The organism is Pseudomonas sp. MN1F (assembly GCF_009391885.1).
In the GTDB taxonomy this organism is placed as follows: domain Bacteria; phylum Pseudomonadota; class Gammaproteobacteria; order Pseudomonadales; family Pseudomonadaceae; genus Aquipseudomonas.
Genome location: NZ_VZII01000016.1, coordinates 1 through 55,185, shown reverse-complemented (window position 1 = coordinate 55,185; position 55,185 = coordinate 1). Strand labels below are relative to the sequence as shown.

Below are 55,185 nucleotides of genomic sequence, written 5' to 3'. Positions count from 1 at the left end.
TCGCCCTCGATGGCGTCGAGGAAGGTGGTTTCTTCCGCCGTATGTGGGATAGCATCCGTCTATTCTTCTACGGGTTGTTCAACTGATACGTGACCTGCAAGCCCCCGCGCATCCTGCGGGGGCGTTGTTGTTGCCACGGCTTACGAGGCCGTTTCCGCCATGAGCGAACCTGACGTCAAGTCGCACAAAATCGAATTCCCCTGCGACGATTACCCGATCAAGGTAATCGGCGACACCGTTGTCGGCTTCAAGGACACGGTAATCGAGATCCTGAGCAAGCACGCGAAGGTCGACCTTTCCACCCTGGCCGAGCGCCAGAGCAAGGAAGGCAAATACACCACCGTGCAATTGCACATCGTCGCTGAAAGCGAGAACCAGCTGCACGACATCAACAGTGCCCTGCGTGCCACCGGCATCGTGAAAATGGTGCTCTGATGTCGCGTTGCCTCGGTATTCGCGAGCTTGGCCTGCAGCCCTATGAACCGGTGCTGGAGGCCATGCGGCGCTTCACCGAGCAGCGAAGCCCGGACAGCCAGGACGAAATCTGGCTGGTCGAGCACCCCGCGGTCTTCACCCAGGGCCAGGCCGGCAAGGCCGAGCACCTGCTGGTGCCAGGCGACATTCCGGTGGTGCAGACCGACCGCGGCGGCCAGGTGACCTACCATGGCCCCGGGCAGCTGGTGGCCTACCTGCTGCTGGACGTGCGCCGCCTGGGCTTTGGCGTGCGCGAGCTGGTCAGCCGTATCGAGCAGACCCTGATCGACTTGCTCGCCAGCTACGGTGTCAACGCCGTGGCCAAGCCCGATGCGCCGGGTGTCTATGTCGACGGAGCGAAAATCGCCTCCCTCGGCCTGCGAATCCGCAACGGCCGTTCCTTCCACGGCCTTGCTCTGAACGTGGACATGGACCTGGCTCCATTCCGCCGAATCAACCCCTGTGGGTATGCGGGGCTGGCCATGACCCAGTTGCGCGACCTGGCAGGTCCGATCGAACTCGACGAGGTCAGGACAAGGCTGCGCGGACAGCTGGTCAGGCACCTCGACTATGCTGAGCAGACGACCCTTACGGGCGGAATCGACTGAATATGACAACTGTGCAAGAAGCCGTGCCGAACCTGACACCTACCCAGGATGCCACCGCGCGCCCAGCGCCGAAGAAAGTGGAAGCCGGGGTAAAACTGCGTGGCGCCGAAAAGGTTGCGCGTATCCCGGTGAAGATCATCCCCACCGACGAACTGCCGAAAAAGCCTGACTGGATCCGCGTGCGCATCCCGGTATCCCCGGAAGTCGACCGCATCAAGCAGCTGCTGCGCAAGCACAAGCTGCACAGCGTGTGCGAAGAGGCGTCCTGCCCGAACCTGGGCGAGTGCTTCTCCGGTGGCACCGCGACCTTCATGATCATGGGCGACATCTGCACCCGTCGCTGCCCGTTCTGCGACGTCGGCCACGGTCGGCCGAAGCCGCTGGACCTGGACGAGCCGAAGAACCTGGCCGTGGCCATCGCCGACCTGCGCCTGAAGTACGTGGTGATCACCTCGGTTGACCGCGATGACCTGCGTGACGGCGGTGCCCAGCACTTCGCCGACTGCATTCGCGAAATCCGTGCATTGTCGCCTGGCGTGCAGCTGGAGACCCTGGTCCCCGACTACCGCGGCCGCATGGACGTCGCCCTGGAAATCACCGCACAGACGCCGCCAGATGTGTTCAACCACAACCTGGAAACCGTACCGCGCCTGTACAAGGCCGCGCGTCCCGGTTCGGACTACGACTGGTCGCTGGACCTGCTGCAGAAGTTCAAGCAGATGGTTCCGCATGTACCGACCAAGTCGGGCCTGATGCTCGGCCTGGGTGAGACCGACGAGGAAGTGATCGAGGTGATGCACCGCATGCGCGAGCACGACATCGACATGCTGACCCTCGGCCAGTACCTGCAGCCGTCGCGCAGCCACCTGCCGGTACAGCGTTTTGTCCACCCGGACACCTTCGCCTGGTTCGCCGAGGAAGGCTACAAGATGGGCTTCAAGAACGTCGCTTCCGGCCCGTTGGTACGTTCGTCGTACCACGCCGACCAGCAGGCGCACGAAGCCAAGATCAAGCTCTGATCCGGGCTTGAGTTGAACATGCCGATGCACGCTGAGAGGCGGCATCGGCATTTTTGTTTTTGCTGTCTAGACAGGAGCTGCGATGAATTGCGCTGAAACCACGGAATCCCGTTTGCCCAGGGCACTGGCGGACAATGCCTGCTTCGCCATCGTCGCTCCGGCCGGGCCGGCGCGACTGGATGCGCAGAAGGCTGGCCAGTGGTTCGCCGAGCGTGGCTACCGCTGCCGGATCTACCCGGGCGTTCATGAGGCTAAGGGATACCTGGCCGGTAGCGATGAGCAGCGCCTGCAGGACCTGCATGCGGCATTTGCCGATCCCGAGGTCGACGCGATCCTGTGCATGCGCGGTGGTTATGGCAGCATGCGCCTGCTCGATCGGCTCGATTTCGAGCTGATCCGCCGCAACCCCAAGCCGCTGATCGGCTACAGCGACATCACCGCGCTGCACACGGCGATATACCAGCGTACCGGGCTGCTCACTTTCCACGGCGCGATGCTCAATGCCGACCTGTTGGGCGCCAAGTTGCAGCCGACCGAGTCATCGCTGCTGGCGCAACTGGGCGGGCTGCTGGGGGAGGGGGATGAAATTGTCCATCCGGCTGATTTCGCCTTGAACTGCGTGGTGCCTGGGGCTGCCAGCGGGCGCCTGCTCGGTGGCAATCTGTCGATGCTGAGCGCGACCCTTGGGACGGTCGCGGAGATTGATACGCAGGGCTGCATCCTGTTCATCGAAGACGTCAACGAGCCGCTTTATCGGGTGGACCGGTTGCTGACCCACTTGCGCCTGGCAGGCAAGCTGGAGGGCATCAAGGGCGTGCTGGTGGGGGATTTTGCCGGGATTACCGTAGCAGCGTTGGCGCCGCTGCTGGAAGAGACTTTCGGGCCGCTGTGCGTGCCGGTGCTGGCCGGGTGGCGCAGCGGGCATTGTGACCCGAATGTGTGCTTGCCGCTGGGGGCCTGGGTGAGGCTGGACAGTGAGCGGCAGACACTGGTGTTGGGCCAGGACCTGTTCAAGCTTTGAGATCGCCGGGGCCGCCAAGCGGCCCCAATGACCTCAGCGCTGACGCAGGCTATCGAGCAGCTTGTGGGTCGGATAGCCATCCGCCGGCCATCCCAGGCCCTGCTGGGCATTACGGATGGCCTTGCGGGTATTGGCCCCGATGATGCCATCCGGGTTGCCCGCCTCATGCCCCTTGGCATTCAACAGGTTCTGCAACTCCATCCGCTCGCTGCGGCTCAATGGCAGGTCTTCCTTCGGCCAGCTGCCGCTGATGAAGCCCCAGCCCGAGAAGCGATCACCCAGCAGGCTCACTGCCAAGGCATAGGACGACGAGTTGTTGTATTTGAGGATCGCGCGGAAGTTGTCCAGCACCAGGAACGCCGGCCCACGGGCGCCAGCCGGCAACAGCAGGGCCGCCGACAGCTCATTGCTGCCCGCTGGCAGCTGGGTACCTGCCGGCAGTTTCACGCCCATCTGCAACCATTCGTAGACCGGCTTGCGCAGCGCGCCATCGGCTTGCCAATAGTCGAAGCCTGCTGGCACCTGCACTTCGAAGCCCCACGGCTGGCCATGCTTCCAGCCCGAGCTTTGCAGGTAGTTGGCTGTCGAGGCCAGGGCATCGGGTGTGCTGTTCCAGATATCACGGCGGCCGTCACCGTCGAAGTCCACCGCATACGTGTTGTAGGTGGTCGGGATGAACTGGGTCTGGCCCATGGCGCCGGCCCACGAACCACGCATGGACTCAGGCTGGATATCGCCATGCTGGATGATCTGCAGGGCGGCGATCAGCTGGTCCTGGGCGAACTGTGGACGGCGCCCTTCATAGGCCAGGGTAGCCAGCGAGCGGATCACTGACTTGCTGCCCTGGAACTGGCCGAAGTTGCTTTCCATGCCCCACACCGCGACCAGCGCCTGGCGGTCGACGCCATAGCGCTGCTCGATGCGGGCCAGCAGTTCGGTGTTCTGTTCCAGCAACTTTTTGCCGTTGCGCACGCGCAGGGGCGACAGCGCGCCATCAAGGTATTCCCACACCGGGCGGGTGAATTCGGGCTGACTGCGGTCGGCCTTGATCACGTCCATGTCTGGCGTGACGCCGAGAAACGCACGGTCGAAGGTGTTCGACGCGATGCCGGCCTGCAGTGCCTGCTGGCGGAAACCGGCTTGCCATTGGGCGAAGGTTTGCAGGGGCTGGATTTCAGTGCTGACGTCGGGCGTGGCGCCAGGCAGGGTAACGACCGGGGCGGGCTGGGCTGGGGCCAGCGGCAGGGCGTCGGCGGCGGTAGGTTTTTCCGCGCAGGCGACGAGCAGGATGAAGCTGGAGGCCGCGAGTACCTGGCGGGAATTCCAACGGGGGAGAAGACTCAAGAGCATGCACAGATCCAGAATTGCAGGTCAGGTGCCGACCATACCATGCCTGCGCTTGCGATGCTTTCATGCGGCTAAAAAGTAAGAAGCCTCCCAATCTCTCGATTGGAAGGCTTCGCGGCGGTAGCTGCCTTTGCCCTTCTCTGGTTGTTCCTGGCGGCAGCGGAACAGTGGTTGGGCGATGATCGACTTGGCCTTGTTGGGGCCGTGTTTTTTCGGCTTTTTGCTCATGGCGGGGTTCCCTGCTTGGATGGCTTTCGGGGCGGACTTTAGGGCTTGAGGCAGGGTGGGGCCAATTGATTGTATATATGGCTGAGGTCCTGGGGCGCCAAGCGGCCCCAGCTATTGCGAAGGAAGTACCAATCGCTGGCCGGCCATCAACAGCGCCAATCGCGACAAGCCGGTCCAGGGCGAGCCTTCGGCCTGCCCCTTGATCTGCGCATCGATACGCTGGGCATCCTGCAGCAGTTGCGCCCAACGCTGCGCCGAGAGGCGCTGCAGGGCCTTGCTGACCAGTGGTCGGCGTTTGTCCCACACTGGTGGGCGCGCCTGGCTGAAAGCCTTGTCCAGCGGCACACCTTGGCTGAACTGTTGCGCAAGCCCGGCCAGCAGGCGCAGTTCACGGGCCAGCGCCCAAAGAATCACCGGCGGCTCCACACCTTCTGCGCGCAGGCCTTCGAGCATGCGCAGGGCATGCGCGGCTTCGCCATTGAGGATGGCATCCACCAGCCCGAAGACATCGAAGCGCGCACTGTCGGCAACTGCCGCCTGCACCGTTTCGACGGTGATCTGGTTGCCGTCTGCCAGCAGCTTGAGCTTTTCGATCTCTTGGGCAGCAGCCAGCAAGTTGCCTTCGACCCGCGCGGCGATCAGGTCGACGGCATCGCGTTGGGCCGACAGCCCGGCCTGGGACAGGCGCTGGTTGATCCACTGGGGCAAGTGCTGGGCATCGACCGGCCAGATCTGGATGAACTGGCAGTGGGCACCTTCGATCAGGGCCTTGCCCCACTTGGTCTTCTGCGCGCTGCCATCGAGCTTGGGCAAGCTGATCAGCAGCAGGGTGTCTTCGGCGGGCCTGGCGCAGTACTCCATGAGCGCCGCAGCGCCCTTGTCACCGGGCTTGCCCGAAGGCAAGCGCAGCTCCAGCAGGCGCCGCTGGGCGAACAGCGACAAGCTGGCGCCCGCTTGCAGCAAGGTGCCCCAGTCGAAGTTGGCGTCGGCGCTGAACACCTGGCGTTCGTCAAAACCCTGCTGGCGCGCCGCATTGCGGATGGCGTCGGCGGCTTCCTGGCACAGCAGTGGGTCGTCGCCGCTGACCACGTAGACCGGGGCCAGGCTGCCTTGCAGGTGCTTGTTGAGTTGGGCGGGGGCGAGCTTCATGGGGAGCAGGCGGGGCACCGAAGTGCCCCGCTCGGGCTTAGTTGCCCGGGACTTCCAGAGGCGACTGCTGCGGCGTTTCCGCCTGCTGGCGGCGCGCTGCCTCCAGTGCATCGGCTTCGGCCTTGGCACGTGCGTCTGCCTTGCGTTGCAGCTCATCAAGCTGCGCAGGGCTCAGCAGTTGCAGGCGCGCGACCATCGACTGCACCAGGTCGCGACGCATCTCTTCGCGCGAGCGCTGGGCTTCCTGATCGGAGCCGTTGATGTTGGAGCCGTCACGCACGTAGACCTTGCGTACTTCTACCTTGTCGCTCAGCAGTTCGAGGTTGTTCAGGCCCAGGATGCTGTAGTTGAGCGTGGTGGTGAGTTCATACTCGGCAGTGCGGTTACCACCGGTATAGCTGGCCGAGCGCGAGTTTTCCTGCTCGTTGGTCAGTACCAGGCGATAAGGTGCGCCGGCGTGCACATTGACGCCACTGCGCTCAAGTACCTGGCGCAATTGCACCACGGTCTGGCCGTAGGCGTTGCGCGCGCTGACGTCCATCTCCTTGACGCTCAGGGCATTGGTGCCGGTGCCGCGCAGCTGGAAACCGCAGGCGCTGAGCAGGACAGCCAGGCCCATTACCAGCAGATTGCGTTTGATCATGTTGTTGCTCCCTTGTGGGCCGATACCGCCCACCCGCACCGGGTGCAGGTGGGCGTTGCCATCAGTTGGCGACGATGTTGACCAGTTTGCCCGGTACCACGATGACCTTGCGGATGGTCAGGCCATCGATGAAGCGCAGGACGTTTTCGTTGCTGCGGGCAGCGGCTTCGACTTCCTCGCGGCTGGCGGCGGCGGGCATTTCCACCTGGCCGCGCAGCTTGCCGTTGACCTGCACCACCAGGGTGATGCTGTCCTGCACCAGGGCGCTCTCGTCGACCGCCGGCCAGCCAGCGTCGATGACAGCCTGGTCGTGGCCCAGCTGCTTCCACAGCTCGTGGGAGATGTGCGGGGTGATCGGCGCCAGCAGCAGGGTCACGGCCTCCAGGCCTTCCTGCAGCAGGGCACGGTCCTGTTCGCTGGCCTGTGGGGCCTTTTCCAGCACGTTCATCACGGTCATCACCTGGGCGATGGCGGTATTGAATTTGTGGTACTGGCCGACGTCGGTGCTGGCCTGCTTGATCGCGGCGTGGATGGCGCGGCGGATGACCTTCTGCGCGTCGTCCAGGGCGGCGACATCCAGCTTGCCCGGCAGGCCTTGTGCGACATGGGCCTGGGCCAGGCGCCAGACACGGCGCAGGAAGCGGCTGGCACCTTCGACGCCGGAGTCGGACCACTCCAGGCTGGCATCAGGCGGCGAGGCAAACATCATGAACAGGCGGCAGGTGTCGGCGCCGTACTGGTCGATCATCGATTGCGGGTCGACGCCGTTGTTCTTCGACTTCGACATCTTCTCGGTGCCGCCAATTTCCACCGGCAGGCCGTCGGTCTTCAGGCGGGCACCGATGATCTTGGCCTTGGCATCGCGCTCGATCTCGACGTCGGCCGGGTTGAACCAGTCCTTGCCGCCGTTGCTGGCCACGCGGTAGTAGGTCTCGGCGACCACCATGCCCTGGGTCAGCAGGTTCTTGAATGGCTCGTTGGAGGTGACCAGGCCTTCGTCACGCATCAGCTTGTGGAAGAAGCGCGCGTACAGCAGGTGCAGGATCGCGTGCTCGATACCGCCGATGTACTGGTCGACCGGCAGCCAGTGGTTGGCCGCTTTCGGGTCGACCATGCCACCTTCGTAGTTCGGCGAAGCGTAGCGGGCGAAGTACCAGGACGACTCGACGAAGGTGTCCATGGTGTCGGTTTCGCGCTTGGCCGCGACACCGCATTTCGGGCAGCTGCACTCATAGAACTCAGGCATGCGCGCCAGCGGCGAACCGGCGCCGTCCGGCACCACGTTTTCCGGCAGGGTAACCGGCAGCTGGTCTTCTGGCACTGGCACGTCGCCGCACGACGGGCAGTGGATGATCGGGATCGGGCAGCCCCAGTAACGCTGGCGGCTGATGCCCCAGTCGCGCAGGCGGAACTGGGTGCGCGATTTGCCCAGTTCCTTGCGGATCAGGGCCGCTTCGATGGCGTCGAAGGCGCCAGCGAAGTCCAGGCCGTCGAACTCGGCGGAGTTGATCAGCTGGCCATGCTCGCCATAGGCAGCCAGCCATTCGCTGCCGACGTCATCGCCCGCGCTGGTGCGCACCACGGCCTTGACCGGCAGGTTGTACTTGTGGGCGAACTCGAAGTCGCGCTCGTCGTGGGCCGGCACTGCCATTACGGCGCCATCGCCGTAGTGCATCAGCACGTAGTTGGCGACCCACACCGGCAGCTTCTCGCCGGTCAGCGGGTGCTCGACGAACAGGGAAGTGGGCATGCCCTTCTTCTCCTGGGTGGCCATGTCGGCCTCGGCGACGCTGCCGCTCTTGCATTCGTCGATGAACGCCTGCAGCGCCGGGTTGCCCTGGGCGGCCTGGGTGGCCAGCGGGTGCTCGGCGGCAACGGCAACATAAGTGGCACCCATCAGGGTGTCCGGACGGGTGGTGAAGACTTTCAGCGTGCCTTCATGGCCAATGCTGGCCTGGTCGAACGGGAACTGCACTTCCATGCCGCGCGACTTGCCGATCCAGTTGCGCTGCATGGTCTTGACCTGCTCAGGCCAGCCCGGCAGCTCGTCGAGGCTTTCCAGCAGCTCGTCGGCGTAGTCGGTGATGCGGAAGTAGTACATCGGGATTTCGCGCTTCTCGATCAGCGCGCCCGAACGCCAGCCGCGGCCGTCGATGACCTGCTCGTTGGCCAGTACGGTCTGGTCGGCCGGGTCCCAGTTCACGGTCCCGTTCTTGCGGTAGATAATGCCTTTCTCGAACAGGCGGGTGAACAGCCACTGTTCCCAGCGGTAGTAGTCCGGCTTGCAGGTGGTGACTTCACGCGCCCAGTCGATGGCCAGGCCCAGGCTCTTGAGCTGGGTCTTCATGTAGTCGATGTTTTCGTACGTCCACTTGGCCGGGGCAACGTTGTTTTTCATCGCCGCGTTTTCCGCGGGCATGCCGAAAGCGTCCCAGCCCATTGGCTGCAGGACGTTCTTGCCCAGCATGCGCTGGTAGCGGGCAATCACGTCACCGATGGTGTAGTTGCGCACGTGGCCCATGTGTAGCTTGCCGCTCGGGTACGGGAACATCGACAGGCAGTAGTACGTTTCCTTGCCTGGCTGTTCGGTAACAGCGAACGATTGTTGCTCGTCCCAGAAGTTCTGGGCGGCGGCTTCGATATCACGGGGCGTGTATTGTTCGTGCATGGCTACTTTTTGCTGAGAGAGAAGAGACCTTGTTCCAGGCAGCGGAACCTCGCTGCGTCCGGCACTCCGGTGTCGTTTTAGAGTGAACGCCGTAGCATACAGCAGCGCCGCGCATCGTGGGAAACCTTGATTGCGAATGCCCGCTGGTCGCGGCATCCGGCTGCTTTTTACAGCGCCGCTAAGCTCAGGTGTGGGGGGAGATATTCTTTATCTTCAATGAGGTGAACGGATGGGAGAGACGCAGCTACCCGCAATCAAACCGGAGCTTTACGAACGCCTGATCGACCGTCTTGGCCTGGCACTGGAAGTCGCCAGAACCTCGGTAAGATTACGCGACGAGATGCCAGCCGAGCTGGAGTTGCGTGGCTTGAGCCATGCAGAGTTCGAAGTGATCAAGGCTTACCTGGATTCCCTCCCGGAACGCCGCAATGCCTGCGCCGGTACATTCCCGCAAGCGGAACCGGCAACGGCCAAGATTATCTGGCTCAAGGACAAGAAACGCCCCGCCAACTCGGCGAGATCCAGGACGCTGCCGCATCGCTAGCCGTTCAGGACGCCAGGCGCGGGCTTGCGCGCCGGTTCTACAATACACTTCCCTAGATCGACGCCGGCCTGGACTTGTTGACCGGCGTCGATCCTCTATAGGCTGCACGCCTTCCATGGAGGTGTGTCGATGCCGATTCGTTTTTTCATCAAGCAATGGCTGATGCCGCCTGGCGTCCTGTTCCTGCTGCTGCTCGCGGCCTGGTGGTTGCGCAGGCGGCGACCGCGGCTGGCGACGCTGTGTTTTGCCGTGGGGCTGGGAGGCCTGTGGTTGATGAGCTTGCCGTTGGTGGTGCAGGAGGCCGCAAGCCTGCTGGAGACCGAGCCGCCGCTGGCGCCAGGTGATTGGGCCGGTCTGGCGAGCAGGGCTGACGCCATCGTCGTGCTTGGCGCCGGGCGCGAGCGCGGTGACCCGGCCTGGGGCGGTGATGACCAGCCTACGGCAACGGCGCTTGAGCGCATGCGTTTTGCTGCTCGGCTGGCGAAAGCCTCCGGGTTGCCGGTGCTGACCAGCGGCGGCTTGCATTACGGGACACCACCGAGCGAAGCGCAGTTGATGGCGGACCGCCTGCGTGAGGATTTCGCCGTCGAGGTGAAATGGAAGGAAGAGACCAGTCGGACCACCTGGGAGAACGCCCAGCTGAGCGCCAAGGTGTTGCAGCCGCTGGGAATTCACCGGGTGGTGGTGGTGACTCAGGCGTGGCATATGCAGCGTTCACGCTGGAGTTTCGAACGGGCCGGGTTCGAGGTGGTACCGGCGCCGGTAGGGTTCCTGGGGCGCGATCATGCACGGCCGTTCGGTGGCTTGCTGCCGGAGAACCGGGCCATGTGGCAGAGCGGGCAGTTGCTCAATGAAGCGGTGGGGTTGGTGGGGTATCGGTTGTTCTACTGAACCTTGCGTAGCCAGTGCCGGCCTCTTCGCGAGGATGCCCGCAAAGAGGCCGGCGCAGGAAGACTTAAACAGTCTTGGCGATACGGCCTGCCAGCAACGCCCAGCCCAGCAACAGCACACACAGAATCGCCAGCGGCCAGGACCGCCACTGCAGGTAAGGCGTCAGCTGCTGCATCGGCACCACTTCGCCATACAGCACCGCCCGCTGGAACTGCGGCACTTCTGCGGTGATCCGGCCAAACGGGTCGATCAGCGCGGTCACGCCGTTGTTGGTGGCGCGGATCATCCAGCGGCCGGCCTCCAGCGCACGCATCTGGGCCATCTGCAGGTGTTGCAGCGGGCCGATCGAGGTACCGAACCAGGTATCGTTGCTGATGGTCAGCAGCAGGTCGCTGCGTGCCGCCAGGCCTGCAGCGAACTCGGGGTAGACCACTTCGTAGCAGATGAACGGCGCAATCTGGTAGCCCTTGGCCTGCAGCAGTGGCTGGTCCGCGGGGCCGCGGGCAAAGTCCGACATCGGCAGGTTGAAGAACTCGATCGCGCCGCGAAGCATGTCCTGCAAGGGCACATACTCGCCAAACGGCACCAGCTTCTGCTTGAGGTAGGTACCGTCGCCTTCGCCGGTCACGGTGACGCCGTTGTAGTAGCGGCGCTGGTGATGCACCACTTCACGTACGGGTACGCCGGTGATCAGCGCCGAATGCCGATCGGCAGCAAAGCGGCCCATCACATCGATATAGCCTTGAGCCTGGTCCTTGAGCACCGGCACGGCGGTTTCCGGCCACACCAGCAGGTCAACCGGCCTGGAGCTGAAGCTCATGTCGCGGTACAGCGCCAGTTGCGCGTCGATGTGGGCCGGGTCCCATTTCAGGTCTTGCTCGACGTTGCCTTGCAAGGCTGCAACCTTGAGCGGGTCGCCGGCGGGCGTGGTCCAGGCGTGGTCCTTGAGGGCCATGCCTGTCACCCATGGCGCCAGCAGCAGTACCACGCCGACGGCCAGGAACGAGCGGCGTTCGCGCAGGCGGTGCAGGTTGCACAGTAGCGCGGCGCTCAGTGCCAGGACGAAGGAAATCAGCCACACGCCACCCAACGGCGCAAGGCCCGCCAGCGGGCCATCGAGTTGGCTGTAACCGGCGTACAGCCAGGGGAAGCCAGTGAGGAACCAGCCACGGAAAGCTTCCTGCAGCAGCCACAGGGCGGCGAAGCACAGGGCGTCGGCCAGGGGCGCCTCATTGCGCCGGAACCAGCGTGCCCATAGCCAGGTGGGGAGGGCAAAGAACCAGGCGAGAGCGGCGAAGAACGCCAGCAGCAACACGATCGCCAGCAACGGCGAGGCGCCGCCGTAGGTATTCATGCTGACGTAGATCCACCAGGTGCCTGCGCCGTACAGGCCAAAGCCGAACCACCAGCCACGCCACATGGCCTGACGCGGGCTGAGCTCACGCAGGCCAAGGTAGAGCAAGGCGATGGACAGCAGCGCCAGCGGCCAGATGTCGAACGGCGCCAGGGCCAGAAGGGTCGATGCGCCGGCCGCCAGGGCCAGCAGGTTACCGGGCCAGCCGGGGCGGGTGATCCAACGCATGTTTGTCCTTAGCGGGTGATCGGGGTCAGGCGCAGCAGGTGTATCCGCCGGCTGTCGGCATTGAGAATGCGGAACTTGTAGGCGCCGATCTCGGTGGTCTCGTTGCGCTTGGGCAGGTGGCCAAAGGCACTCATCACCAGGCCGCCGACGGTGTCGAACTCATCATCCGAGAATTCGCTGTCGAAGAACTCGTTGAAGTTGTCGATCGGGGTCAGCGCCTTGACCAGGAAGTCGCCGCTGGGCAGCGGCTTGATGTAGCTGTCTTCTTCGACGTCGTGCTCGTCCTCGATGTCACCGACGATCTGTTCCAGCACATCCTCGATGGTCACCAGGCCCGCCACGCCGCCGTACTCGTCGATGACGATGGCCATGTGGTTGTGGTTGGCGCGGAACTCGCGCAGCAGCACGTTCAGGCGCTTGGACTCCGGCACGAAGGTGGCCGGGCGCAGCAGGTCCTTGATGTTGAAGCTGTCGCCGTTCTCCTTGAGGATCAGCGGCAGCAGGTCCTTGGCCAGCAGGATCCCGAGCACATCGTCATGGCTTTCGCCGATCACCGGGTAGCGCGAGTGGGCGGCGTCGATGACGGCCGGGAGGAACTCGCGCGGCGATTGGGTCGCCTTGATGCTGATCATCTGCGAACGCGGGACCATGATGTCGCGTACCTGCAGGTCGGCGACCTGGATGGCGCCTTCGACGATGGTCAGCGCTTCGCTGTCGAGCAGCTTGTTCTGATGGGCTTCGCGCAGCAGCTCAAGGAGCTCCTGGCGGTTTTTCGGCTCATGGGCAAAAGCCTGGGTCAGTTTACCCAGCCAGGACTTCTGCCCGTTGCTCGATCGATCTTCGCTCATGGCGGTTCTCGTGATCCTTCGTGTATCAGTGTGTGAGAGGTTCGTTTTCATCGTCGGCGTACGGGTCAGGGTGACCCAGTTCTGCCAGCAATTCCCGTTCCAGCGCTTCCATTTCCTCGGCCTCATCGTCTTCGATGTGGTCGTAGCCGAGCAAGTGAAGGCAGCCGTGGATGACCAGGTGCGCCCAGTGCGCTTCCAGCGATTTGCCTTGTTCGGCAGCCTCGCGCTCGACCACCGGCACGCAGATCACCAGGTCGCCCAGCAGCGGGATGTCGAGCAGGTCATCGGGCACGTCGGCCGGGAACGACAGCACATTGGTCGCGTAGTCCTTGTGCCTGTAGGTGTGGTTGAGTTCGCGGCCCTCGGCTTCGTCGACCAGACGAATGGTCATTTCCGAATCGGCTGTGCGCTGGCGCAGGGCCAGCTCGCACCAGCGGCGGAAGGCAGCGTCATCCGGGGCGGCAGCATCCGTGGCCCGTTGCAGGTCAAGTTCAAGCATCTTTGCCGGGGACCTCGGGCTTGGCCTGGCGCGCTTCGAAGCGGTCGTAGGCCTCGACGATACGCTGCACCAGTGGGTGACGAACCACATCTTTGGGTTGGAAATGGGTAAAACTGATCCCCGGTACGTCCTTGAGCACGTCGATCACATGCGTCAGGCCCGACTTGGTGCCGCGTGGCAGGTCGACCTGGGTGATGTCACCGGTGATCACCGCAGTCGAGCCGAAGCCGATACGGGTGAGGAACATCTTCATCTGTTCGAGCGTGGTGTTCTGGCTCTCGTCGAGGATGATGAAGCTGTTGTTCAGGGTACGGCCGCGCATGTAGGCCAGCGGGGCGATCTCGATCACCTGGCGCTCGATCAGCTTGGCCACATGCTCGAAACCGAGCATTTCGTACAACGCGTCGTACAGCGGGCGCAGGTACGGGTCGATCTTCTGGGCCAGGTCGCCAGGCAGGAAGCCGAGCTTTTCGCCCGCCTCGACTGCCGGGCGCACCAGCAGGATGCGGCGCACCTGCTCGCGCTCCAGGGCGTCGACGGCGCAGGCGACGGCAAGGTAGGTCTTGCCGGTACCGGCCGGGCCGATGCCGAAGTTGATGTCGTTGGCCAGGATTTCCTTGACGTAGCGCTGCTGATTGACGCCGCGCGGGCGGATATTGCCCTTGCGCGTGCGCAACGAGACGCTGACCTCATTGATCGCCGGGTTGTCGATGTTCTCCACCGTCGACTCCTGCAGGTACAGGTGCACGGTTTCCGGCGACAGGTCTGTGGCCTTGGCCTCGCGGTAGAGGCGGCGCAGCAGTTGCTCGGCAGCGGAAGTGGTCTTGGGTTCGCCGATCAGCTCGAATTGGTTGCCGCGGTTGCGGATTTCGATGGCCAGGCGTTGTTCGATCAGGCGCAGGTGCTCGTCGAACTGGCCGCACAAGTTGGCGAAACGGTGGGCCTCGAAAGGTTCGAGGATGAAACGATGGGGTTGTATGGGTGCGTTCAAGGTCGTTTTTAGCCGCTCGACGGCAATGAATGTGAACTCAAGAATAACCCTTGAAGGGCAGTGGCGAAAGCACTGAAACGATCAAGGGTTGGTACAAGCTGTGTACCTGCGCGGGCCAGGGCCCGCTCTGCTATGATGCGCGCCTTTTCTTACGCATGTGTTATCCCGCCGAACATGAGCAAACGCGAACCCGCCATCTATAAAGTGATCTTCCTCAACCAGGGGCAGGTCTTCGAGATGTATGCCAAGCAGATCTACCAGAGCGACCTGTGGGGGTTTCTGGAAATCGAGGAGTTCGTTTTCGGCGAGCGCACCCAGGTGGTGGTCGACCTGAGCGAGGAGAAGCTCAAGAATCAGTTCGAAGGGGTGATCCGCAGCTTCGTGCCGATGCATTCGATCGTGCGCATCGATGAGGTGGAGCGCCTGGGCACGGCCAAGATCAGCGAGGCCAGGGCCAGCGGCAACGTGATGCCGTTCCCCATGCCGATGCCGGAGAAGTAAGGGTCAGGGGAGTGGTGAGAACGGCGTGCGCCCTTCGGCGTTCTGCAGTTCCAGCAGGTACTTGCGGAAGATCTGGCCGAGCACCTGGGTGGCGTGCTCCAGCTCGTCGCGAGGCATCTGTTCGGTCACTTCGTCGGCCATGTCCAGCGCATCTTCAGCGCCGTTGACCGCGGCCATCTTCAGCAGGATGTAGGCCTGCACGTTGTTGGCCTTGACCCCTTCGCCATGGAAGAACATGGCGCCAAGGCGGTACTGGGCTTCGGCGTGGCCTTGCAGCGAGGCCTTCTCGAACCAGTCCAGGGCCTTTTTCAGGTTTTTTGGCGTCAGCGTGTAGTAGTACTCACCCAGCTCGAATTGTGCCTGGGCGTCCCCGGTCGCCGCCGTTTCCTCGCAGGCTTTCAGCGCGTTCTGCAGGTCTTCTGGCTGAACATTGAGCGTGCAGCGCCCCGTTGCCGGAATCAGCAACGAGTTACCGCCCTCCGCCAGGGCCAGCAGGGGCTGAAGAAGCAACAGGCAGCCCAAGGTCAGGGCGCGGCCGGTGCGGTTCATGGGGATCGACTTACCTCTGCAAAGCTGCGGCCAATGTCTCTGGTGGCACATTATGGGATAAGCAGCGCCAACCTTACAAAGTTTTACGCGAAAAACTGTCTGGGTGGGGAAGATAACTGATTGTGCAGGGGCTTTTATTGCCTGTGCCGGCCTCTGTGGAAGCGGCTTAAGCCGCGAAGAGGCCGGCACAGTTGCCACATTACTTCAGTGCAGCGAACGCCCGCTCAGCCGCATCCAGGGTGATCTGCAGCTCTTTTTCACCGTGGGCGATGGAAGTGAAGCCGGCCTCGAACGCACTCGGCGCCAGGTACACGCCACCGTCGAGCATCAGGTGGAAGAAGCGCTTGAAGCGTTCGGCATCGCTGGCCATCACGTCGTCGAAGGTGACGATGTCGTCGGCACCGCTGAAGTACAGGCCGAACATGGCACCCGCCTGGGTGGTGACGAACGGCACGCCCGCAGCATCGGCACGTTGCTGCAGGCCATCGAGCATGCGGCTGGTGAAGGCGGTCAGTTCGTCATGGAAGCCTGGGCGGCTGATCAGCTTCAGGGTGGTCAGCCCGGCAGCCATGGCCAGCGGGTTACCGGACAGGGTACCGGCCTGGTAGACCGGGCCCAGCGGGGCGATGCAGCCCATGATTTCGCGTTTGCCACCGAAGCAGCCAACCGGCATGCCGCCGCCGACGATCTTGCCGAAGGTCGACAGGTCTGGCTTGATGCCGTAGTAACCCTGGGCGCCGCCGAGCGAGACGCGGAAACCGGTCATCACTTCGTCGAAAATCAGTACCACACCGTGCTTGTCGCACTGCTCGCGCAGGCCTTCGAGGAAGCCTGGCGCCGGCGGTACGCAGTTCATGTTGCCGGCCACCGGCTCGACGATGATGCAGGCCACGGTCTGGCCGACTTCGGCGAGGGTCTTCTCGACCGCAGCGATGTCGTTGAACGGCAGGGTCAGGGTGTGCTTGGCGAAGTCCGCCGGTACGCCTGCCGAACTCGGCACGCCTTGGGTCAGCAGGCCGGAACCGGCCTTGACCAGCAGGCTGTCGGAGTGGCCGTGGTAGCAGCCTTCGAACTTGATGATGGCGTCGCGGCCGGTGTAGCCACGGGCCAGGCGGATGGCGCTCATGGTCGCTTCGGTGCCGGAGCTGACCATGCGTACCATTTCCATCGACGGCACCAGCGAGCAGACCAGGTCGGCCATCTCGGTTTCCATCGCAGTCGGTGCGCCGTAGGACAGGCCGTGTTCCAGCTGGCGGCGTACCGCATCGAGCACGTCAGGGTGGCCGTGGCCGAGGATCATCGGGCCCCACGAGCCGACATAGTCGACGTAGCGCTTGTCATCTTCGTCGACGACGTAGGCGCCTTCGGCATGCTTGAAGAACAACGGGGTGCCGCCGACGCTCTTGAAAGCGCGGACCGGCGAGTTGACGCCGCCAGGGATGTGCTTCTGGGCTTGGGCGAACAGGGCTTCGGAACGGGACATGGGATCTTCTCTCGAAATCAGGAAGCGAACAGGGCATTGAAGGCGCGGGCGCGGCGGGTGACTTCCTGCGCGCTGTCGGCACCGAACAGGCCGTGGATCACCGCCAGCAGGTCGGCACCATGGGCGATCAGCGGGGCAGCGTTGTCGAGGGTGATGCCACCGATCACCGTGATCGGCAGTTTCACCTGGGTACGGGCCTGCTCCAGCAGCTCGACGTTGGCAGCCGGCGCACCGGGCTTGGTGACGGAATTGAAGAAGCGACCAAAGGCCACGTAGCTGGCACCTTCGCTGGCCGCCTGGGCGGCCAGTTCGAGGCTGGCGTGGCAGGTGGAGCCGATGATCGCCTGGCGGCCGAGCAGGGCGCGTGCCGGTGTCAGCGGGCCGTCGGTCTGGCCCAGGTGCACGCCGACGCCCAGGCGTGCGGCCAGTTCGGCGTCGTCGTTGATGATCAGCTGGGTGCCGTAGCGCTCGCAAAGCTTCATCAGCGCCTCGGCCTCACGCAGGCGGCGGGCAGCGTCATCGCCCTTGTCGCGGTACTGCAGCAGGCACACACCGCCTTCCAGCGCGGCTTCGACGTGGGACAGGAAACGGCCGGCGAGCAGCTGGCTGTCGGTGATTGCGTACAGACCGCGTAGCTTCATTGAAAGCCTCGTATCAGGAGCAGTAATCCAGGGGCAGGCGGCGCGGGACGTACTGGCCCTTGCCCAGCTGTTCGGCGTCGCGCAGGGTGCGCCAGGTGTAATCCAGGGCACTTTTCACCGCGCTTTGTAGTTGCTCGCCAAGGGCCAGGCGACCGGCCAGGGCGCTGGCCAGGGTGCAGCCGGAACCGTGGTAGCTGCCCGGCAGACGCTGGCAGGTCCAGGTGTGGCTCAGGCCATCGCGGCTGTACAGGCGATTGTGGATTTCGTCCTCGTCACCGTGCCCCCCGGTAATCAGCAGGTTTTTGCAGAACGGCAACAGTTTTTCGGCACACTCGTCGGCAGTGCCTTCAGGGAGTTCGGCCAGGATGCGCGCCTCTGGCAGGTTTGGCGTGGCGATGGTCGCCAGCGGCAGCAGGCGTTCGCGCAGGGCATAGCCGACTTCGTCCTTGCCCAGGCGGCCACCGCCACCGGCACGCAGCACCGGGTCGCAGACCAGCGGCAGGTGCGGGTGGGCACTGAGCAGTTCGGCGACGGTGTCGACCATGCCGATCGAGCCGAGCATGCCCAGCTTGACGGCGGCGACCGTGGAGTCGGCCAGCACGGCATTGGCCTGGGCCAGGACCCACTCGCGGTCGAGCACGCGGAAGTCGGAAACGTTGACGGTATCCTGCACGGTCAGGGCGGTCACGGTCGGTGCGGCGTGACAGCCTTGGGCGATCAGGGCTTCGATATCTGCCTGCAGGCCGGCGCCGCCACTTGGGTCGTGGCCGGAGAGACAGAGGACAACGGGGCGGGAGCTGTAGGTATTCATGGTCGGCGAGCTTACCACCAAACCCATTTGCGCGGATCGTCCTACAAACGAGATTTGTTGATCGAGCGGTCAGATTTGCCTGGGTGATTGCTCTGAAAGCATTGTTTTAGAGCCTTTTAATCGAAAATTGGAGTGGCCCGTGGCCAGCGTTGAAAGCTATGCTAGAGTGCTCGGATAACTCGACAAACGGGCTCTGCCGGATTTCGTCGTCTCAAAAGGATCGGAGGCCATCGCGACGCGACCGGACAGGCCATGCTGGGGCTGTATGCGCTATTTGCTGATTGTGCTTCTGGGCTTGTTGCCCGTGCTGGCCGGAGCCGTCGAAATCGACGAAGCGACCCGCCACCTTCCGTTGGGCAAGATCATGCAGGTCTACGAGGACCGTGATGGCAGCGCGAGCATTGCCCAGGTCAGCGCGCCTATCTTTGCCAGCCGTTTCCGCACGCACCACCAGGACGTGCTGAACGCGGGTTACTCGACTTCGGTGTTCTGGCTCAAGGTCGACCTGCACTATGTGGCCTCTGCCGATGCGCAGCCGCGCCAGTGGTTGCTGGAGCTGGCATATCCCCCCATGGACCATATCGAACTGTACCTGCCGGGCAGCGATGGCGGGTTCCGCCTGGCCCAACGCACCGGCGACGCCTTGCCCTACGACAGCCGGCAGATCCGCCAGAACAATTACCTGTTTGAACTGCCGCTGCGGCCCGGGCAGTCGACCACCGCCTACCTGCGCCTGCACAGTCAGGGGTCGGTGCAGGCGCCGCTGGCGTTATGGTCCGCCGAAGCCTATCTGGAAGACCAGCCGACCCGCCTCTATGTGCTGGGCATGATCTACGGCGTGCTGCTGGTGATGGCGGTGTACAACCTGTTCATCTATCTCAGCGTGCGAGACGTCAGTTACCTCTACTACATCCTCTACATTGCCTCGTTCGGCTTGTATCAGGTGTCGGTGAACGGGGCCGGGGTTGCTTACTTCTGGCCGGACAGCCCCTGGTGGGCCAACGCTGCGACGCCGCTGTTCATTGGCGCTGCGGGCCTGTTCGGTTGCCAGTTCGCGCGTCACTTCCTGCAGTTGGACAGGATCAGCCGCAGTTTTGACCGGCTTTTGCAGCTATTGATGCTCGGTGGCGTGCTGGTGATGGTGTTGTCGGTAAGCATGCGCTACGGCATCGCCTTGCGCATGGCCACGGTGCTGGCCCTGCTGTTTACCGTGAGCATCTTTGCCGCCGGGTTGTATGCCTGGGTGCGTGGCCTGCGCGTGGCGCGTTGGTTCATCATCGCCTGGACGGCGTTCCTGGTCGGTGGGCTGATCAATACCCTGATGGTGCTGGGTTACCTGCCCAACCTGTTCATCACCATGTATTCCAGCCAGCTGGGGTCGGCGCTGGAAGTGGCGTTGCTGTCGCTGGCCCTGGCCGACCGCATCAACAGCATGCGCGAACAGCAGGCGCAGACCTTGCGTGATACCGGCGAGGCGTTGGAACAGATGAACCAGCAACTGGCCAGGAGCAATCACCTGAAGGACGAGTTCCTCGCCACCGTTACCCACGAACTGCGCACGCCGATGAATGGCGTGATCGGCTCGATGGAACTGATGCACACACTGCCCATGAGTGCCGAGATGGCCCAGTACCACCGCACGGCGGTCGGCTCGGCCCAGGACATGATGGACATGGTGGACGATATTCTCGCCTTGACCGAATTGCAGGCCGGCCGCATGCGCCTGCAGGCGCTGCCATTCAGCCTGCGGCGCACGTTGCAGGACTTGCGTGCCGGCTATGCCGGAACGGCCCTGGGCAAGGGTTTGTACCTGAGCCTGGACATCCCCGCCGAACTGCCGGACGAGTTGCTGGGCGATGCGCAGAAACTGACCCGCTGCCTGGGCTGCCTGGTGGACAACGGCTTGAAGTTCACCCATCAGGGTGGGGTGATGGTGCAGGTCCGCGGTCGCCGCCTTGGCCCCGACAACCTGGCGTTGACCTTCACCATCAGTGACAGCGGCATCGGTTTCGATGATTTGGACCAGGCGATCCTCTATCAGCGTTTCTTCCAGGTCGATGGCTCGATGACCCGACGTTATGGCGGGTTGGGTATTGGCTTGTCGATCTGCCGGCAGTTGGCCGAGTTGCTTGGCGGCAAGCTGTCCCATGAGTCGACGCGGGGGTTGGGGAGCCGCTTTGAGTTGAGTGTGAGCATGGCTGTTTCGCAGGTACAGATGACCCCGACGACCCTGCAGACGCGGCGTTCGCTTTGAGGGGGGCGCTGATACTGTCATGGCGAGCCCTGGGCCACATGTTTAGTCATTATTGTCACTTTGACTGACTCGCAGGGAGTGCTTCACTGGGCCTTTCAGGCATGCCCGGATCCAGGAGCTCCCGATGAACCTGCACCAGTACGCTGAAACCCACGAAGTCACCAACCAGCCACCGTCACTCGACGGGGCCAACCTGTACCGCCTGGACCTGCCGCTGCAGGAGTGGTCGCGGCGTTTCGGGGCCGGTTGGGCCGAAGCGCGGATCGACGCTTATGGTGCCTTGGCCGGCGGCCCGCTGATGGCCGCGGGCTTCCTGGCCAATGCGCACAAGCCGGAATTCAGCAGCCATGACCGCTATGGCCACCGCATCGACCTGGTCGAGTTCCACCCCGCCTACCACGAGTTGATGCGCACTGCCGTCGAACATGGCCTGCCATCGTTGCCCTGGGCCGAACCCAGGCCCGGTGCCCACGTGGCGCGGGCTTCGATGACCTACCTGCACAGCCAGGCCGAAGCCGGTACTGGCTGCCCGCTGACCATGACCTTCGCCGCCGTACCTGCGTTGCGACTGCAACCCGAGCTGGCCGAATACTGGCTACCGAAGATCCTTGCCCGCGAATACGACCCGCGCAATGTCGGTGACCGCCACAAGGCCGGCGTCACCCTTGGCATGGCCATGACCGAGAAGCAGGGCGGCACCGACGTACGCGCCAACACCACCCGCGCTTACCCGGTTGGCAGCCCCGGCCCTGGTCAGCCCTACGAGCTGGTCGGGCACAAGTGGTTCTGCTCGGCACCGATGTGCGATGCCTTCCTGACCCTGGCGCAGACCGACAAGGGCCTGAGTTGCTTCCTGCTACCGCGCCACCGGCCCGACGACAGCCGTAACCAGTTCTACATCCAGCGCCTGAAGAACAAGCTGGGCAACAGCTCCAATGCCTCCAGCGAAGTCGAGTTTCGCGGTGCCCTGGCGTGGATGGTGGGCGAGGAGGGGCGCGGCGTGCCGACCATCATCGAGATGGTGGCCATGACCCGCTTCGACTGCATGGTCGGCTCCAGCGCGCTGATGCGTCAGGCGCTGACTCAGGCGGCGCACCACTGCGCCCATCGCAAGGTCGGCGGCCGGGTGCTCAACGAACAACCCCAGATGCAGAACGTGCTCGCCGACCTGGCGCTGGAAAGCGAGGCCGCGCTGGCCTTGAGCCTGCGCATGGGGCAAGCCCTGGAGCAGCTCGACGACCCGCAGCAGGCGCATTTCGCGCGTTTGGTCACGGCGGTGGGCAAGTACTGGATCTGCAAACGGGCGCCGGCCATGATCAACGAGGCCGCCGAGTGCCTGGGCGGTGCAGGCTATGTCGAAGACAGCATCCTGCCGCGGCTGTATCGCGAAGCGCCGGTCAACTCGACCTGGGAAGGTTCTGGCAACGTGCAATGCCTGGACGTGTTGCGGGCCTTGTCCAAGGAGCCAGGGGTGCTCGATGCCCTGTTCGCCGAGCTGGGCGACGGGCATGGCGACCCGCGCCTGGCCGCGCACATCGGCAACCTCAAGGGGGCGTTCGCCGATACCAGCGATATCCAGTACCGGGCACGGCAGTTGACCGAGGACATTGCCTTGGCATTGCAGGCCAAGCTGCTGCTGGAGGCGGGCAATGCGCTGGTCAGCGATGCCTTTATCGATAGCCGGCTGAGCGCTGGCGGGCGCGTGTATGGCGCATTGCCGCGAGGCATCGATGTCGCGGCGCTGGTGGCGCGGGCGACACCGGCCTGGCCAAGTTGAAGACGGCGGCTCACCACTGGGGATGTATTTAGTAACAAAGGCAGGCAAGATGGCTGACATGCATGTCCAGACAGGAAGCCCAGTGTGAGCCAAGCTTTTGTAGTCGTTGATACCCCCGAACAGGCCGTCGACCGTCTGGCGGCCCTGCATGAACAGGCCACCGGGGCCCTGAGCCAGGCCCTCAAGCGTTACCTGAAGGACCGTACCGAGCCGGGCGCCGACGAGCGCGCCTTGTACCGCTACCCGGCACTGCGCCTGACCTACTACAGCCACGGCGAGGTGGCTGCCACCACCCGCGCCTACGCCAAGGTCCAGGTAGCGGGCACCTACAGCGTCACCGTCACCCAGCCCTCGGCATTCCGCGGTTACCTGCTGGAGCAGCTGCGCCCGCTGATGCATGACTACACGGTGACCGTGGAAGTCGGCGTCAGTGAACAGAACATCCCGTACCCCTATGTGGTCGACCAGGGCGATGAGCTGGCCGGCAGCGGCATCACAGCCGCCGAACTGGCGCGGGTGTTCCCCAGTACCGACCTGTCGGCAGCCACCGATAACATCGCCGATGGCCTGTGCGATTGGGGCACTGCCGAGACCCTGCCGCTGGCGCTGTTCGATGCCGCCCGCGTGGATTTCTCGCTGCGCCGTCTGGTGCACTACACCGGCAGCGACTGGCGTCATGTGCAGCCGTGGATCCTGCTGACCAACTACCACCGGTATGTCGACCAGTTCATCAGCCATGGCCTCGAACAACTGCGTGAAGACCCGCGCTTCGTGCGCATGGTGCTGCCGGGCAACGTGGTGATCGAAAAGGGCATGGACCACGGCGAGGCCCAGGCCCTGGTGGCCAGCGTGGTGTGGCACCGCTATCAGATGCCGGCCTACCACCTGATCGCTGGCGACGGTGATGGCGTGACCCTGGTCAACATCGGCGTCGGCCCGTCCAACGCCAAGAACATCACCGACCACCTGGCGGTGCTGCGCCCGCACTGCTGGCTGATGATCGGCCATTGCGGCGGCCTGCGTCAGTCGCAGACCATCGGCGACTATGTCTTGGCCCACGCCTACATGCGCCGCGACGGCATTCTTGACCGTGTGGTGCCGCCGAACATTCCGATTCCGGCCCTGGCCGAGGTGCAGCTGGCGCTGCAGGAAGCCGCGGCACAGGTGACCGGCGAGCGTGGCGAAGAGCTGAAGAAACGCCTGCGCACCGGCACCGTGCTGACCTACGACGACCGCAACTGGGAGCTGCGCTGGGCCCAGGAGCGACCGTTGATCAACCTGTCGCGTGCCGTGGCAGTGGACATGGAAAGCGGCACCATCGCAGCCCAGGGCTATCGCCTGCGGGTACCGTATGGCACCTTGCTGTGCGTGTCCGACAAACCATTGCACAGCGAAATCAAGCTGCCGGGTTCGGCCAACGCCTTCTACAACCGTGCGGTCAGCCAGCACCTGAAGATCGGCATCGCTGCCCTCGACCTGCTGCGCACCGAGCTCAATTCGTTGCACTCGCGTAAACTGCGCAGCTTCGATGAGCCGCCGTTCCGCTGAGGATCCATGCCACTGCCACCCCGTTCCAAGCCGCGCCGCCCCCAGGCGCGGCCTGCCGGCCCCCGTCGCCAGGCCAAGGCGCCACCGGCCGAGCCACGCTTGATCCTGTTCAACAAGCCATTCGACGTGCTGACCCAGTTCAGTGACGGTGAGGGGCGCGCGACCCTCAAGGATTTCATCGACATCCCAGGCATATACCCGGCTGGGCGGCTCGACCGTGACAGCGAAGGCTTGTTGCTGCTGACCAACGATGGCGGGCTGCAGGCGCGTATTGCCGACCCGAAGCACAAGTTGCCCAAGACCTACTGGGTGCAGGTGGAAGGCGAGCCGAGCGACGAGCAGATCCAGCGTTTGCGCGATGGCGTGGAGCTCAATGATGGGCCAACCCTGCCCGCCGAAGCCCGGCGCCTAGACGAGCCCGAGCTATGGCCACGCAATCCGCCAGTGCGGTTTCGCAAGAGCGTGCCGACCAGCTGGCTGGAGCTGGTGATTCGCGAGGGGCGCAATCGCCAGGTGCGGCGGATGACTGCCGCAGTCGGCTTGCCGACCTTGCGCCTGGTGCGGGTGCGGATCGGCGACTGGGCGCTGGATGGGCTGGAGCAGGGGGGCTGGCGTGAGGTTGCCCCGAAACTCACGCGTTGAGGGCCTAGACCCCTTCGAGAAACGCCACCACCACGCTCTTGATGATGAAGGCCAACACCCCCAGCCCGAGCACGAAGAACAGGATCATCGTGCCAAAGCGCCCGGCCTTGGACTTTTTCGCCAGGTCCCAGACGATGAAGCCCATGAAACCGATCAGTACGGTGACCAGTACGATCATCATCCACTCTTCGAATACGGCGGGATCCATCTGTGTTCTCCAGGCAGGCTGAGCTTGCGATTATACGCGGGCGAGCGGGCGTTTAGCGCAGGTGGGTCAATGGCAGCTCGGTGCTTGCCAGTACCTGGTTGAGCACGAAGCTCGAACGCACGCTGGTCACGCCTTCGATCCGGGTCAGGCTGCCTAGCAGCAGCTTCTGGTAGTGGTCCATGTCGGGTACGACCACCTTGAGCTGGTAGTCGGCATCCATCCCGGTGACCAGGCTGCATTCGAGCACTTGCGGCAGGTTGCGGATGGCGGCTTCAAACGTCTCGAAGCGCTCCGGGGTGTGCCGGTCCATGCCGATCAGCACGTAGGCGGTCAGGCTCAGGCCGAGCTTCTTGCGGTCGAGCAGGGCGACCTGGCGCGAGATATAGCCGTCGTCTTCCAGTTGCTTGACCCGACGCGAGCACGGCGATGGCGACAGGCCGATGCGTTCGGCCAGCTCCTGGTTGGAGATGCGCGCGTCGCGCTGCAATTCGGCGAGGATGCTCAGGTCGTAGCGGTCAAGTTTGCTCATGGAAAAGGCCTTTTCTGTTCGGATTGCGGTGAATTATCGATCCAGGGTTAAAAATTGCGCAAGTGCTATTTATCTGAGCAATCTTCGCAATCCTGTGCCGCCGCCTCTCCCGTATCGTTAACCACAGAATCACTGCCCGGACATCAGTCCACGGCGACGCGCCCTAGGCGGGCGGTCGCGGCCAGCCATCCAACAGGATCTGCAGGCCCCCGGGCTACACAGCTTCCAGAAGACGCTGTGAGGTGAGCCGGCGCCACAAGTGCCGAGCACGGACGACAATTCTCAAAGGGAGGCCAATGGCCTCCCTTTTTTCATGGCCGCGATTTCATCTGCCCGTGGTGCCAGCACGGTAGACTGGTTGCATGCCGTTTTATTGACCGTGAGGAACAACATGAAGTCGCGCATCTGGCAGTTGGCAGGTGTTGGTTTGCTGGGTTTGAGTATCAGCCTTGGGGTTATGGCCGAAGGGCCGGGCGAGGGGCATGGCAACGAAGGTAGCCCCGGCCGCCCACTCAACTCGCGTGACGAAGTACAGCAGACCCAGCCCGCGCGGCAGGGCTACTATCAGGATATCCCCCGGCACAACGGTGACAACCGCCACTGGCAAGCCGGCGGCCCAGGCCAACGGCCCGGCGGCGACTGGCAGGGGCGCCCGGACGGCCACGGCAATGGCTGGGGCCCCGGGCCGCAGTATCGCCCAGGGCACACCGTCGATCATTTCCCGGACCGCTATGCCAAGGTGCCGTACCGCGGCAATGACTACTACTACTCCGGTGGTTACTGGTACCGCCCGCATGGTGGCAGCTACGTGGTGGTGACCCCGCCCTACGGCGTGCGGGTCAACTACCTGCCGTCCTATGCACGGGAAGTCTGGCTGGGCGGCGCGCTGTTCTTCCTGGTGGCCGACACCTACTACCAGTACCTGGCCGACAGCCAGGAGTATGTCGTGGTCAACCCGCCCGCCATGGCCCCGGCACCGATGCCGGCGGCAGCCCCGGCCGGCAACAGCTACGACGTGATTGCCTACCCGATGTATGGCCAAGGGCAGGAGCAGCAGGACCAGGACCGCTACCAGTGCCACCGCTGGGCAGTGAGCCAGTCAGGCTTCGACCCGGCAACGGCACCTTATGCGCCACCCGTCGAGGTGGCGAGCAACTACCGACGGGCGCTGAGTGCCTGCTTCAGTGGCCGAGGCTACAGCGTCAACTGATTCACACCGGGTCGGCATGCACCATCACATCCGCCTGTGGATAACGCTGGCGGATGACATCCGATGCCTGCACGCACAAGTCGTGTGCCGCGTTCAGCGGCAGCTGCCCGGGTAACTCCAGGTGCAGTTGCACGAACCACTGGTTGCCCGACACCCGCGTGCGCAGGTCATGCACGCCTTCGACGCCGGGAATGCCCAGCACCAGTTCGACCATCCCCTCGCCAATGTCACCCGGCAGCTCCTTGTCCATGAGGATCGCCGTGCTCTCGCGGGCGATCTGCAATGCACTCCAGAGGATGTACAGCGCGATGCCCAAGCCGAACAGCGCATCCATCTGCGCCCAGCCCAGGCGTGCCAGCAGCAGGGCCAGCAGGATGCTGCCATTGAGCAGCAGGTCGGAACGGTAGTGCAGCGAGTCGGCGCGCACTGCGGTCGAGCCGGTCAGGCGAATCACCTTGCGCTGCAACGCCAGCAAGGCGACGGTCAGCGCCAGCGACAACAGCATCACGCCGATGCCGATGGCCGTGTCACCCAGCGGTTGCGGGTCTTGCAGGCGTTCATAGGCCTGTATCCCGATCAGCACCGCGCTGACCCCGATGAACAGCGCCTGGGCCATGCCAGCCAGGGCCTCGGCCTTGCCGTGGCCGAAGCGATGATCGTCATCGGCCGGGCGCAGGGCGTAGTGCACGGCAAGCAGGTTGAGGAACGAGGCGACGGCATCCAGTGCCGAGTCGGTCAGCCCGGCCAGCAGGCTGACCGAGCCACTGAGCCACCAGGCCACGGCCTTGCTGACGACCAGAATGCTGGCCACTGCCAGTGATGCGCGGGTGGCCAGGCGCAGCAGGCGTTGGTGTTCGGCTGGGGTGATCATGCTCTGGGCATTGTCCTTGTCAGTGTCAGGCTGCAGGAATCAGACCCAGGGTCGCCAGTTGCTCGACGCTGCCGCGGTGCTGGATCAGCCGTGGGTCATCCAGTGGCAGGCGCTGGCCCAGTTCGCTTTCGAGAATGGCCTGCAGCTTGAGGTTGTCGACCTTGCCATCCGGGCTGACGGCGTCACGCAGTTTTGCCGGATCGACCTGGGCCGTGCGCCCGCCCTTGTAGTAGATGGCACCCGTGGCGAAGTCGATACCAAAGGCGATCAGGCCCGGGATCACGTAGAACAGGATGCCGATGGCGTCCATTGCGGCTACTACGGGGTCGATCTTGCCGCCGATCTGGCCACGGCGCTCGGGATACAAGATGGTGCCGCAGGCCGTCAGCTGGGTCAGCAGGGTGACGATCAGGGCGCCACCAATGACGCGGGATGGGATGCGCATGTAAATCTCCGAAAAAGTATTCAGCAGGGCAAGCGAAGCGCCAGCACCTGAAGCTAAGACCATGATAGAGCAGGCTGGGTTCGCCGTTATACTCGCCAGACTGTTCGAGGACCACCATGATTTCTTTACCGATCGATGCCGTCTTGCCCGCCCTGCGCGAAGCCTTGGAAAACCGCGACGAAGCCGTGCTCGAAGCGCCCCCCGGTGCGGGCAAGACCACCCGCGTGCCGCTGGCGCTGCTCAATGAGCCGTGGCTGGCCGGGCAGACCATCCTCATGCTCGAGCCGCGCCGCCTGGCTGCGCGGGCAGCGGCCGAGCGTCTGGCCAGTGAACTGGGCGAAAAGGTCGGCGAAACCGTGGGCTACCGCATCCGCCTGGACAGCAAGGTCGGGCCGAACACGCGCATCGAGGTGGTCACCGAAGGCATCCTCACCCGCCGTTTGCAGGCCGACCCGGCACTCGCTGGCGTGGGCCTGCTGGTCTTCGATGAATTTCATGAGCGCAGCCTGGATGCCGACCTGGCTCTGGCGCTGAGCCTCAATGGCCGCGAACTGCTGCGTGACGACCCTGCGCTGAAAATCCTGCTGATGTCCGCGACCCTGGAAGGCGAGCGCCTGTCGCGGTTGCTGGGCGACGCGCCAGTGGTGAGCAGCGAAGGCCGCATGCACCCGGTGGATATCCGCTGGGGCCGGCCGTTCCAGCCGGGCGAGTTCATCGAGCCGCGGGTTGTGGATAACGTGTTGCTGGCACTGGCCGAGCAGCCCGGCAGCGTGCTGGTGTTCCTGCCCGGCCAGGCAGAGATCCGTCGCGTGCATCAAAGCCTGCAGGAGGCCCTGGGTGAGCGGCCAGATGTGCTGCTGTGTCCGCTGCACGGCGAACTGGACCTCAATGCCCAGCGCGCCGCCATCGACCCGCCGGCCAAAGGCCTGCGCAAGGTGGTACTGGCGACCAACATCGCCGAAACCAGCCTGACCATCGACGGCGTGCGCGTTGTCATCGATGCTGGCCTGGCGCGCGTGCCGCGCTTCGATCCGGGCAGCGGCATGACCCGCCTGGACACCCAGCGCATTTCCCGCGCCAGCGCCACCCAGCGCGCCGGCCGGGCAGGGCGCCTGGAACCTGGCGTGTGCTACCGCCTGTGGTCCGAGGCCCAGCATGACCAGCTGGCTGCCTACGGCAGCGCCGAGATCCTCCAGGCCGACCTCGCCGGCCTGGCCCTGCAGCTTGCGCGCTGGGGGGTTACCCCCGACCAGCTGTGCTGGCTCGACCAGCCGCCAGCCGCGGCCTTCTCCCAGGCCCAGGACCTGCTGGCGCGGCTGGGCGCGTTCAAGCCGGGCAGCCGCGACAACCTCAGCGACCACGGTCAGGCCATGGCCGAACTGCCGGCTCATCCACGCATCGCCCACCTGCTGCTGCGCGGCCAGGATCTCGGCCTGGCGACGATGGCCTGCGATGTCGCCGCCTTGCTTGGCGAGCGCGATATCCAGCGCGGGGGTGGTGCCGACCTGCACAGCCGCCTGGCGCTGGTCAGCGGTGAGGGCAAGGCCAGCCGGGGTGGCCAGGGCGCTGTGCAGCGCGCCCGACAGCTTGCTCGGCAATACCGTGGCCTGTTGCGCGGCAAGGCCGTGGCGGCGGTTGCCGACCCCGACCATCCGCGTTGGCTTGGCGCATTGCTGGCGCTGGCCTATCCCGATCGGGTCGCCCAGCAGCGGCGCGAGGGGGGCGCCGAGTATCGCCTGGCCAATGGCCGTGCCGCCTTGTTCGCCGAGGTCGACGCGTTGATGAAATGCCCGTGGCTGGTGATCGCCGATCTGGGCAGCCGTCAGGGTCAGCGAGAAGAGCGCATCTACCTGGCGGCCGAGTTCGACCCGGCGCTGCTCGATGATGTGCTGGCCGAACAGGTCGAGCGCGTCGATATCCTCGATTGGGACGAGCGCGAGCAGGTGCTGCGCGCCGAACGCCAGACCAAGGTCGGCGAACTGGTGTTGGGCCGCGAACCGTTGCCTGGCCTGGATGACGAAGCCCGCGCCAAGGCGTTGCTTGGCCTGGTGCGGCGCAAAGGCCTGAACCTGCTGAACTGGACCCCGGAGCTGCGCCAATGGCAAGCGCGGGTCGCGCTGTTGCGTCAGCTGGATCTAGCCAAGGAGGGGCAGAGCGAATGGCCCGACCTGAGTGACGAGGCTTTGCTGGCGAATATGGAAGACTGGCTGCAGCCTTACCTGGGCAAGGTCTCGCGCCTGAGCCACTTCGCCGCCCTGGACCTGTCGTCGATCCTGCGCAACCTGCTGCCCTGGCCATTGCCGCAGCGTCTGGACGAATGGGCGCCGGCTCATCTGGCGGTACCGTCCGGCTCGAACATCCGCCTGGACTACAGTGAGAGCCCGCCGATTCTCGCCGTGCGCCTGCAAGAGTTGTTCGGCCTGGCCGATACCCCGCGCATTGCCCAGGGCCGCCAGCAGGTGAAACTGCATCTGTTGTCGCCGGCGCGGCGTCCGGTGCAGGTGACCCAGGACCTGGCCAACTTCTGGCGCACGACCTATGCCGAGGTGAAGAAGGACCTGAAGGGCAGGTACCCCAAGCACTATTGGCCAGATGATCCCTTGGTCGCTGAAGCTACCGCGCGGGCCAAGCCGCGCGGCACTTGAGGGGCGGTGTTCAGCTGTCTTGCCGAAGCAGGAAGGTGAGTGTTTCGCCTTCTTTCGTATTCAGCAGGTACTGTGTTTGACCGTTGTAATGCGGGGTGTCCATGATGGCGCCCGCACGGTGGCCCTGATGATCACGCAGGTGACAGATCAGGCCGTGCTCTGTCAGCTCCAGCGGTTCGATCTTCCAGTAATCGGTCACTTCCAATCGCTGGTAGAAACCCAGGTAACCGTTCAGGCTGAGCCCCAGTTTCTTGGGGGGATGCGCGCTGCCGGAGAGGCTGATGTGGTAATGCAGTCGGTCGTGTGTCTGGGAGTCGAAGGCAAAATCCAGGCGTATGGAGTTCTGCTTGCCGCCTGCCATGAGCCAGTCGTTCTGAGGCGTGATACCCCAACTCCATTTGTCGCGGCTGCTGCTTAGCCGCAGGGGCACATACCTGTTGGTGGCGATTGCATACAGTTGGCCGCTGAACGAGCGGGCGTAAGCGTCTTGTATTTGCGAATCCATGGGGAGTCTCCAGGTGATTGGGACTCCACCGTATGGATCGGGCATGCCACATGGGAGGCTGAATGGCTTCCTTCAGCGCCTCGTGGGTATACAGCGTCAGGCGCCAGCTTCACCTTCCAGCAGCATGAACAGGCGATACAGCACTACGGTGCTGAACAACTGCAGGAACCCACTCAGGCTGTCCAGGGCCAGTTCGACGCCCGGCGCAGGCTCTGGGAAGGCCATCAGCAGCAGGCCATCGATCAGCCAGATCGGCGCCAGCACGCCGAGCACGCAGATCATGATGCGCAGGAAGTGCCCGGTGGTCATCCGCGCACTTTCGCGCATCGATTGCACCACTGGCAGGCCACGCAGCACCAGCAGGTACTCAGCGAACACCAGGTTGATCATGATCCACACGCCCGGGAACACCAGCAGCGCCAGGCCGGCCATGATCAGCAGCGAGCTGATCGTGATCAGCAGGGCCAGTTGCGGCCACAGCTGCACGGCGCGGGCGAACAGGTCGCGTTTGCGGATCTCCTGGCCGTTGCTGCGGGTGTCCAGGTAGAGGATCAACGCCGCGCTGTACAGCGGGTAGAACAACAGGCTGATCAGCATGCCGTAGGCCGGCGAGGCCTGGTCGCCCAGCTGCCGGTACAGCAGCTGGGTGGTGAGGGCTTCGAGCACCACCAGCGGCAGGCACAGCGGGATGATGTTGGCCAGGTGGCGGCGGAAGAAGTACAGGGAGTCGCGCAGAACGCTCAGCGGATTCATCAGTCAACATCGCAAGGCAGTAAAAACAGGGGCCTAACTTTAGCCCAGAGCTGTCACTTGCTGAAAAAAGTTTCACCCGCGCGGTGATTGAATCCTTCGCCCAAGCCCCCCATCTTTGCCATGTCCGATGTCCTGCTAGCCCATGAGGTAGCCCAATGAACACTGATGAACAAACCCTGATCGACGGCCTGTTCGGCCGCATCAAGCAAGCCGAAGACCCGAGCCAGCCGCGTGATGCGCAGGCGCAGGCACGGATCGAGGAGCATGTCCGCCAGCAACCGGCGGCGCCGTACTACATGGCCCAGGCGATCCTGGTTCAGGAAGCCGCGATCAAGCGCCTGGACGAGCAGAACAAGCAGCTGGAGGCTGAGCTGAAGCAAGCCCGGGCCCAGCTTGAGGCAACCCGTGCCAGCAGCAGCAATGGCGGCGGTGGCTTCCTCTCCAGCATTTTCGGTGCCGGTGCGCGCAATCCGGAGCCGGTTCAGCCGCAGCGCCCAAGTGCGCCGGTGGCATCGGGTGGCGGTTGGCGCGAGCCGAGTGCGCCGGGCTTCTCCCAGCCGCAGCCGCAAATGCAGGCACAAGCGCAACCGCAACAGGCCGGGTTTGGCGCCGCGCCGGCGCGCAGCGGTGCCAGCAGCTTCCTCGGTGGCGCGATGCAGACCGCTGCGGGTGTGGCCGGTGGTGTGTTGCTGGCACAAGGCATCAGCAGCCTGTTCAACCACCACTCGCAGCCTGAAGAGGTGGTCGAGGTGATCAAGGAAGAGCCGGCACCGGCCAGTGACAACGGCGGCTGGAATGACCAGGGCGCACAGCAGCAGGTCGCCGACAACGGTGGCTGGGGCAATGACCAGGGTGGCTGGGCCGATACCGACTACGGTAACGAGGGCGGCGGCTTCTTCTCGGATGACGATACGTTCGTCTGACCGGTCTGGCATACTGCTGGCATTTCCGAAGGGGCGCTTTGCGCCCCTTTTCATGTCGAGGGTATGTGGTGAAAAAGATCGCGCTGTTCGCCGATGTGCAGAACCTCTACTACACCGTGCGCCAGGCCCACGGCTGCCACTTCAACTACACCGCACTGTGGAAGGACGTCAGCCGTGAAGGCGAGATCGTCGAGGCCGTGGCCTATGCCATCGACCGTGGCGACAGCAAGCAGCAGCAATTCCAGCAGATCCTGCGCAATCTCGGTTTCGACGTGCGCCTGAAACCGTTCATCCAGCGCAGCGACGGTTCGGCCAAGGGCGACTGGGATGTGGGCATCACCCTCGATGTGATCGATGCGGCCAGCCGGGTCGACCAGGTGGTGCTGGCTTCTGGTGATGGTGACTTCGACCTGCTGCTGGAACGGGTCATCCAGCGCCACGGCACCGAGGCGGTGGTTTATGGCGTCCCCGGCCTGACCGCGTTGTCGCTGATTCGTGCCGCCACCCGTTATGTGCCCATCGAGGGCACGCTGTTGCTCAAGCACTAAGGTTTTTCATGGAACGTATTGCTGTCATCGACTTTGAAACCACCGGTATTTCCCCCGGTGCCGGCTGCCGCGCCACCGAGGTGGCGGTGGTGATGCTGGAACGCGGGCGCATCGTCGAGCGCTATCAGAGCCTGATGAATGCCGGTGTGCCGGTGCCTGCCTTCGTCGCCGGGCTGACCGGCATTACCACCGCCATGCTGCGCACGGCGCCGCCGGTGGACACGGTGATGAACGAAGTGGCCGAGTTCGTCGGTGATACCCCGCTGCTGGCGCACAACGCCGCCTTCGACCAGAAGTTCTGGGATTACGAATTGAGCCGCATCGGCCGCAGCCGTCGCCAGGCCTTCGCCTGTTCCCTGCTGCTGTCACGGCGCCTGCTGCCGGCGGCACCGAACCACAAGCTGGGTACCTTGACCCGTTGGGCCGCGCTGCCGGATACCGGTACCGCGCACCGGGCGATGGCCGATGCGGAGATGGCCGCCAACCTGCTGCAACATTTGGCCGGTGTGCTACGCCAGAGCCACGGCATCCAGCAACTCTCCCACGAGCTGCTTTGCCGCCTGCAGAAAACGCCTGCCGCGAAAGTTCGCGAAACCTTGGCCAAGTACGCCTGATGAGCGCACCAAAAGTGTGCCGCTCATTTCGCGCTGTTTTGTAACTTATCTTTACTTGCACACAGCCCTAAACTCGGTCACCCGAAAACGGATTTCTGAGTTGTCTGCCATGCCTGCCTCCCGTCGCTTTCCGCTGTTGCTCGTCGGCGCCTTCCTGGCCTTGTACCTGGTCTGGGGTTCCACTTACCTGTTCATTCGCATCGGCGTCGAGTCATGGCCGCCGATGCTGATGGCGGGGGTGCGCTTCCTGATTGCGGGCGGGCTGCTGTACGGCTTCCTGCGCTGGCGCGGGGTGCCGGCACCGACCTGGCCGCAATGGCGTGCAGCAGGTGCCATCGGCTTTCTGCTGCTCAGTTGCGGCAACGGTGGTGTGACCGTGGCCGAGCATGCCGGTGTGGCATCGGGTGTGGCGGCGTTGGCGGTGGCCACGGTGCCGCTGTTCACCCTGGTCTTTGGTTTGCTGTTCGGCCACCGCAACTCGCGCCTGGAATGGGCCGGGATCTTCCTTGGCCTGCTCGGCATCGGTTTGCTCAACCTCGGCTCGAACTTGCAGGCCAGCCCCATCGGCGCGGCGTTGATCCTGTTCGCGGCGGCTTCGTGGGCATTCGGTTCGGTGTGGAGCAAAAGCCTGCCGTTGCCCCAGGGGCCGATGGCCAGTGCTGCCGAGATGCTGGTCGGCGGTGCGGTATTGCTGCTGGGCAGTGGGCTGTCCGGTGAGCGCATGACGCAGATGCCCACCGCAGCTGGCTGGGGCGCGCTGGCCTACCTGGTGCTGTTCGGTTCGATCCTCGCCTTCAGTGCCTACATGTACCTGCTCAAGAACGTGCGCCCGGCCGCCGCCACCAGCTATGCCTACGTCAACCCGGCGGTGGCGGTGCTGCTGGGCATCGTCTTCGCCGGCGAAGAGATTGGCGCGGAGGAATGCCTGGCCATGGCGGTGATCATTGGCGCCGTGGTGCTGATCGGCCTGCCGCAGTGGCGCAAGGCGCCTGAACAGCCGTTGAAGGGCGAAATCTGCAAGTAGCCAGGGGCGATGCGGTAAACTTGCCGCCTTCGCTGAACCCCCTGACGGTATTGCCATGAATTTCGCCCAACTCGGCCTGATCGAACCGCTGCTGCGCACCTTGCAGCAGCTGGACTACACCACCCCGACCCCGGTCCAGGCCAAGGCCATCCCTGCCGTGCTGGCCGGCCGCGACCTGATGGCCGCAGCCCAGACCGGCACCGGCAAGACTGCCGGTTTCGCCCTGCCGGTGCTGCAGCGCCTGGCCCTGGAAGGTGAGAAGGTTGCCAGCAACTCGATCCGTGCGCTGGTGCTGGTGCCGACCCGCGAGCTGGCCGAGCAGGTGCACAACAACGTGCGCGAGTATGCCGAGAACCTGCCGCTGAGCACCTACGCGGTGTACGGCGGGGTCAGCATCAACCCGCAGATGATGCGCCTGCGCCGTGGCGTCGACCTGCTGGTGGCTACGCCCGGCCGCTTGCTCGACCTGTTCCGTCAGAACGCGGTGAAGTTCAACCAGGTACAGACCCTGGTGCTCGATGAAGCCGACCGCATGCTTGACCTGGGCTTTGCCGAAGAGCTGCAGTCGGTGTATGCCGCCTTGCCGCGCAAGCGCCAGACGCTGTTGTTCTCCGCCACCTTCTCCGAGCAGATCCGCATGCTCGCCGGCCTGGCGCTGAATGATCCGTTGAGCATTGAAGTCAGCCCGCGCAACGCTGCGGCGACCACGGTCAAGCAGTGGCTGGTGCCTGTGGACAAGAAGCGCAAGACCGAGTTGTTCATGCACCTGCTGCGCAAGCAGCGCTGGAAGCAGGTGCTGGTATTCGCCAAGACCCGCAATGGCGTCGATCAGCTGGTCGAGCGCCTGCTGGCTGACGGTGTAAATGCCGACGGCATTCACGGCGATCGCCCGCAGGCTACCCGTCAGCGCGCGCTGGACAGTTTCAAGGCGCGCGAGATCCAGGTGCTGGTGGCGACCGATGTTGCGGCCCGTGGCCTGGACATTGACGACCTGCCGCTGGTGGTCAACCTCGACCTGCCGATCGTGGCCGAGGACTATGTGCACCGCATTGGCCGTACCGGCCGGGCCGGCAACAAGGGCGAGGCGATCTCGCTGGTGTGTGCCGATGAAGTGCAGATGCTGTCGGCGATTGAAGTGCTGACCCGGCAGACCTTGCCGCGTCATGAAGAGCCTGACTTCATCCCCGAGCACCGGGTACCGATGACCGATGCCAGTGGCCAGGTGATCAAGAAGCCGAAGAAGCCCAAGAAACCGAAAGAGAACAGCGCCAAGCGCGGGCTGGGGCGCTGGATGGACAGCGCCGAGGCGGGCGTTGCCGAGCCATCGGTCAAGGCAGTGCGCAAGGTGCCGAGCTTCAACGGCGGGCCGCGCAAGCGCAAACCGTAATTACGGGAGTAGCGCGTACCTCTGTGGGAGCGGGCGGGCCCGCGAACACGGGCGAAGCCCGTGCCAAGCACCGCGTTGCCTGCTTCGCGGGCAAGCCCGCTCCCACAGGGGAGCGGGGTCAGCCTTGAGATTTCAGCCAGTCTGCTGCGGCTCTCCCCGCACGCAAACCACTGGCAAAGCACGCCGTCAGCAGATACCCCCCGGTCGGCGCCTCCCAGTCCAGCATTTCGCCGGCACAGAACACCCCCGGCATCCGGCGAACCATCAACCCTTCATCCAGCCCTTCGAAACGCACGCCACCGGCGCTGCTGATCGCTTCATCCAGCGGGCGCGTCCGTAGCAGCGTGATCGGCAAGGCCTTGATCGCCCGCGCCAACGCCTGGGGATCGGCAAACGTCGCATGGTCCGTCAGCTCCCGCAGCAACCCCGCCTTGACCCCGTCGATCCCCAACTGGCTATGCAGGTGCTTGGCCATCGACCGCGACCCGCGTGGCTTGGCCAGCGCCTGGGCAATTTTGTCCACAGGCTTGTCCGGCAGCAGATCAAGCAATAGCCTGGCTTGCCCCTCATGCTCGATGGCCTGGCGCAGCTGCGCCGACCATGCGTACACCAGGCTGCCCTCGACGCCCTGTGCGGTGAGGATGAACTCGCCTTTGCGCGGCGCCATGCCTGGCACACTCAAGGCAATGTTCTTCAGCGGCGCCCCCGCAAACTTGTCCACAAGCACTGGGCTCCAGCTTTCGACCTCGAAACCGCAGTTGCTCGGCCGCAGCGGCGAGATATCCACAGTACGTTCGGCCAGCAATGGCTGCCAGGCACCGTCGGAGCCCAGCCTTGCCCAGCTGGCGCCACCGAGGGCCAGCACCACGGCGTCGGCCTTGACCTGCAATTCACCCTGTGGATAAGCGAGGCGCAAGCTCCCGTCGGCATTCCAGCCCAGCCAGCGATGGCGGGTGTGGATAACTACATTGTTGTCACGCAGGCGCTTCAGCCAGGCGCGCAGCAGCGGGGCAGCCTTCATGTCGGTCGGGAAAACCCGGCCCGACGTGCCGACGAAGGTTTCAATACCCAGCCCGTGAATCCACTGGCGCAGCGCATCGGCATCGAAGTCGCGCAATAGCCCGTCAATCTCGCTCTGTCGCTCGGCGTAGCGCGAAACGAACTGTGGATAAGCTTCCGAATGAGTGATGTTCATGCCGCCGACGCCGGCCAGCAGGAACTTGCGGCCCACCGATGGCATGGCGTCGAACACTTCCACCGCCAGGCCCGCCTGGGCCATGGCTTCTGCGGCCATCAGGCCGGCAGGGCCGCCGCCAATCACGACGGCCTGGGGAGAGGAAGCGGGGGATTTATCTGACATGGTAGGCAGCAGGCTGTGGAAAAGACGGCACATTCTAGCGCAGCCTGGCCAAGCTAAGCACTGAACAAAAAATGATCAGTGTTCTACAGGCCAGGCTGGTAAAGGGCTGCAGCGTCTTTCCCGCAGGTTATCCACAAGCGGTTCCACAGTCATTGTGAACAACCCAGGACGCGTGCCGCGCTGTGGTGAAGAATGCCGTGGCGCCTGGCCAAGGCTTCGCGGTCCTTGCTGTAGCCGCCACCGATCACCCCGACCACCGGGATGTCACGGCCCAGGCAGTGGCGCATCACCAGCTCGTCACGCGCGGCCAGGCCCTGGTCGGTGAGTTGCAGGTAGCCCAGGGCATCGTCCTTGTGCACATCGACGCCAGCGTCGTACAGCACCAGGTCGGGTTGATACAGCGGCAGCAGGTAGTTCAGCGCATCTTCCACCACCTTCAGGTAAGCCGTGTCGCCCATGCCGCGTGGCAGGGGAATGTCCCAGTCGCTGTGAGCCTTGCGTGCGGGGAAGTTCTGCTCGCAGTGCAGGGACACGGTGATGGCGTCCGGGGTGTCGTGGAGGATGCGTGCGGTGCCGTCGCCCTGGTGCACATCGCAGTCGAAGATCAGCACCCGGTGCACGCGGCCGGCTGCGAGCAAGTAGCGGCTGATCACGGCGAGGTCATTGAAGATACAGAAGCCGGCCGGGTGGTCGTAGTGGGCGTGGTGGGTGCCGCCGGCCAGGTGGCAGGCGATGCCGTGCTGCAGCGCCATTTCGGCGGTCAGCAGCGAGCCACCCACCGCGCGCACGGTACGCCGGGCCAGGGCTTCGCTCCAGGGCAGGCCGAGGCGACGCTGGTCCTCGCGGGACAGTTCGCCATTCATGTAGCGCTCGATGTAGCTGCGGTCATGGGCCAGGGCGAGGATATCGTTGGGGCAGATGTCCGGGCGCAGCAGGGCCTGGTCGGTGGTCAGCCCGCTGGCCACCAGGTGGTCGCGCAGCAGGCGGAACTTGTCCATCGGAAAGCGGTGCTCGGCGGGGAATTCCGGGCTGTAGTCTTCGTGGTAGATCAGCGGCAACGGCATGGGAAGTTCGCAATCGGGGCCAGCGCTGATCTTGCCAGTTATTTCCCCACGCTGGCCAATACGCGTTGCCAGTCTGGCTCGTTCAAGCGCCCAAGGATTCGCGCCTTGCCGTTGGCATTGACCGAGACGAACAGCGCGCTGGCGTAGTTGCTCTCGCGCTCACCACCGGCCACATGCTGCTGGCGGGCGAAATGGTCGATGCAGCCATTGTGGGTCACCAGTACCAGGTTGTGCCCCGCACGCTTGCGCGCCAGCGCTTCACTGGCGAACTGGTTGTCGCAGCTTTCCAGCCAGGCTTCGCTCGCTACGGCCTGGCCAAGGATGAAGTGCGCAGTCTGCTGGGTGCGCACCTTGGGGCTGGCGAGCACATCGGCATTGCTCAGGCCCAGTTGCTTCAAGCCTTGGCCTACACGCGTGGCGGCCTCGCTGCCGGCCACGGTAATGCCGGTGGGGTCGTTCAGGCACGGGCCGGGCGCGCTGTCGCAACGTTCGGCATGGCGGATCATCACGATTACCGCACCGTCGGCCCAGTCCTTCAGCAGGCCGCTTTCGTTCAACTGTCGCTCGTTGCCAAGGTCCACGATATGGGTCCTCGTCGCCAGCCAGGTGGTCACCGCCGCGATGACCAGGCACAGGCCGAGAGCGGCACCAAGGGCTTTGCGTGACATGCGTCGCTTGCGACGGGCGTGGTTGGCGGGGTGGCCCAAGGTGTTGCTTGGCTGCATGCGTCACTCCAATGGCGCGGCGGTGGTTTGAGGGGGCATTGTGCTCAGCCGTCTGTCGGGGACGGGTGAAGGGGTTGTGAAAATTGCATTCCGGGCGCCGCCGGTTGCGTGAAAAACCTGGCCGCGCCTACGCTGTTAAATGCCACAACGTAAAACCGGAGCACCTCCCATGACCCCCATCCTCCACCTGGAAAGCGCACGCCTGGTGCTGCGCCAATGGCACGATGACGACCTGCGCGAGTTCGCCGCAATGTGTGCCGACCCGCAGGTGATGCGTTATTTCCCTGCGCCGATGACGCGGCTGGAAGCGGCGGCGCTGATCGGCAGGATCCGCGGCCACTTCAACGAGTACGGCTTCGGCCTGTGGGCGCTGGAGCGCAAGGATAGTGGGGCGTTCATCGGCATGACGGGCTTGCTCAATGTCAATTTCGATGCGCCGTTCGCCCCGGCAGTGGAGATCGGCTGGCGCCTGGCCCGGCGCCATTGGGGCCTGGGTTTTGCCAGCGAGGCGGCATGGACCTGCCTGCGTTGTGCTTTCGCCCAATTGCGCGTGGAAGAGGTGGTGTCGTTCACTAGCGAGAGCAATTTGCCGTCGCAGAAAGTCATGCAGGCCATCGGCATGCTCCAGGACGCCAATGGCAGCTTCGATCACCCCCGCCTGCCCATCGGCCACCCGCTGCGCCCTCACGTGCTGTATCGCATTGACCGCGCACATTGGGAGCAGACCCTGCGCACTGAATGAGCCGCCATGCACGGCGTCAATGACAAACCCTGTATCATTTCCTTACCCCTGCAAGGTGCTCGCCGAAAGATGTTCAGCGCCTGTGAAACCGAGCGCCGTTGACGCGGCGCATCGCGAGCAAGCTCGCTCCTACAAGGAGAACCCCCGATGAGTCATGTGTTGGACGACCTGGTCGACCTGTTGAGCCTCGAGTCGATCGAGGAGAACCTGTTCCGTGGCCGCAGCCAGGACCTGGGCTTCCGTCAGCTGTACGGTGGCCAGGTACTGGGCCAGTCGCTGTCGGCTGCCAGCCAGACGGTCGAGGATGCGCGCCACGTGCATTCGCTGCACGGTTACTTCCTGCGCCCAGGCGATGCCAGCTTGCCGGTGGTGTATTCGGTCGACCGCGTGCGTGACGGCGGCAGCTTCAGCACCCGGCGGGTGACGGCGATTCAGAAGGGCCAGCCGATCTTCACCTGCAGCGCGTCGTTCCAGTACGACGAGGAAGGCTTCGAGCACCAGGTGCAGATGCCTGACGTGGTCGGCCCGGAAAACCTGGCGACCGAAGTCGAGCTGGCCAGCGCCCACGCCGACAAGCTGCCCGAACGCATCCGCGACAAGGTGCTGTGCGCCAAGCCGATCGAGATCCGCCCGGTAACCGAGCGCGACCCGTTCAACCCGCAACCCGGCGACCCGGTGAAGTACGCCTGGTTCCGCGCCGACGGCACACTCCCTGACGTACCTGCACTGCACAAGTACCTGCTGGCCTACGCCTCCGACTTCGGCCTGCTGACCACTTCGTTGCTGCCCCATGGCAAGTCGGTGTGGCAGCGCGACATGCAGATCGCCAGCCTCGACCATTCGCTGTGGTTCCACCGTAACCTGCGCGCCGATGAGTGGCTGCTGTACGCCACCGACAGCCCGTGGGCCGGCAATGCCCGTGGTTTCTGCCGCGGCAGCATCTTCAACCGCGCTGGCCAGCTGGTGGCATCGTCGACCCAGGAAGGCCTGATTCGCCACCGCAAGGACTGGGCATGAGCCTGGCCGAAATCCGCAACTGGGTGTTCGACATGGACGGCACCCTGACGGTGGCGGTGCACGATTTCGCCGCTATCCGCGTCGCCCTGGACATCCCGGCCGAGCACGACATTCTCACCCACCTGGCGGCGCTGCCGGCAGCGGAAGCGGCGGCCAAGCATGCCTGGCTGCTGGAGCATGAACGCGACCTGGCGATTGCCTCGACAGCGGCCACCGGGGCCGTGGAACTGGTGCGTGAGCTGGCTCAGCGTGGTTGCCGCCTGGGCATCCTCACCCGCAATGCCCGGGAGCTGGCGCATGTGACGCTGGAAGCGATCGGCCTGGCGGATTGCTTCCCGGTCGAGCACATTCTCGGGCGCGATGAGGCAGAGCCCAAGCCGAGCCCGGATGGGCTGTTGAAGATTGCCAGCGTCTGGGGTGTGGCGCCCAGTGAGCTGGTGATGGTCGGGGATTATCGCTTTGACCTGGACTGTGGGCGGGCTGCGGGTGCGCGCACGGTGCTGGTGAATTTGCCGGATAATCCATGGCCAGAACTGGTGGACTGGCATGCGGCGGATTGCCGGGCACTGCGGGGGTTGTTGGGCTGACCCTTGCGCCGCGAAGAGGCCGGAAATGGCTATGCTGAACCGCAGTCTTTCTCTGAATGGAGCCCCAGTCATGACCAGCAAGGCCATCTATGTGCAACCCGGCGGCGGCTACGACAAGGTCGAAGTCGGCACCAGCGAGGCCCCAGCGCCCAAGGCCGGCGAGATCACCGTGCAGCTGCATGCCAGCTCCCTCAACTATCACGACTTCGCCGTGGTCAGCGGCATGTGGGGCCCGAGCGAGCGGCGCATTCCCATGGCCGACGGCGCCGGCGAAGTGGTCGCGGTCGGTGCGGGCGTAAGTGAATTCAAGGTCGGCGACAACGTCGTCAGCACCTTCTTCCCGGATTGGCTCGACGGCCAGGCCAACGTCGAAGGCTTTGGCCGGGTGCCCGGCGACGGCATCGACGGCTACGCGCGCGAACAGGTGACCGCTCCCGCTACCGCCTTCACCCTGGCTCCCCAAGGCTTCAGCCACGCCGAGGCTGCAACCCTGACCACGGCCGGCCTCACTGCCTGGCGCAGCTTGATGAGCGATGATCACCTCAAGCCCGGTGACACGGTGCTGGTGCAGGGCACCGGCGGGGTGTCGATCTTCGCCTTGCAGTTCGCCAAGCTGGCGGGGGCCACGGTCATCGCCACGTCGTCCAGCGACGCCAAGCTCGAACGCCTGAAAGCCCTCGGCGCCGACCACCTGATCAACTACAAGAGCACCCCGGCCTGGGGTGAGAAGGCCCGTGAGCTCACGGGCAATCGCGGCGTCGATCATGTGATCGAAGTGGGTGGGCCGGCGACCCTGGAGCAGTCGATGATTGCCGCGCGTATTGGTGGGCATGTGTCGCTGATCGGCATTCTCACTGGCGTGGCCGGGCAGTTGCCGCTGGTGCAGGCACTGGTGCGGCAGATCCGCCTGCAAGGTGTGCTGGTGGGCAGCCGCGCGCAGCAGCAGGCGATGGTGCGGGCGATCGATGCCAATGGCTTGCGGCCGGTGGTGGACAAGCATTTCGAACTGGAGCAGATCGTCGAGGCGTTCCGCTATCAGGAGAGCAATCGGCATTTCGGCAAGATCTGCCTGACCTGGTGAAACTGTAACGACAGCGGCTTCTAGTCCGGCAGCAGGCGATCCCGGCTGTTGGACAGGTGCAGGCAGATCGCCGCCCGCGCGGCATCCGGGTCCTGCCGGCGGATGGCATTGAGGATCGCCTCATGCTCAAGGTTGGCCAGGTAGGCATGCCGCGCCAGGTTGGCCCCGGCGCGTTCGGCCAGGGCCATTCGATTGCGCGGGATCAGGCCGTTGCCCAGCTGCGCCATCATCTCGCTGAAATACAGGTTGCCGGTGGCCTCGGCGATCAACAGGTGAAAGCGCCGGTCGGCCTCGATACAGCTGTCCCCGGCCGCCGCCAAGTCCTGATAGTCATCCAGCGCCTTGCGCATGCGTGCCAGGTGCTCGTCACTGCGGCGCACGGCAGCCAGGGCGGCTGCCTGGCCCTCCAGGCCGATGCGCAGCTCCAGCAGGTCACGCACGCTGGCAGCATTCTCCGCCCCCACGCGCAAACCCGCCTGGCCCTGGCGCTCCATCACGAAGGTGCCGATGCCGTGGCGTGGCTCCACCAGGCCCGAGGCCTGCAACTTCGAGAGCGCTTCGCGGACCACGGTGCGGCTGACGCCATGCTCGCGCACCAGGGTGTTCTCCGACGGCAGCTTGTCCCCGGGCTTGAAGGTGCCCAGCAGGATCTGCTGGGTCAGGCTCGACACCAGGTCGTGGGCGCGGCTGTGGCTGCGTTTGGCTGGGGAAGTGTCCATGAGGCGTTCCGGGTCAGGGTTGCTTGTACGACAAGTTAACCAATAAAAATTTTTTTTGCCCGGTTTTTCTCTGCACGGTACAGGGCTGTTAATTGCGTTGTCGGCATGATAGACGCAATGTTGCTATTTATCAGCTTGTATTTTGCTATATCCGCGATGTTCGGCATCTTGTCGTACAACTTCGCTGCGCCTATGCTCCGTTCCATTGTCATGTCAGACAACTTCGACCCGCACAAAAACAATTAGTGGGAGATCCACCCGTGAACGACACCCTCGCTCCGTCTGCCCGGAATGAAGGCGACGCTTTGGCCAGTGCCGTGGCCAAGGTCAAGCGCCACGTCCTGCCGCTGTTCGTCATCATGTTCATCGTCAACTACCTCGACCGCGTCAACATCGGCTTCGTCCGCCCGCACCTGGAAAGCGACCTGGGCATCAGTGCCGCGGCCTTCGGTTTCGGTGCCGGGCTGTTTTTTATCGGCTACGCGCTGTTCGAAGTGCCCTCGAACATGCTGCTGCAAAAGATCGGTGCGCGGCTGTGGCTGACCCGCATCATGTTCACCTGGGGCCTGGTGGCCACCGCCATGGCCTTCGTCCAGAGCGAAACCCAGTTCTACGTGCTGCGCTTCCTGTTGGGCGTTGCCGAGGCGGGCTTCTTCCCCGGCGTGATCTACTACTTCACCCGTTGGCTGCCGGCTGCCGAGCGCGGCAAGGCGATTGCCATCTTCCTCAGCGGTTCGGCCCTGGCGTCGCTGATTTCCGGGCCGCTGGCCGGTGCGCTGATGCAGATCCAGGGCCTGGGCCTGCATGGCTGGCAGTGGATGCTGTTCATCGAAGGCATGGCCTCGGTGACCCTGTGCTTCTTCGTGTTCTTCTGGCTCGACTCCAAGCCGCACGATGCCAAGTGGCTGAGCCAGGCTGAACAGGACGCGCTGGTGGCGACCATCGACCGCGAGCAGCGGGAGCGTGAAGCGGTCGGCGCGGTGAAGCCTTCGGCCTGGAGCCTGCTCAAGGACCGCCAGATCGTGCTGTTCTGCCTGATCTACTTCTGCATCCAGCTGACCATCTATGCCGCCACCTTCTGGCTGCCGAGCATCATCAAGCGCATGGGCGACCTCAGCGACCTGCAGGTCGGCTTCTTCAACTCGATCCCGTGGCTGATCTCGATCATCGCCATGTACGCCTTCGCTGCCGGCTCAACGCGCTGGAAGTTCCAGCAGGCCTGGGTTGCCGGTGCCTTGATAGTCGCCGCCATCGGCATGTTCATGTCCACCACCGGCGGCCCGGTGTTCGCCTTTGTTGCCGTGTGCTTTGCCGCCATCGGTTTCAAGTCGGCCTCGTCGCTGTTCTGGCCGATTCCGCAAGGCTACCTGGACGCCCGTATCGCCGCGGCTGTGATCGCGCTGATCAACTCGGTCGGCAACCTCGGCGGCTTCGTCGCCCCCACCACCTTCGGCCTGCTCGAACAGCAGACCGGGTCGATCCAGGGCGGGCTGTATGGCCTGGCGGTGACCTCGGTGCTGGCGGCCATCGCCATCTTCTTCGTACGCATTCGCCCCAAGGGCGTTCCCTCTGACGACCACAAGGCGCCTTCGGCCTTGGGCCAGACCCACTGATGACTGCGAGACAACAACCATGAACATGCAGACCAATCCCGCCGTTCACTCCAGCACCCCGGTTGTCACTGACCTGCGCGTGATCCCCGTGGCTGGCCACGACAGCATGCTGCTCAACCTCAGTGGCGCCCATGGCCCGTACTTCACCCGCAACGTCGTGGTGCTGCGCGACAGTGCCGGCAACACCGGCCTGGGCGAAGTGCCTGGTGGCGAGAAGATCCGCCAGACCCTGGAAGACGCCCGCAGCCTGGTGGTCGGCCAGCCGATCGGTCACTACCAGCGCGTGCTCAACGCCATGCGCCAGACCTTCGCCAACCGTGATTCCGCCGGCCGTGGCCTGCAGACCTTCGACCTGCGCATCACCGTGCACGCGGTGACGGCCATCGAGTCGGCGCTGCTCGACCTGCTCGGCCAGCACCTCAACGTGCCGATGGCGGCACTGCTGGGTGAGGGCCAGCAGCGTGAAGCGGTGAAGATGCTCGGCTACCTGTTCTACATCGGCGACCGCCAGCAGACCGACCTGGCCTACCGCAACGAAGCCGATGCCGATGACGACTGGTTCCGCCTGCGCCACGAAAAGGCCCTGACCCCGGAAGCGGTAGTGCGCCTGGCCGAAGCGGCCAAGCAGCGTTATGGCTTCAGCGACTTCAAGCTCAAGGGCGGCGTGCTGCGGGGGGAAGAGGAAATGGACGCGGTGACGGCCCTGGCCGAACGCTTCCCGCAAGCGCGTATCACCCTTGACCCGAATGGCGCCTGGTCGTTGAAAGAGGCCATCGCCCTGTGCCGCGACAAGCACAATGTGCTGGCTTACGCCGAAGACCCGTGCGGTGCCGAGAACGGCTACTCGGGCCGAGAAGTGATGGCTGAGTTCCGCCGTGCCACCGGCCTGCCGACCGCCACCAACATGATCGCCACCGACTGGCGGCAGATGGGCCATGCGATCCAGTTGCAGTCGGTGGACATCCCCTTGGCCGACCCGCATTTCTGGACCTTGCAGGGGGCGGTGCGGGTGGCGCAGATGTGCCACGACTGGGGCCTGACCTGGGGCTCGCACTCGAACAACCACTTCGACATTTCGCTGGCGATGTTTACCCAGGTGGCGGCGGCGGCGCCGGGTGAAATCACTGCCATCGATACCCACTGGATCTGGCAGGACGGCCAGCGCCTGACCCGTGAGCCGCTGCGTATCGTCGACGGCCATGTGCGGGTGCCGGAGCGTCCGGGGCTGGGTGTGGAGCTGGATGAAGACCAGCTGGCCAAGGCCCATGAGTGCTACCGCAACATGGGGCTGGGGGCGCGGGATGACAGCGTGGCGATGCAGTTCCTGATTCCCGGTTGGAGCTTCGACAACAAGCGGCCTAGCCTGGTGCGTTAAGGCTGCTGGCCTCTTCGCGGGTTTATCGAGGCGTCGAACCGCCGCGAAGAGGCCAACACTATTCATCCTGCTTCAAAGAATGCCCGCGCCATCGCCACAAAGCCCCCCAGCACCGGGTTGGGGTTGTCCCGGCAGAACGCCAGAAAGATCTCCGCCTGCTGCTCCATCCCCACCAACGGCTTGAACACCACCTGCTCCAGGCGCAACGCCTGCGCCGAAGCCGGCACCACCGCACAGCCTAATCCCACATTGACCAGGCCCAGGATCGAATGGGTCTGCCCCAGCTGATGCAGGTAGCGCGGCTGCACCTCATGCCGGGCGAACAGGTTGGCGATGCGGTCATGGAAATAGCGCCCTTCATTGGCGCTGTACATCACGAACGGCTGCCCATCGAAATCGCTCGGCTTGAGCCGCTCGCGTGCCGCCAGCGCATGCCCGGCGGGGAGGGCGGCGACGAAAGGTTCGCGGTGGATCGGCAGGTATTCCACGCGCGCGCTGGGCAGCACCTGGCGCACCAGGCCGACATCGATCAGGCCGGCTTCCAGGTCGTGCACCTGGGTGGACGAGACCCGTTCACTGAGCACCAGCTCGATATCCGGCAAGCTCTGCCCGGCGTGCACCAGCAAGCGCGGGATCATGCTGTAGGCACCAACGGCGGTGAAGCCCAGGGTCAGGCGGCCGGCTTCGCCATGGGCGATACGCCGCGCCGACTGGCTGGCCGATTCGGCGACTTGCAGGATACGCCGGGCATCTTCAAGAAAGCTTTGCCCGGCCAGGGTCAGGCGCGCCTGGCGGTTGTTGCGCTCCAGCAACAGCACCCCGAGGGCATGTTCCAGCAGCTGGATCTGCCGGCTCAGCGGCGGCTGGGTCATGTGCAAGCGGGTAGCGGCGCGGCCGAAATGCAGCTCTTCGGCGACGGCGACGAAGCAGCGCAGCTGGTGCAGCTCCATGATTCAATTCCTGAATTATTCGATCCAGTATCTATATTAGACCTGTATCAAATGCGGGCCTAGCATCGAGTCATGTCTTCGAACTGCCGGATGCCCAGGATGAACAACAACGCCATCGACGTGCTGCTGACCCAGCCTGTCCCCGAGGCCATCGATGCCCAGCTGGTCAGTGCCTACCAGGTGCATCGGCTGTATCAGCATGACCACCCGCAACAGCTGCTCGCCGAGGTTGGCCCGCGCATTCGCGCTGTAGTCACCGGCGGTGCCAAGGGCTTGTCGAACGCGCTGATGGACCAGTTGCCCAGCCTTGAGATCATCGCCATCAGCGGTATCGGCACCGACGCCGTGGACCTGCGCCACGCGGCCAGCCGCGGCATCCACGTCACCACCACACCGGGCGTGCTCACCGCGGATGTGGCCGACCTGGCGATGGGCCTGATCATCAGTACCCTGCGCCGCCTGGGCGAGGGTGAGCGGCTGGTGCGCGACGGTTTGTGGGGCACGGTCAACCTGCCATTGGCACGTAAGGTCAGCGGCATCGAACTGGGCATCGTCGGGCTCGGCGAGGTGGGCAAGGCCATCGCCCGGCGCGCCGCTGCATTCGACATGCGCATTGCCTACAACGGGCGGCGCGAGCAGCCAGAAACGGGTTATCGCTACGAGGCCGACCTGGTCGAACTGGCGCGCTCGGTGGATGTACTGGTGGTGGCGGCTTCTGCCGATGGCGGCCAGGTGCTGGTGACGGCCGAGGTGCTCGATGCTCTGGGGCCGGAGGGGTACCTGGTCAATGTGGCGCGCGGCAAGTTGGTTGACGAGGACGCGCTGGTCGAGGCGTTGCGGGAACAGCGCATCGCCGGGGCCGGGCTGGATGTGTTTGTCGACGAGCCGTATGTGCCGCCGGCGTTGCGTGACCTGAACCAGGTCAGCCTGCAGCCGCATCGAGGTAGCGCCACGCTGCAGACCCGGTTGGAGATGGGGCGCATGGTGTTGAACAACCTTGAAGCCTGTTTCAGGGGCGAGGTGCCGCCGAATCGGGTGATCGACCTCTAGGGCCCTTCGCGGCTAAAGCCGCTCCTACATGTACACCGCCGTCTGTGTAGGAGCGGCTTTAGCCGCGAAGGGCCGGCACAGGTAACACAAGGCCAAAGGGCCACACCTTCTCTGTACAAAAACAATCGCTTCCACCGAGAAGCAAGAGGGTCCACATGAACAGCAAATCCGCCGTTGCCGCACCGCAGGCCGTGGCCGGGGTCGGCCGCCATCGCTTCCTGGTCCTGGCGCTGATCTTCGTCATCACCGTCATCAACTACGCCGACCGCGCCACCTTGTCGATCACCGGCACCGAAGTCCTGAAAGACCTGGGCCTGGACCCGGTAATGCTGGGCATGATCTTCTCGGCCTTCGCCTGGGCCTATGCCCTGGGCCAGGTCCCCGGTGGCTGGCTGCTCGACCGCTTCGGCGCGCGCCGGGTGTATGGCGTCAGCCTGATCCTCTGGTCACTGTTCACCCTGCTGCAAGGCACCGTCGGCTGGCTGGGCCTGGCCGGGGTGTCGGCGGCGGTGGCGCTGTTCTCCATGCGCTTCATGCTCGGCCTGGTGGAGTCGCCAGCGTTCCCGGCCAACTCGCGCATCGTCAGCTGCTGGTTCCCCACCCGTGAACGCGGCACGGCCTCTGCCTTGTTCAACTCGGCGCAGTACATGGCCGTGGTGGTGTTCGCCCCGCTGATGGCATGGATGACCCACAGCCTGAGCTGGGAGCAGGTGTTCATCTGGATGGGCGTGCTGGGGCTGGTGCTGAGCGTGGTGTGGTTCCGCCTTTATCACGAACCGCACAGCGCGCCGGGGCTGAGCCGCGAAGAACTGGACTACATGCGTGAAGGCGGCGCCCTGGTCGACCTGGAAAAGGAACGCAAGACGGCCAAAAGCAAACCGACCCGCGCCGAGATCGCGCAGTTGTTCACCAGCCGCAACCTGTGGGCGGTGTACCTGGGGCAATACTGCATTACCGCGCTCACCTACTTCTTCATCACCTGGTTCCCGATCTACCTGATCAAGGGCCGTGGCATGACCATCATGGAAGCCGGCTGGGTCGCTGCGCTGCCCGCCATCTGCGGCTTCACCGGCGGCATCCTCGGCGGCTTCGTTTCGGACTGCCTGATCCGCCGCGGCGTGCACCCGTCCAAGGCGCGCAAGACCCCGTTCGTGATCGGCATGGCGCTATCCACCAGCCTGGTGCTGGCCAACTATGTGGAGGGCAACGCGGCGGTGATCGCCCTGATGACCCTGGCGTTCTTTGGCAAGGGCCTGGCGGCGGTGGGCTGGGCGGTGCTGTCGGATGTGGCGCCGAAGAAGATGGTCGGCCTGTGTGGTGGCGTGTTCAACGGCATCGGCAACATCGCCGGCATCATCACCCCGCTGGTGATCGGTTACGTGGTCGCCAGCACCGGCTCGTTCCACAACGCACTCTGGTTCGTGGCCGCCCATGGCGTGCTGGGGATCTTCGCTTACCTGTTGCTGGCCAAGCGCTTCGAGCGCACTGGGCAGGCGTAGGCAGACGCCTGAGCAACAGAGGCCCCGGGAGACCGGGGCTTTTTTGTGTGCGGTCAAAACACATCCAAATGAAAAACGAAAGCGTCAGACGGCCCGCTGGCGTGATCGGACATGCCATTCGCGACATCTGGCGTTTAGGGAAATGCCCTGTCGTGATCGAACAGTTCCGAGGCGTTCTCGTGTAATTTCCCACAGCCTCACGGGGCTTAAATGAAGCCCGAACCACACCGGCATCTTGCTCTGTGACGCGTGCCAAAGATCAACAACAGAGCACCAGCAACGTGTCGACTTCCTGATTTGAAAGGAGATATTTTCGCCTACACCTGCCCCGTCCTTCCTTGTGTCAGCAAAAAGAGAACAAGATCAATGAACACCGTGGGATCTGATGGCAACCTTGCACAAGGTTTCAAGCCACGTCATGTAACGATGCTGTCCATTGCGGGCATTATCGGTGCCGGACTTTTCGTCGGCTCCGGGCACGCCATCGCGGCGGCCGGGCCAGCCACCATTCTTTCGTATTTCGTGGCCGGAACCCTGGTGGTACTGGTCATGCGCATGCTCGGCGAAATGGCCGTGGCACACCCGGACACCGGATCGTTCTCCACCTACGCTGACCAGGCCATCGGCCGCTGGGCCGGCTATACCATCGGCTGGTTGTACTGGTGGTTCTGGGTGCTGGTGATCCCGATCGAAGCATTGGCCGCAGGGCATGTGCTCAACGCCTGGTTCCCCGATATCCCCAGCTGGATCTTCGCCCTCGCCTCGGTGCTGCTGCTGGCAGGCACCAACCTGTTCAGCGTGGCCAAGTACGGCGAGTTCGAGTTCTGGTTCGCCATCCTCAAGGTCACCGCGATTCTCGGCTTCATTGGCCTCGGTTTTGCCGCGCTGTTGGGCTGGCTGCCCAACCGTGAAGTCAGCGGCCTGAGCGGGCTGATGGCCGAACATGGCGGCTTCGTGCCCAAAGGCTGGTCGGCGGTGATCGGCGCGTTCATCACTGTGATGTTCAGCTTCATTGGCACCGAGGCCGTGACCATCGCCGCGTCCGAATCCAGCGACCCGTCGCGCAACATTGCCAAGGCCACCCGCTCGGTGATCTGGCGCATCAGCACCTTCTACATCCTGTCGATCTTCGTGATCATCTCGGTGGTGCCGTGGAACGATCCACAGCTGGCGGTGGTGGGTTCGTATCAGCGTGCGCTGGAAATCATGAACATCCCCAACGCCGCCTTCATGGTCGACCTGGTGGTGCTGGTGGCCGTGACCAGCTGCATGAACTCGTCGATCTACATCGCCTCGCGGATGATGTACTCGTTGGCCAAGCGCGGCGACGCCCCGGCGTTCCTCAACAGGACCTCCAAGGTTGGCGTACCACGTGCCGCGGTATTCGGCAGCACCCTGATTGGCGCAGCCATCGCCGTCCTCAACTACTTTGCACCGAAGGGCGTGTTCGAGTTCCTGCTGGCCAGCTCCGGCGCCATCGCACTGCTGGTGTACATGGTCATCGCCATCTCCCAGCTGCGCATGCGCCGCCGCCTGGAGCGCGAAAATACCGAGTTGAAGTTCCGCATGTGGCTGTTCCCGTACCTGACCTGGGCGGTGATCATCTTCATCGCCGGTGCGCTGGCGGTGATGATGTACACGCCTGAGCACCGGGCGGAAGTGAGTTCGACCTTGGGCCTGGCGATCGTGATTTCCTTCCTGGGGATCGTCACCTCGCGGGGCCATGCGCAAACGGTGGGGGCGCGGTCGATGGGGTGATTGAGTTCACCTTGTGGTAAGGCAAAGGGCACCAGTGGATGGGTGCCCTTTTCTTTTTGAAACACTTGATCGGTGCTGCTGGCCGCTGGAGGGTGGGCTGGTGGGGGTAGACTTCCTGCGCAATTCATACAGGGAGTCGAGGCATGAGCGCGAAACAACAAGACGCCAATGCGCCAGTGGCTTCTCCGTCGGTAAAGGATGACCGTTTCGAGGAAGTGCTGGCGTTGATTCACGGGGCCCGGCAGCGGGCGGTGCAGGCGGTTAACAGTCAGTTGATCGATTTGTACTGGCAGGTGGGGGGCTATATCAGTCGCAAGCTGGAGCAAGCGGAGTGGGGCGATTCGGTGGTCAGTCAGCTGGCCGCACATCTTGCTCGAACGCAGCCCGGGCTACGGGGTTTTACACGACCCAATCTGTTCCGTATGCGCCAATTCTATGAGGCTTATCGTCACGACGAGAAAGTCTCAGCACTGCTGAGACAATTACCGTGGACCCATAACCTGACGATCCTCAGCCAGAGCAAGCTGCCACAGGAGCGTGAGTTCTACCTGCGCATGGCAATCCAGGAAAAGTGGTCAAGTCGAGAATTGGAGCGGCAAGTCAAAGCCTCGCTCTTTGAGCGCAGTATTGCGACTCCGACCAAGGCGTCGGCGGCTCTGCGGCAGCATTGCCCTGCAGCCATAGAAATATTCCGGGATGCTTACATGGTTGAATTCCTTGGTCTGCCCGGAGGCCATGCCGAAGCTGATCTACATTGTGCATTGATGGATCGTCTGAAAGAGTTCCTCATCGAGCTGGGCCGGGACTTCTGCTTCGTTGGCTCCCAATACCCGTTACAGGTCGGCGGCCGCGACTTCGCACTGGACTTGCTGTTCTTCCACCGTGGTCTCAATTGCCTGGTGGCAATCGAGCTAAAGGTCGGTCGCTTTGAGCCGGAATACCTGGGCAAGCTCGATTTCTATCTGGAAGCCCTGGATCGAAATGAGCGCAAGCCTCATGAAAACCCGGCCATCGGTGTGTTGCTGTGTGCCAGCAAGGACGATGAAGTGGTCGAATACGCGCTCAACCGCAGCTTGTCACCTGCTTTGATTGCGGAATACCAGACACGCCTGCCAGACAAGGCACTACTGCAGGCCAAGTTGCACGAGTTTTACGCCTTGGGGGCTACGCCTGAGGAGGGCGCTTGAGTTCAGGTCAAATGCCAGCTTTCACGCCATCGATGTAACGCACAACCGCCGGCCCCTTCTCGAAGCGCCGGTGGACCAGGCTCAACCACGAGCTGGCCTGGCAATCGGCAATCCGCCGGTAATTCACCTGCGGCAAGCTGATGCGCTGCACCACAGATTCCGGCACTACTGCGATCCCTTGCCCCAGCGACACCAAGGTAATCACCGCCACCAGGCTGCCCGGTTGCGGCCCCAGCCGTGGGACGAAGCCACCCTGCGCTGCCGCCTCCAGCGTGCCGGAAATCTGTTCGGGCAGGATGAAGGTCTCGTTGGCCAGGCGCGCAGCCGGAATCTGCGCCAGTTCGTTGATCCGCGAGCTGGCGGGCAGGGCGAGCACGAAGTCTTCCTGATGCAGGGCGATGGCTTCAAGCTCGTCCGGCAGCTCCATCGGCGAGCGCACATAAGCCAGGTCGAGCAAGCCATCACGCACCATGCCCGGCAGCTCGGCCATGGGCAGTTCACGGATGTTCAGTCGCACTCCGGGGTGGGCATCACTGAAGCTGATCACCTGCCGCTGCAGCATGCCCGAATACGCCGCCGACGCCACGTAGCCCAACTCGATACGCCCGCTGTCACCCCGCCCGGCACGCTGCGCGCCCAGCTGCGCGGCATCGAACTGGCGCACCGCCTGCTCGGCTTCGATCAGCAGCGCCTGGCCCGCGGCGGTGAGGTTCACTTCGCGCTGATTGCGCTCGAACAACCGCACGCCCAGCTCGCGCTCCATGTCCTGAATCTGCCGGCTGAGGGTGGGCGGGGCGATACCCAGCTGCTCGGCGGCACGGGTGAAGTGACCGTGGCGGGCGACGCAGAGGAAGTAGCGAAAGTGACGGATTTCCATGCGGTGTTACCTGCAGGCTAAGGACGCGGTCCCTTGAGGCTAACAAGCTTCGGGGCCTAAGGCATTAAGGTGAGTCCAACCTGCAGGGGACCGCTATGCGGTCCATCGCCGGCAAGCGCGGCTCCCACAGGTACAGCGCCGCCGTTGAGCCTTGCACTGTACCTGTGGGAGCCGCGCTTGCCGGCGATGGGCTGCAGAGCAGCCCCGGCGATCTCACAGGCCAGCCACTCCCCGGAGCCCATCCATGCCCTCAGCACGCTTCACCCTGCTCACCGCCTCACTGGTCTGCGCCCTGATCATCCTCGACACCAACATCGTCGCCGTCAGCCTGCCCAGCATCGCCCGCGACCTGTCCGGCTCGTTCGCCGATATCGAATGGGTAGTCAGTGCCTACCTCCTGGCCTTCGCCGCCTGCCTGCTGCCCGCCGGCAGCCTGGCCGACCGCTTCGGCCGCCAACGCATGCTGCTGATCGGCCTGGCCGTGTTCGGCATCGCCTCGCTCGCCTGCGGCGCCGCCCCCAGCCTGCTGTTCCTCGACCTGGCCCGTGCAGCCAAGGGTGTAGGCGCGGCAATGCTGCTGACCTCGGCCCTGGCCGCCATCGGCCACCGCTTCCATGAACCGCAAGAACGCATGCGCGCCTGGGCGTTCTGGGGCGCTTGCATGGGCGCGACCATCACCTTCGCGCCGCTGCTCGGCGGTGTGATCGCCAGTACTCTCGGCTGGCGCTGGATCTTCTACATCAACCTGCCGTTAGTGGCGGTGCTGGCGCTGATGGTGTTGCGCAGTATCGAAGAGTCTCGCGACAGCGCTGCCGCACGGCTCGACCCGATGGGCAGCCTGACCTTCGCGGGCAGTTTGGGCTGCCTGATCTGGGCGATGATCGAAGCCAATCAGGTGGGTTGGACCAGTGTCGATACGCTCGGGCGCCTGCTGATCAGCGCGTTCCTGATGGGGTTGTTCATCATGGTCGAACGCAGTCAGGAACGGCCGATGATCGACCTGCAACTAATGCGCAGCGGGCGCTTCATCGGGGCCTTGCTGGGGATGTTCGCGTATGCCGCCTGTGCGCAAGTGATGATGACGTTGTTGCCGTTGTATCTGCAGAACGGACTGCAGCTGTCGGCGCTGGCAGCGGGGGCGGGCATGTTGCCGTTTGCGCTGGCGATGTTGCTGATGCCCAGGTGGGGGATGCGGTTGGCC

General features: G+C 64.1%; 55 protein-coding genes (1 of these 55 only partly in view). 30 read left to right on the top strand and 25 right to left on the bottom strand.

Annotated features, from left to right (window positions below):
- From F6X59_RS10615 to F6X59_RS10595, 5 genes are all read left to right on the top strand, one after another.
- Positions 1-86, top strand: partial view of a D-alanyl-D-alanine carboxypeptidase family protein gene (locus tag F6X59_RS10615; protein ID WP_152956225.1) — the end only. It extends 1,075 nt beyond the left edge of the window; 86 of the gene's 1,161 nt are visible here — the last part of the coding sequence; its start codon lies beyond the left edge, outside the window; its stop codon occupies positions 84-86.
- Between the two features lie 73 nt (positions 87-159).
- Entirely contained in the window at positions 160-435 is a 276-nt protein-coding gene (locus tag F6X59_RS10610) for a DUF493 domain-containing protein (RefSeq protein WP_003249736.1), read from the top strand.
- Positions 435-1,082, top strand: coding sequence for a lipoyl(octanoyl) transferase LipB (lipB, locus tag F6X59_RS10605; RefSeq protein ID WP_152956224.1), 648 nt, complete (start codon positions 435-437; stop codon positions 1,080-1,082). Before F6X59_RS10610 ends, lipB begins: the two co-directional genes overlap by 1 nt.
- A gap of 2 nt (positions 1,083-1,084) precedes the next feature.
- Complete coding sequence (gene lipA, locus F6X59_RS10600; protein WP_060479209.1) at positions 1,085-2,101, top strand: lipoyl synthase; 1,017 nt, start codon at positions 1,085-1,087, stop codon at positions 2,099-2,101.
- Positions 2,102-2,183: 82 nt separating this feature from the next.
- The gene (locus F6X59_RS10595; protein WP_152956223.1) at positions 2,184-3,122 is read left to right on the top strand and encodes an LD-carboxypeptidase; all 939 of its coding nucleotides are present in this window, start codon (positions 2,184-2,186) and stop codon (positions 3,120-3,122) included.
- A 33-nt stretch (positions 3,123-3,155) separates the two neighbouring features.
- Here the strand turns inward: F6X59_RS10595 and F6X59_RS10590 are convergent, their stop codons facing one another.
- The 5 genes from F6X59_RS10590 to leuS all read right to left on the bottom strand — a co-directional run bounded on the left by F6X59_RS10590 (position 3,156) and on the right by leuS (position 9,157).
- Positions 3,156-4,472 (bottom strand): lytic murein transglycosylase, encoded by a 1,317-nt coding sequence (locus F6X59_RS10590; RefSeq protein WP_152956222.1) that lies wholly within the window; start codon positions 4,470-4,472, stop codon positions 3,156-3,158.
- A gap of 60 nt (positions 4,473-4,532) precedes the next feature.
- Positions 4,533-4,697: an alternative ribosome rescue factor ArfA gene (gene arfA / locus F6X59_RS10585; protein WP_009685838.1), complete on the bottom strand. Its 165-nt coding sequence runs from the start codon at positions 4,695-4,697 to the stop codon at positions 4,533-4,535.
- Between the two features lie 111 nt (positions 4,698-4,808).
- On the bottom strand, positions 4,809-5,846 hold the full coding sequence (gene holA, locus F6X59_RS10580) for a DNA polymerase III subunit delta (RefSeq protein WP_152956221.1): 1,038 nt from the start codon (positions 5,844-5,846) through the stop codon (positions 4,809-4,811).
- Positions 5,847-5,883: 37 nt separating this feature from the next.
- The gene (lptE, locus tag F6X59_RS10575) at positions 5,884-6,489 is read right to left on the bottom strand and encodes an LPS assembly lipoprotein LptE (RefSeq protein WP_152956220.1); all 606 of its coding nucleotides are present in this window, start codon (positions 6,487-6,489) and stop codon (positions 5,884-5,886) included.
- 61 nt (positions 6,490-6,550) lie between these two features.
- The gene (gene leuS, locus F6X59_RS10570; protein WP_152956219.1) at positions 6,551-9,157 is read right to left on the bottom strand and encodes a leucine--tRNA ligase; all 2,607 of its coding nucleotides are present in this window, start codon (positions 9,155-9,157) and stop codon (positions 6,551-6,553) included.
- A 229-nt stretch (positions 9,158-9,386) separates the two neighbouring features.
- Between leuS and F6X59_RS10565 the strand changes: the two genes are divergently transcribed.
- Both F6X59_RS10565 and F6X59_RS10560 read left to right on the top strand, forming a co-directional pair.
- Positions 9,387-9,701, top strand: coding sequence for a hypothetical protein (locus tag F6X59_RS10565; protein WP_152956218.1), 315 nt, complete (start codon positions 9,387-9,389; stop codon positions 9,699-9,701).
- A gap of 129 nt (positions 9,702-9,830) precedes the next feature.
- Positions 9,831-10,592 (top strand): YdcF family protein, encoded by a 762-nt coding sequence (locus tag F6X59_RS10560; RefSeq protein WP_152956217.1) that lies wholly within the window; start codon positions 9,831-9,833, stop codon positions 10,590-10,592.
- A gap of 64 nt (positions 10,593-10,656) precedes the next feature.
- Here F6X59_RS10560 and lnt read toward each other — a convergent pair whose 3' ends face one another.
- Genes lnt through F6X59_RS10540 form a run of 4 tightly spaced genes read right to left on the bottom strand, consistent with a single transcriptional unit; the run spans position 10,657 to position 14,512 of the window.
- Positions 10,657-12,174, bottom strand: coding sequence for an apolipoprotein N-acyltransferase (lnt, locus tag F6X59_RS10555; RefSeq protein ID WP_152956216.1), 1,518 nt, complete (start codon positions 12,172-12,174; stop codon positions 10,657-10,659).
- 8 nt (positions 12,175-12,182) lie between these two features.
- A complete protein-coding gene (locus F6X59_RS10550; RefSeq protein WP_027917759.1) occupies positions 12,183-13,022 on the bottom strand; it encodes an HlyC/CorC family transporter in 840 nt (279 codons plus the stop codon).
- 25 nt (positions 13,023-13,047) lie between these two features.
- Complete coding sequence (gene ybeY / locus F6X59_RS10545) at positions 13,048-13,521, bottom strand: rRNA maturation RNase YbeY (protein ID WP_152956215.1); 474 nt, start codon at positions 13,519-13,521, stop codon at positions 13,048-13,050.
- Complete coding sequence (locus F6X59_RS10540; RefSeq protein WP_152956214.1) at positions 13,514-14,512, bottom strand: PhoH family protein; 999 nt, start codon at positions 14,510-14,512, stop codon at positions 13,514-13,516. Before F6X59_RS10540 ends, ybeY begins: the two co-directional genes overlap by 8 nt.
- Before the next feature lie 174 nt (positions 14,513-14,686).
- Between F6X59_RS10540 and F6X59_RS10535 the strand changes: the two genes are divergently transcribed.
- Entirely contained in the window at positions 14,687-15,013 is a 327-nt protein-coding gene (locus tag F6X59_RS10535) for a DUF1820 family protein (RefSeq protein ID WP_152956213.1), read from the top strand.
- A gap of 3 nt (positions 15,014-15,016) precedes the next feature.
- On the opposite strand, the gene F6X59_RS10530 is transcribed toward F6X59_RS10535, so the two are convergent.
- The 4 genes from F6X59_RS10530 to F6X59_RS10515 all read right to left on the bottom strand — a co-directional run bounded on the left by F6X59_RS10530 (position 15,017) and on the right by F6X59_RS10515 (position 18,497).
- Positions 15,017-15,562: a tetratricopeptide repeat protein gene (locus tag F6X59_RS10530; RefSeq protein ID WP_152956212.1), complete on the bottom strand. Its 546-nt coding sequence runs from the start codon at positions 15,560-15,562 to the stop codon at positions 15,017-15,019.
- A gap of 199 nt (positions 15,563-15,761) precedes the next feature.
- Positions 15,762-17,045: a glutamate-1-semialdehyde 2,1-aminomutase gene (gene hemL / locus F6X59_RS10525; RefSeq protein ID WP_103448849.1), complete on the bottom strand. Its 1,284-nt coding sequence runs from the start codon at positions 17,043-17,045 to the stop codon at positions 15,762-15,764.
- A gap of 17 nt (positions 17,046-17,062) precedes the next feature.
- Positions 17,063-17,686 carry a thiamine phosphate synthase gene (thiE, locus tag F6X59_RS10520; protein WP_152956211.1) on the bottom strand — a complete coding sequence of 208 codons (624 nt, stop codon included), beginning with the start codon at positions 17,684-17,686 and terminating at the stop codon, positions 17,063-17,065.
- Between the two features lie 13 nt (positions 17,687-17,699).
- Complete coding sequence (locus F6X59_RS10515) at positions 17,700-18,497, bottom strand: hydroxymethylpyrimidine/phosphomethylpyrimidine kinase (protein ID WP_152956294.1); 798 nt, start codon at positions 18,495-18,497, stop codon at positions 17,700-17,702.
- Positions 18,498-18,762: 265 nt separating this feature from the next.
- Between F6X59_RS10515 and F6X59_RS10510 the strand changes: the two genes are divergently transcribed.
- From F6X59_RS10510 to F6X59_RS10495, 4 genes are all read left to right on the top strand, one after another.
- On the top strand, positions 18,763-20,751 hold the full coding sequence (locus F6X59_RS10510; RefSeq protein ID WP_152956210.1) for a hybrid sensor histidine kinase/response regulator: 1,989 nt from the start codon (positions 18,763-18,765) through the stop codon (positions 20,749-20,751).
- 124 nt (positions 20,752-20,875) lie between these two features.
- Positions 20,876-22,528, top strand: coding sequence for an acyl-CoA dehydrogenase family protein (locus F6X59_RS10505; protein ID WP_152956209.1), 1,653 nt, complete (start codon positions 20,876-20,878; stop codon positions 22,526-22,528).
- 84 nt (positions 22,529-22,612) lie between these two features.
- Positions 22,613-24,076, top strand: a complete 1,464-nt coding sequence (gene amn, locus F6X59_RS10500; RefSeq protein WP_346652493.1) for an AMP nucleosidase — start codon at positions 22,613-22,615, stop codon at positions 24,074-24,076.
- Between the two features lie 6 nt (positions 24,077-24,082).
- Complete coding sequence (locus F6X59_RS10495; RefSeq protein WP_152956208.1) at positions 24,083-24,718, top strand: pseudouridine synthase; 636 nt, start codon at positions 24,083-24,085, stop codon at positions 24,716-24,718.
- Between the two features lie 4 nt (positions 24,719-24,722).
- Here the strand turns inward: F6X59_RS10495 and F6X59_RS10490 are convergent, their stop codons facing one another.
- Together F6X59_RS10490 and F6X59_RS10485 are read right to left on the bottom strand one after the other, a co-directional pair.
- Positions 24,723-24,926: a DUF2788 domain-containing protein gene (locus tag F6X59_RS10490; RefSeq protein WP_027917747.1), complete on the bottom strand. Its 204-nt coding sequence runs from the start codon at positions 24,924-24,926 to the stop codon at positions 24,723-24,725.
- 52 nt (positions 24,927-24,978) lie between these two features.
- Complete coding sequence (locus F6X59_RS10485; RefSeq protein ID WP_003249795.1) at positions 24,979-25,455, bottom strand: Lrp/AsnC family transcriptional regulator; 477 nt, start codon at positions 25,453-25,455, stop codon at positions 24,979-24,981.
- Between the two features lie 391 nt (positions 25,456-25,846).
- Between F6X59_RS10485 and F6X59_RS10480 the strand changes: the two genes are divergently transcribed.
- On the top strand, positions 25,847-26,665 hold the full coding sequence (locus F6X59_RS10480) for a DUF6515 family protein (protein WP_152956207.1): 819 nt from the start codon (positions 25,847-25,849) through the stop codon (positions 26,663-26,665).
- A gap of 1 nt (position 26,666) precedes the next feature.
- Here F6X59_RS10480 and F6X59_RS10475 read toward each other — a convergent pair whose 3' ends face one another.
- Entirely contained in the window at positions 26,667-27,536 is an 870-nt protein-coding gene (locus F6X59_RS10475; protein ID WP_152956206.1) for a cation diffusion facilitator family transporter, read from the bottom strand.
- 25 nt (positions 27,537-27,561) lie between these two features.
- Entirely contained in the window at positions 27,562-27,981 is a 420-nt protein-coding gene (locus F6X59_RS10470) for a polyribonucleotide nucleotidyltransferase (protein WP_152956205.1), read from the bottom strand.
- A 116-nt stretch (positions 27,982-28,097) separates the two neighbouring features.
- On the opposite strand from F6X59_RS10470, the gene hrpB reads away from it, so the two are divergent.
- Positions 28,098-30,626 (top strand): ATP-dependent helicase HrpB, encoded by a 2,529-nt coding sequence (hrpB, locus tag F6X59_RS10465; RefSeq protein WP_152956204.1) that lies wholly within the window; start codon positions 28,098-28,100, stop codon positions 30,624-30,626.
- Between the two features lie 10 nt (positions 30,627-30,636).
- On the opposite strand, the gene F6X59_RS10460 is transcribed toward hrpB, so the two are convergent.
- The gene (locus tag F6X59_RS10460) at positions 30,637-31,131 is read right to left on the bottom strand and encodes a hypothetical protein (protein ID WP_152956203.1); all 495 of its coding nucleotides are present in this window, start codon (positions 31,129-31,131) and stop codon (positions 30,637-30,639) included.
- A gap of 96 nt (positions 31,132-31,227) precedes the next feature.
- The gene (locus F6X59_RS10455) at positions 31,228-31,884 is read right to left on the bottom strand and encodes a YciC family protein (protein WP_152956202.1); all 657 of its coding nucleotides are present in this window, start codon (positions 31,882-31,884) and stop codon (positions 31,228-31,230) included.
- 155 nt (positions 31,885-32,039) lie between these two features.
- On the opposite strand from F6X59_RS10455, the gene F6X59_RS10450 reads away from it, so the two are divergent.
- From F6X59_RS10450 to F6X59_RS10430, 5 genes are all read left to right on the top strand, one after another.
- Entirely contained in the window at positions 32,040-32,807 is a 768-nt protein-coding gene (locus F6X59_RS10450; RefSeq protein WP_152956201.1) for a DUF2076 domain-containing protein, read from the top strand.
- Positions 32,808-32,875: 68 nt separating this feature from the next.
- Positions 32,876-33,355, top strand: coding sequence for an NYN domain-containing protein (locus F6X59_RS10445; RefSeq protein WP_346652488.1), 480 nt, complete (start codon positions 32,876-32,878; stop codon positions 33,353-33,355).
- An 8-nt stretch (positions 33,356-33,363) separates the two neighbouring features.
- A complete protein-coding gene (locus F6X59_RS10440) occupies positions 33,364-33,969 on the top strand; it encodes a PolC-type DNA polymerase III (RefSeq protein WP_152956199.1) in 606 nt (201 codons plus the stop codon).
- Between the two features lie 109 nt (positions 33,970-34,078).
- Positions 34,079-34,993 (top strand): drug/metabolite exporter YedA, encoded by a 915-nt coding sequence (gene yedA / locus F6X59_RS10435; protein WP_152956198.1) that lies wholly within the window; start codon positions 34,079-34,081, stop codon positions 34,991-34,993.
- Between the two features lie 55 nt (positions 34,994-35,048).
- Complete coding sequence (locus F6X59_RS10430; protein ID WP_152956197.1) at positions 35,049-36,380, top strand: DEAD/DEAH box helicase; 1,332 nt, start codon at positions 35,049-35,051, stop codon at positions 36,378-36,380.
- Positions 36,381-36,498: 118 nt separating this feature from the next.
- On the opposite strand, the gene F6X59_RS10425 is transcribed toward F6X59_RS10430, so the two are convergent.
- From F6X59_RS10425 to F6X59_RS10415, 3 genes are all read right to left on the bottom strand, one after another.
- A complete protein-coding gene (locus F6X59_RS10425; RefSeq protein ID WP_152956196.1) occupies positions 36,499-37,740 on the bottom strand; it encodes a TIGR03862 family flavoprotein in 1,242 nt (413 codons plus the stop codon).
- A 149-nt stretch (positions 37,741-37,889) separates the two neighbouring features.
- Entirely contained in the window at positions 37,890-38,804 is a 915-nt protein-coding gene (locus tag F6X59_RS10420) for a histone deacetylase (RefSeq protein ID WP_152956195.1), read from the bottom strand.
- Between the two features lie 38 nt (positions 38,805-38,842).
- The gene (locus F6X59_RS10415) at positions 38,843-39,529 is read right to left on the bottom strand and encodes a histidine phosphatase family protein (RefSeq protein ID WP_152956194.1); all 687 of its coding nucleotides are present in this window, start codon (positions 39,527-39,529) and stop codon (positions 38,843-38,845) included.
- 169 nt (positions 39,530-39,698) lie between these two features.
- Here F6X59_RS10415 and F6X59_RS10410 point away from each other — a divergent pair, with 169 nt between their 5' ends.
- From F6X59_RS10410 to F6X59_RS10395, 4 genes are all read left to right on the top strand, one after another.
- On the top strand, positions 39,699-40,271 hold the full coding sequence (locus F6X59_RS10410; protein WP_152956193.1) for a GNAT family N-acetyltransferase: 573 nt from the start codon (positions 39,699-39,701) through the stop codon (positions 40,269-40,271).
- Between the two features lie 147 nt (positions 40,272-40,418).
- Positions 40,419-41,288: an acyl-CoA thioesterase II gene (gene tesB, locus F6X59_RS10405; RefSeq protein WP_060509448.1), complete on the top strand. Its 870-nt coding sequence runs from the start codon at positions 40,419-40,421 to the stop codon at positions 41,286-41,288.
- The gene (locus F6X59_RS10400; protein WP_152956192.1) at positions 41,285-41,875 is read left to right on the top strand and encodes an HAD family hydrolase; all 591 of its coding nucleotides are present in this window, start codon (positions 41,285-41,287) and stop codon (positions 41,873-41,875) included. The genes tesB and F6X59_RS10400 overlap by 4 nt, the downstream gene beginning before the upstream one ends.
- 70 nt (positions 41,876-41,945) lie before the next feature.
- Complete coding sequence (locus tag F6X59_RS10395) at positions 41,946-42,956, top strand: NAD(P)-dependent alcohol dehydrogenase (protein ID WP_152956191.1); 1,011 nt, start codon at positions 41,946-41,948, stop codon at positions 42,954-42,956.
- Between the two features lie 20 nt (positions 42,957-42,976).
- Here F6X59_RS10395 and F6X59_RS10390 read toward each other — a convergent pair whose 3' ends face one another.
- On the bottom strand, positions 42,977-43,675 hold the full coding sequence (locus F6X59_RS10390; protein ID WP_152956190.1) for a FadR/GntR family transcriptional regulator: 699 nt from the start codon (positions 43,673-43,675) through the stop codon (positions 42,977-42,979).
- Between the two features lie 260 nt (positions 43,676-43,935).
- On the opposite strand from F6X59_RS10390, the gene F6X59_RS10385 reads away from it, so the two are divergent.
- Positions 43,936-45,288 carry an MFS transporter gene (locus F6X59_RS10385; protein WP_346652478.1) on the top strand — a complete coding sequence of 451 codons (1,353 nt, stop codon included), beginning with the start codon at positions 43,936-43,938 and terminating at the stop codon, positions 45,286-45,288.
- 19 nt (positions 45,289-45,307) lie between these two features.
- The gene (gene gudD / locus F6X59_RS10380) at positions 45,308-46,663 is read left to right on the top strand and encodes a glucarate dehydratase (RefSeq protein ID WP_152956189.1); all 1,356 of its coding nucleotides are present in this window, start codon (positions 45,308-45,310) and stop codon (positions 46,661-46,663) included.
- A gap of 62 nt (positions 46,664-46,725) precedes the next feature.
- Here gudD and F6X59_RS10375 read toward each other — a convergent pair whose 3' ends face one another.
- Entirely contained in the window at positions 46,726-47,613 is an 888-nt protein-coding gene (locus tag F6X59_RS10375; RefSeq protein ID WP_152956188.1) for a LysR substrate-binding domain-containing protein, read from the bottom strand.
- 99 nt (positions 47,614-47,712) lie between these two features.
- On the opposite strand from F6X59_RS10375, the gene F6X59_RS10370 reads away from it, so the two are divergent.
- The 4 genes from F6X59_RS10370 (at position 47,713) to F6X59_RS10355 (ending at position 53,107) form a co-directional block, all read left to right on the top strand.
- Positions 47,713-48,663, top strand: a complete 951-nt coding sequence (locus tag F6X59_RS10370; RefSeq protein ID WP_152956187.1) for a 2-hydroxyacid dehydrogenase — start codon at positions 47,713-47,715, stop codon at positions 48,661-48,663.
- Between the two features lie 155 nt (positions 48,664-48,818).
- Entirely contained in the window at positions 48,819-50,162 is a 1,344-nt protein-coding gene (locus tag F6X59_RS10365; RefSeq protein ID WP_152956186.1) for an MFS transporter, read from the top strand.
- A 366-nt stretch (positions 50,163-50,528) separates the two neighbouring features.
- On the top strand, positions 50,529-51,920 hold the full coding sequence (gene gabP / locus F6X59_RS10360) for a GABA permease (RefSeq protein ID WP_152956185.1): 1,392 nt from the start codon (positions 50,529-50,531) through the stop codon (positions 51,918-51,920).
- Between the two features lie 143 nt (positions 51,921-52,063).
- Positions 52,064-53,107, top strand: coding sequence for a YhcG family protein (locus F6X59_RS10355; RefSeq protein ID WP_152956184.1), 1,044 nt, complete (start codon positions 52,064-52,066; stop codon positions 53,105-53,107).
- A 7-nt stretch (positions 53,108-53,114) separates the two neighbouring features.
- Here the strand turns inward: F6X59_RS10355 and F6X59_RS10350 are convergent, their stop codons facing one another.
- Positions 53,115-53,984, bottom strand: coding sequence for a LysR family transcriptional regulator (locus F6X59_RS10350; RefSeq protein WP_152956183.1), 870 nt, complete (start codon positions 53,982-53,984; stop codon positions 53,115-53,117).
- A 244-nt stretch (positions 53,985-54,228) separates the two neighbouring features.
- Between F6X59_RS10350 and F6X59_RS10345 the strand changes: the two genes are divergently transcribed.
- Positions 54,229-55,185, top strand: a 957-nt coding sequence (locus F6X59_RS10345) for an MFS transporter (RefSeq protein ID WP_152956182.1), incomplete at its 3' end; no start/stop codon positions are given.

What these genes read in the sequence shown, in the direction of transcription:
- F6X59_RS10475 (WP_152956206.1), bottom strand. Translation starts at nt 27,536, where the DNA reads ATGATCACCCCAGCCGAACACCAACGCCTGCTGCGCCTGGCCACCCGC.
- F6X59_RS10415 (WP_152956194.1), bottom strand. Translation starts at nt 39,529, where the DNA reads ATGCAGCCAAGCAACACCTTGGGCCACCCCGCCAACCACGCCCGTCGC.
- lipB (WP_152956224.1), top strand. Translation starts at nt 435, where the DNA reads ATGTCGCGTTGCCTCGGTATTCGCGAGCTTGGCCTGCAGCCCTATGAA.
- F6X59_RS10590 (WP_152956222.1), bottom strand. Translation starts at nt 4,472, where the DNA reads ATGCTCTTGAGTCTTCTCCCCCGTTGGAATTCCCGCCAGGTACTCGCG.
- F6X59_RS10485 (WP_003249795.1), bottom strand. Translation starts at nt 25,455, where the DNA reads ATGAGCAAACTTGACCGCTACGACCTGAGCATCCTCGCCGAATTGCAG.
- ybeY (WP_152956215.1), bottom strand. Translation starts at nt 13,521, where the DNA reads ATGCTTGAACTTGACCTGCAACGGGCCACGGATGCTGCCGCCCCGGAT.
- lnt (WP_152956216.1), bottom strand. Translation starts at nt 12,174, where the DNA reads ATGCGTTGGATCACCCGCCCCGGCTGGCCCGGTAACCTGCTGGCCCTG.
- F6X59_RS10610 (WP_003249736.1), top strand. Translation starts at nt 160, where the DNA reads ATGAGCGAACCTGACGTCAAGTCGCACAAAATCGAATTCCCCTGCGAC.
- F6X59_RS10595 (WP_152956223.1), top strand. Translation starts at nt 2,184, where the DNA reads ATGAATTGCGCTGAAACCACGGAATCCCGTTTGCCCAGGGCACTGGCG.
- F6X59_RS10375 (WP_152956188.1), bottom strand. Translation starts at nt 47,613, where the DNA reads ATGGAGCTGCACCAGCTGCGCTGCTTCGTCGCCGTCGCCGAAGAGCTG.
- F6X59_RS10505 (WP_152956209.1), top strand. Translation starts at nt 20,876, where the DNA reads ATGAACCTGCACCAGTACGCTGAAACCCACGAAGTCACCAACCAGCCA.
- F6X59_RS10410 (WP_152956193.1), top strand. Translation starts at nt 39,699, where the DNA reads ATGACCCCCATCCTCCACCTGGAAAGCGCACGCCTGGTGCTGCGCCAA.
- F6X59_RS10490 (WP_027917747.1), bottom strand. Translation starts at nt 24,926, where the DNA reads ATGGATCCCGCCGTATTCGAAGAGTGGATGATGATCGTACTGGTCACC.
- hemL (WP_103448849.1), bottom strand. Translation starts at nt 17,045, where the DNA reads ATGTCCCGTTCCGAAGCCCTGTTCGCCCAAGCCCAGAAGCACATCCCT.
- F6X59_RS10450 (WP_152956201.1), top strand. Translation starts at nt 32,040, where the DNA reads ATGAACACTGATGAACAAACCCTGATCGACGGCCTGTTCGGCCGCATC.
- lipA (WP_060479209.1), top strand. Translation starts at nt 1,085, where the DNA reads ATGACAACTGTGCAAGAAGCCGTGCCGAACCTGACACCTACCCAGGAT.
- F6X59_RS10425 (WP_152956196.1), bottom strand. Translation starts at nt 37,740, where the DNA reads ATGTCAGATAAATCCCCCGCTTCCTCTCCCCAGGCCGTCGTGATTGGC.
- thiE (WP_152956211.1), bottom strand. Translation starts at nt 17,686, where the DNA reads ATGAAGCTACGCGGTCTGTACGCAATCACCGACAGCCAGCTGCTCGCC.
- gudD (WP_152956189.1), top strand. Translation starts at nt 45,308, where the DNA reads ATGAACATGCAGACCAATCCCGCCGTTCACTCCAGCACCCCGGTTGTC.
- F6X59_RS10350 (WP_152956183.1), bottom strand. Translation starts at nt 53,984, where the DNA reads ATGGAAATCCGTCACTTTCGCTACTTCCTCTGCGTCGCCCGCCACGGT.
- F6X59_RS10370 (WP_152956187.1), top strand. Translation starts at nt 47,713, where the DNA reads ATGAACAACAACGCCATCGACGTGCTGCTGACCCAGCCTGTCCCCGAG.
- F6X59_RS10365 (WP_152956186.1), top strand. Translation starts at nt 48,819, where the DNA reads ATGAACAGCAAATCCGCCGTTGCCGCACCGCAGGCCGTGGCCGGGGTC.
- F6X59_RS10470 (WP_152956205.1), bottom strand. Translation starts at nt 27,981, where the DNA reads ATGCGCATCCCATCCCGCGTCATTGGTGGCGCCCTGATCGTCACCCTG.
- F6X59_RS10535 (WP_152956213.1), top strand. Translation starts at nt 14,687, where the DNA reads ATGAGCAAACGCGAACCCGCCATCTATAAAGTGATCTTCCTCAACCAG.
- F6X59_RS10495 (WP_152956208.1), top strand. Translation starts at nt 24,083, where the DNA reads ATGCCACTGCCACCCCGTTCCAAGCCGCGCCGCCCCCAGGCGCGGCCT.
- F6X59_RS10420 (WP_152956195.1), bottom strand. Translation starts at nt 38,804, where the DNA reads ATGCCGTTGCCGCTGATCTACCACGAAGACTACAGCCCGGAATTCCCC.
- F6X59_RS10430 (WP_152956197.1), top strand. Translation starts at nt 35,049, where the DNA reads ATGAATTTCGCCCAACTCGGCCTGATCGAACCGCTGCTGCGCACCTTG.
- holA (WP_152956221.1), bottom strand. Translation starts at nt 5,846, where the DNA reads ATGAAGCTCGCCCCCGCCCAACTCAACAAGCACCTGCAAGGCAGCCTG.
- F6X59_RS10355 (WP_152956184.1), top strand. Translation starts at nt 52,064, where the DNA reads ATGAGCGCGAAACAACAAGACGCCAATGCGCCAGTGGCTTCTCCGTCG.
- F6X59_RS10400 (WP_152956192.1), top strand. Translation starts at nt 41,285, where the DNA reads ATGAGCCTGGCCGAAATCCGCAACTGGGTGTTCGACATGGACGGCACC.
- gabP (WP_152956185.1), top strand. Translation starts at nt 50,529, where the DNA reads ATGAACACCGTGGGATCTGATGGCAACCTTGCACAAGGTTTCAAGCCA.
- arfA (WP_009685838.1), bottom strand. Translation starts at nt 4,697, where the DNA reads ATGAGCAAAAAGCCGAAAAAACACGGCCCCAACAAGGCCAAGTCGATC.
- F6X59_RS10565 (WP_152956218.1), top strand. Translation starts at nt 9,387, where the DNA reads ATGGGAGAGACGCAGCTACCCGCAATCAAACCGGAGCTTTACGAACGC.
- hrpB (WP_152956204.1), top strand. Translation starts at nt 28,098, where the DNA reads ATGATTTCTTTACCGATCGATGCCGTCTTGCCCGCCCTGCGCGAAGCC.
- F6X59_RS10480 (WP_152956207.1), top strand. Translation starts at nt 25,847, where the DNA reads ATGAAGTCGCGCATCTGGCAGTTGGCAGGTGTTGGTTTGCTGGGTTTG.
- F6X59_RS10550 (WP_027917759.1), bottom strand. Translation starts at nt 13,022, where the DNA reads ATGAGCGAAGATCGATCGAGCAACGGGCAGAAGTCCTGGCTGGGTAAA.
- F6X59_RS10455 (WP_152956202.1), bottom strand. Translation starts at nt 31,884, where the DNA reads ATGAATCCGCTGAGCGTTCTGCGCGACTCCCTGTACTTCTTCCGCCGC.
- tesB (WP_060509448.1), top strand. Translation starts at nt 40,419, where the DNA reads ATGAGTCATGTGTTGGACGACCTGGTCGACCTGTTGAGCCTCGAGTCG.
- F6X59_RS10390 (WP_152956190.1), bottom strand. Translation starts at nt 43,675, where the DNA reads ATGGACACTTCCCCAGCCAAACGCAGCCACAGCCGCGCCCACGACCTG.
- F6X59_RS10440 (WP_152956199.1), top strand. Translation starts at nt 33,364, where the DNA reads ATGGAACGTATTGCTGTCATCGACTTTGAAACCACCGGTATTTCCCCC.
- F6X59_RS10395 (WP_152956191.1), top strand. Translation starts at nt 41,946, where the DNA reads ATGACCAGCAAGGCCATCTATGTGCAACCCGGCGGCGGCTACGACAAG.
- F6X59_RS10560 (WP_152956217.1), top strand. Translation starts at nt 9,831, where the DNA reads ATGCCGATTCGTTTTTTCATCAAGCAATGGCTGATGCCGCCTGGCGTC.
- F6X59_RS10510 (WP_152956210.1), top strand. Translation starts at nt 18,763, where the DNA reads ATGCGCTATTTGCTGATTGTGCTTCTGGGCTTGTTGCCCGTGCTGGCC.
- yedA (WP_152956198.1), top strand. Translation starts at nt 34,079, where the DNA reads ATGCCTGCCTCCCGTCGCTTTCCGCTGTTGCTCGTCGGCGCCTTCCTG.
- lptE (WP_152956220.1), bottom strand. Translation starts at nt 6,489, where the DNA reads ATGATCAAACGCAATCTGCTGGTAATGGGCCTGGCTGTCCTGCTCAGC.
- F6X59_RS10530 (WP_152956212.1), bottom strand. Translation starts at nt 15,562, where the DNA reads ATGAACCGCACCGGCCGCGCCCTGACCTTGGGCTGCCTGTTGCTTCTT.
- F6X59_RS10460 (WP_152956203.1), bottom strand. Translation starts at nt 31,131, where the DNA reads ATGGATTCGCAAATACAAGACGCTTACGCCCGCTCGTTCAGCGGCCAA.
- leuS (WP_152956219.1), bottom strand. Translation starts at nt 9,157, where the DNA reads ATGCACGAACAATACACGCCCCGTGATATCGAAGCCGCCGCCCAGAAC.
- F6X59_RS10515 (WP_152956294.1), bottom strand. Translation starts at nt 18,497, where the DNA reads ATGAATACCTACAGCTCCCGCCCCGTTGTCCTCTGTCTCTCCGGCCAC.